The following is a 45,119-nucleotide window of genomic DNA, read 5'->3' as shown; positions in this document are numbered from 1 at the left end:
GCGCGAGCGGGCTGGCCACCTTCGGATCGGTCAGGAGTCCGCTGCCGTCGAGTGCGGGTGTCAGCCGGTTGTCTCCGTCCGGCTTCATGGTGAGGTGCTTGCCGATGGTCGCCGGGCTGATCTCGACCTCCCGGCCGCCCACGGCGAGCGTGACTGGTGCAGACATGGCGGGGGTGGCGAACTCCTTCATCGCGCGGTTCACCTCCTCCGCGCCGACCTTGGGTTCGGACGTACGGACAGGCAGCCGTACCGGGTCACTCCCCTTGCCTGGTGCCGCCGACGCCAACGCCCCTACCGCACCGTCCACGTCCAGGGCCCGCCCGGTGACCGGCCGCACCGGCACCGCCTCGCCCGCGTGGAACGTGACCTCGCCCTCCCGCGCCTTACGGTCGTACGTCTTCGCCTTCTCGGCCAGTGACGCGCGGGCCTTCTCCTCATCCACACGGATGACCGGTTCGACCTCGCGGTCGCCGCTCGTGAAGAGGCGGCCGATCACGGTGAACGGGTCGGACCCCGTCTGCGCGGCGCGGGCGACGGTCTCCTCGCTGTCCAGAGAGATGCCGGACACGTGGATGGTGTCGACGCTGTCGCCGAGGCGCACCTTCATGGGCTCGGACCAGGTCCTGCCCAGGCTGCCGTCCAGCTTCTCGCGCGCCTCCGAACGGCTCAGCCCTCCGATGTCCACACCGCTCACCCGGGTCCCTGCGGGGACCTCCTCACTGGATGCCAGCAGGCCCACCAGATACAGGCCGCCGAAGCCGACACCGACCGCCGTCCCCGCCACGAGCGCGACACGGCCTATTCGGTTGCGACCGGCCGGCCCGGCGTCCGCGGGCGGGGCGGTCTCGGCGGGCGGGCCGAGGCGCGATGAACTCAGCACTGGTTCTCCTTGTGTGTGACTGGCGCGTGGCGCAGGCAGGGCTCGCGTAGCGGGCCGTATGCCGGGCGATGATGAGAAGACTTTTGTGGCGATTACGTAAGCTCTGTCATCGGGGCACTCTCGAAACGACTGAGCGACCAGAGCAGTACGAGATGCGACTCACCGGCTATGACGGCTTCGGCCTCACCGCCGGCACAGCGCGGGGCACCGCACAGAGCCGCGTCCAGGGAGCCTGCGGTCGCTGCCGTGAACGCCGAGGGCCTCGGAGTGCAGACGACAGAGCCACCCAGGACCAGTGGGCCCGGCCGACGACATGCGCTACGGACACAGGAGGCCCTGCCTGCTCTTCGGCGGGAACCCGATACGGCGGTGCCCTCCGGACTCGTGGCCGGGCCGGTTCCTCGGCTGATCGACACAGAACCCATCACGCTCCTAGCAAACTAAGTGGATTAGTTATACATCAGTAAGATTGACTGCGGATTCGTGTCCGTGCAGGAGCAGGCGGCCGGCAGCGTCGCACCCCACCTGGCCACGTCCCGTCACCCTGTCCTCGTCGAAGTAGGAAGGAGACCCGCGATGGATGGACTGCTTTATGCCCTGCCACTGCTGGCCTGCCCGCTGGTCATGGGCGCCATGATGTGGTTCATGATGCGCTCGAAGCACGGGGCACAGACCGCCCCTGCTGCGGATCGCCAGGAGCTGATCCGCCTCCGTAAGGGAATCGAGGCTCTGCGCGGCGAGCTGGCGTCGCGGGACACCACACGGCACGACAGCCCGGCATGACGAGCATCCGGCTCCCACTTGCCGCGACCGTGTTCGCCGCAACCGTGACCTGGTAGCTCCCCCACAACGACCGCCTAATATCACCAGTAATGAAGCCCTGGAGACAGCAGACGACCCGCGCGGCGTGGCAGACCACGCGGACTGCGGGGCTCTGCTCTGCCTTGGCTGTCCTGCTCGCCGCGCTGACGGTGTGCCTGGCGTGCCTGGCACCCGGCAACAGCGACGCCGACACTGCCTCCCTGACCGCCGTGTCCGCCGCAGCGATGCCTGCCGACACCTCGACTGATCAGCATGGGTCGGCAGTCGCCCACACCGCCGACTGCCCTTCCGGTTATGTGTGCTGCCGCCCAGCCGTCGACGGCGTACGCGCGGTGCTCGCCACCCCCGCCCAGCCAGTGGCAATGGCTCTGCCTCGCATGCCGGATCTCCCCCGGCAGCCGGACGCCCTCTCCCTCCCCGAGCTGACAGCGGCGACCGACCGCGCTCCCAATCTCCACGTCCTCCAGGTGCAACGGACGTAGACACACGCCTGCCGCGCACTCACGCGTACGGCGAGCGACGTTCGCCCACCCACCACCCCTGCACCCACCGCCGCACGGCGGGGACGAGGAACACACAGTCATGAGCAAGACCAACAAGAAGGCGGCCTCCCAGGCGCGGAGGGCCAAGATAGAAGAGATGCGCAAGGTCGAACGCGCCCGCGAACGCCGCAACCGCATCATCACCATCACTCTCAGCACTCTCATCGTCGGAGGACTGATCGGCTGGGGCGGTTACGCCATCAACAGCGCAAACGAGAAGGAGGAGCAGCAGGCCGCCGCGGCCAAGAAGCCCGTACGCGGCGAGAAGACCTGGGACGCGAAGAAGCTCGGCCGCAACCACGTCAAGACGGCCGTCGAATACCCAATGAATCCGCCCGTCGGCGGCGACCACAACAAGGCGTGGATGACCTGCGACGGCACCGTCTACAACAAGCCCATAGCCAATGAGAACGCCGTGCACTCACTGGAGCACGGAGCGGTCTGGGTCACGTACAACGACAAGGCCACCGACGCCGACATCAGGACACTCAGCGACAAGGTCTCCAAGACGCCCTACACCCTGATGAGCCCGGACACCAGCCAGTCCGGAACGATCACGCTTTCGGCTTGGGGCACCCAGCTCAGCGTCGACAAGGCATCCGACCCCAGGGTCGAGCAGTTCCTTACCAAGTACGTCCAGGGTGCTCAGACTCCCGAGCTGGGCGCAACCTGCAGCGGGGGCCTGACCGCCTAAGGCGGACCGGTTCCTTTCGGTGCGGCGGCGATGGATGCCACAGAGTGGCGGCCGAGCGACATCAATGCGGCCACACCGTGGCACTGGGAGACCCGAAAAGCGGTGTGGCCGACGGCGTCCAGGCGCCGTCGGCCACACCGTTTCTGTCGCTGCGTCAGCTCTTGCCGAGGATCTTGTTCATCTGCTCGATCTCGGCGGTCTGGGCCGTGATCACGGCGTCCGCGAGCTTCACGGCGGGACCGTACTTGCCCTCGGCCTTCTGCGTGTTGGCCATCTCGACGGCGCCCTCGTGGTGCTTGACCATCATCTCGAGGAACATCTTGTCGAACTCGGCGCCGGAGGCCTTCTCCAGCTTGTCCATGTCCTCGCTGCTCATCATGCCGGGCATGCCGGACGACATGTCGTGGCCCTCCATGCCGGACATGTCCGCGGGGACCTCCTCGCCCCACGAGGTGAGCCAGCCGGACATCGTCTTGATCTCCGGGTCCTGCGCGCCCTTGATCTTCGTGGCGAGGTCCTTGACCTCCTGCGAGGAGGCGCGGTCGGCGGCCAGGTCGGCCATCTCCACGGCCTGACGGTGGTGCTGGATCATCTCCTTGGCGAAGGAGATGTCCTGGTCGTTGTGGTCGCCGGCCTTCGCCGAGGCGGTCGCGGAAGGGCTGGAGTCGGAGTCGCCCCCCATCGAGGACATGTCGTGTCCGCCACCGCCGCAGGCGGACAGGACGAGAGCGGCCGCACCAGCGGTGACGGCGAGTGCGGTACGGCGGACGAGCTTGCGGCGTGCAGTCATGGTTGAGCTCCTGAGTTCGGATCTGCGAAGGACATGCCGAGGCACCTCGCCGCGTCCACAGAAGTGGGTATGCGGCGACGCGCGGGCCGCTCTATATCCGCAGGAGCTGGAGTTCGGAGAGTGAGGGCGGGGCGCGACCGCCGTCGGGACCGCTGCCGTCAGGAGACGTACGTGTCTCCCCCGGTTCGGCACACGCCACCACGTCAGGGAGCAGCGTCGGCACCATCGCCGGAGCCCCGCCGACTGACGCCGAGGCGCACGTGGGATCCGCATGGGCCGTGTGGCCAGTACAGCCACCGTCGCCGTGATCGCATCCGCCCGGCATCGACGCCATGACGTCCGTATGCGCGACCACAGCCGCCCGGTCATGCCCGGACATGGCAGCGGCGGCACCGGAAACCGGCCCGAGCCCGTGCATACCGAGCAGCCCCAAGAGCACAGCCCACACGAGCAGCCCAAAAGACCGCACCATCGAGTGCGGTCGCATGAACTGTCGGAGGCGGGTCACGGGCCTCATCCTAGGCATGGATCAGCGGTCGCTTGCATCCCGGGGACCAACCGGAGTAGACACGGAGACGTCATACCCACCCAGGGTATGACAACCCGGAGGGGAGGCATCGTGCCCGACCTACTGACCACCGAATATCACGTGTCCGGCATGACCGAGAACGCCGTGAAGCAGGAGGTCTCAGCGCTCGAAACCGTCGTCGACGTGCAGGTCGACGTCCCCACGGGCCGCGTCACCGTGACGTCCACCACACCGCTCGACGATTCGCGGATACGCGAGGCGATCGACGAGGCGGGCTACGAACTCACCGGCCGAGTATGAGGTTCCGCCTCCGTCCCGAAAGACTGCCCTTGCGGCCGACTACTATGGCCTTGCGTATTCGGTGGCGAAGGGAAGTCAGGGCCATGCGGCGGCTCGGGGATCTTGAAGCGGAAATCATGGATCGTCTCTGGACGTGGAACCGTCCGGCGACGGTGCGCGAGATAGTCGATGACATCAACAGGAATCGCCCCGTCGCGTACACCACGGTGATGACCGTCACCAACATCCTGTACGGCAAGGGCTGGCTGCTGCGTGGCAAGCAGGGCCGGGCCTGGCTGTACTCGCCGGTGCGCAGCCGCGAGGCGTACGCCGCCGCGCTCATGGAGGACGGTTTGGGAGAGAGCAAGGACCGCCGGGCCGCGCTGGTCGCCTTCGTGGAGAACATGTCCGACGAGGAGCAGGCCGCCCTGCGCAAGGCCCTGCGGAACACGGGACGCCAGGCGGGCCAGGCCGAGGCGGACTCGTGAACGCCGCGCCCGCCCTTGTCGGCTACACGGCGGCGGTGGGCTTCGCTGCCCCGTACCTGCTCCTGCGCGCCGACTGGCCGCATCGGGCGCCGGCCTTGGCGGCGGCGGTGTGGCATGCCCTGGCCGTCTCGTTCTCGTTCGGGGCCGCGCTCTCCGCGGCCAGCCTGGCCATGCCGGCCGAGCACCTGCACGCGGGCATGGTCGGCCTGCTGCACGCCTGCGGGCTGGATGTGGGAGTGGGTCGGCCCGATCCCGAAATCGCGGCCCGTTTGGCCGTCGGCGTTCCGGCCGCCATCGGGATCGCCCTCGTCGCGAGCTTCGCCTTCCATGTCGTACGAGCCCGTCGCGTGCGGAGCGAACACCGGGAAGCCGTCGACCTGGTGGGCCGGCACTCGGCCCGTCTGTGCGCCACCGTCCTGCCGTACGACACTCCCGCCGCCTACTGTCTGCCGGGCCGCGATCCCCGGATCGTGATCAGCGATGCGGCTGTGCGCCATCTGACACCCGAGCAGCTCGGCGCCGTGCTGGAGCACGAGCAGGCCCATATCGCGGGCCGCCACCACCTGGTCCTGGCCACGGTGGAGGCCTTCTACTCCGTCTTCCGGTGGGTGCCGCTGGCCCGCCACGCCCGGGAGCAGACGGCGTTGCTGCTGGAGATGATCGCCGACGACCGCGCGCTGCGCAGCCACTCCCACGAGGCGCTGGCCACCGCGATGTACGAGATGGCGGCGGCCCGGACGCCGAAGGGTGCCCTGGCGGCGGGTGGTCAGAGCGCTCTGATCCGCCTGAAGCGTGTCCTCGGCCCGCGCAAGACCGCGCATCCCGCCCTGTGGGGCTCCGTGGCTGCGGCCGCCCTGACGGTGCCGCTGCTGCCGCTGCTGGTCGCCTGCCCGCCCGGACTCGGCTGACCGCTACTGGTGAGGCTGGTGTGACCCAGTCTCACTTGCGGTGCGTATTACGAAGCTACTAAGTTCTAACCCGCTCGATGAATACGGCGCTGGGCGCGGGCTGGGGCCTGTGCCCAGCGTCGGGTCCGCGGGACAGTGCCGAAGCTGACTGGCGTCGGCCCGACGGCCAAAACCCGTCGCTCGGTCCACAGACGCGCTAAGGAGTCAGCCCACGATGGGAACGCACCGTAGGCCGAAGCCGCCCAGCCGCGCCCGAATAGCCACCATCGGCATGGCGGCCGGCGCGGTCAGCCTCCTGCCGACGCAGAGCCAGGCGGCGCCCAAGCCCACGGTGGACGAGGTGCGCAAGCAAGTCGAGCTGCTCTACGAGGAGGCCGAGGCTCCCACCGAGGAGTACAACGGCATCCGTGAGAAGCAGAAGGAGCTGCAGCGCGAAGCCGAACGCGCGCGGGAGCGCCTGGCCCGCAAGCAGCAGGAGATCAACGAACTGCGCGAGAAGATAGGCCCGTTGGCGGCGGCGCAGTACCGCAGCGGCGGCATCGATCCGAGCGTGGAGCTCTTCCTCTCCGGCGACCCGGACGACTATCTCCACCAGGCCGAGATGCTCGACCGCACGAGCAGCCGACAGGCCGACGCCCTGCGGGCGATGCAGAACATGCAGCGCGAACTCGCGCAGGAACGCGCGACCGTCCAGGAGCAGCTGCAGGACCTGCAGGAGACGCGAGCGAAGGCCAAGGAGAAGAAGGACGAGGTCCAGGGCAAGCTCGCCAAGGCCCGCAAGCTCCTCAACAGCCTGACCGCCGCCCAGCGCGCCAAGATGGAAGCCGACCAGGAGCGCGAGGACGCCGCCGCGGGCGCCAGCGACTCCGCCGCCACCTACAACGGCCCGGCCAGCGGCCGCGCCAAGGTCGCGCTCGACTTCGCGTACGCCCAGCTCGGCAAGCCCTACGAGTGGGGATCCACCGGACCCAACTCCTACGACTGCTCGGGCCTGACCGGCGCCTCATGGCGCGCGGCGGGCGTCTCGCTGCCGCGCACCGTCAAGCAGCAGTACGACGTCGGCCGCAAAGTGGCCAAGTCCGATCTGCAGCCGGGCGACATCATCTACTGGTACAACGACAACCAGCACAACGGCATGTACGTCGGCAACGGCAAGGCCATCCACGCGCCGCGTACCGGAAAGAACGTGGAGATCGTCCCGTTGGACTCCATGCCGTTCTTCGCCGCCAGCAGGCCCTGAGCCCCACCACCCGCACCGCCCAAGGAACTTCTGCTGACCTGTCAGCAGCGGAGGCCAGCGGCAGAGGCGCGATCGCGCCCGCGAGGTCACCCCGCGCGAAGCGGACGATGTCGGAAGGAAAACGTGTGAGCCGGATCCGGGGATTCGCCGTGGTGTCCGCCACCGCGGTCACCACCGTCGGCGCCGTCGCGGGAATTGCCTCGGGCAACACCGCGCAGTCGTCGAACGACTTCGATGCGACCGCGGCCGACGCGACCCTCCTCTCGGACATACCCGCGGGCCAGCAGGCCCAGGTCCAGGTCGGCTCGCTGGTCCAGCAGGCCGACGCCCAGGCCGTCTCGGCGGACGCCGCGACGAAGAAGTCCGCGGAAGAGGCTGCGCGCAGGCAGGCGGCCGAGGATGCTGCGGCCAAGAAGGACGCTGCGGAGAAGAAGGCTGCGGCGGAGAAGCTCGCCAAGGAGCGGGAGGAGGCCCAGCAGGAGGCCGTCAGCCGCTCGGCCCGTGATTCCTCCTCTTTCCCGGTCCAGAGCACATACACCGTCGCAGAGGTGCAGGCGATGGCACGCCAGATGGTGCCCGCCGACCAGTGGCAGTGCTTCAGCGACATCGTGGAGCGCGAGTCCAGCTGGAACTACCAGGCAGACAACCCCACATCCGACGCCTACGGCCTCATGCAAGCGCTGCCAGGCTCCAAGATGTCCTCCGCCGGCGCCGACTGGGCGACCAACCCGGCCACCCAGATCAAGTGGGGCCTGAACTACATGAACAGCCGCTACGACGGCCCCTGCGGCGCCTGGCAGTTCTGGCAGGCCAACAACTGGTACTAGACCAGCCCGGGATCAAAAGGCCGCGCAACAGGTTCCCGCCTGTCCTGACGGACGACTACTTGTTCATCGCCGGCGGAATCGGCATCGCCCCCGTCCTGCCCATGGTGCGTGCCGTGGCCGCGGCCGGGCGAGAGCAGCACGGGCGCGTGTCGGCACCCGGCTGCGAGACGACCCGTCCAGGCCGCTGTACGAGGTCTGCGCGGATCTCGTGCGCATTGTTCCTCCGCTTCGTCCGCCGTGCTCGGCCTCGACCATGAGTCTGTCGGTGCCCTCATACGCCGGTGGCGGGACGACCCCGGCACCACCCACCAGATGTGGTAGTCAGAGTGACGTTCGGTCAGGATGAGCTGCCTGGGGAGTTCGCCGACCTGGAGGGCGGCGAAGTCGGCGTGGGCCTGATCGACGGCTTCGGGGTATGCCTCGCGCTTGGCGTGATCGCCCGGCAGATGCCGGCGATGGAGGGGTTCTGACCCTTGAGCTTGCCGGTGGAGATGATCAGGTCGGGCTGGATCTGCTCCACGGACTCGCCGGTTCGCCCGCCGGCGGAGCACGGTGTGCAGCATGTCGTCGGTGATGACCGGCGGCCGGCCGCCGTGCTCGGCCTTGAACATCGGTACAGCGGTTGTCGGCGAGAACGATCAAGGTCGGCTAGCACAGTCACCGGGCGGTCGCTCCGGGGTTCTCAGGGAGATCGTCGATCACATGTGAGGGGCGGCTACCGCCGCCGCGTGCAGGTGGAATTCATGGCTGATGAGCAGGCCCAGGCGCATTGCATTAATCGGCGCACTGTCCGGGAAGCCTTGGTCTCCGCGTGGCCCGCTCCACGGAAGAAGCCGCCACCCCGGCGGTCGCCAGGCAGCCGACCAGGCCATGTCCTTGATCAAGGGCCCACCCGCCGCGGCGAGCTGGGGAAGATCACCAGCGAGGAGACGTCTGGAGGAACGCCTCGCCGAGCTGCGCGCTCGCAGGAGCACGCCACATCCCCGAGCCCGCCGACGGCAAGCGCAGGCGCCATGAGTGGCCTACGAGCCCAGCGTGGGTCCACGCGTAGGCCCGCGAGAACGGCTACGAGTCAGTGGCTATGGGACGTATGACCATCCTCTGCCGGCTCCGCGGGGGCCTCGGCCGGCCGGTCCTGCTCAACGGGAGTCTGGTCCTGCTCTGCGGAGGGCTGGTCCTGCTCTGCGGGCGTCTGGGTCGTGGAGCCGTGATCGTGGCTGTGGCCATCGGAGCTGATGGTGCCGGCGAGGGCGTTCATGCCCAGCCAGGTGAGGGCCGAGAGGACGACGACGCCTGCCGCGAACGGGCTGACGAGGTGCCGCCAGCGGCCCTTGGAGTCCTTGGCGACGAACGCGACGTACGACATGAGCAGGCCGATGGGGGTCATCCAGGCACTGCGCTCGGGGAACTGCTCGAAGTGCTGGATGCCGCCGCCGACCAGGCCGACACCGAAGGACAGCAGCAGGGAGAACGCGACCAGCGAGACTGCCTGGCTCAGCGCCGGACGCTCATCGGCCAGCACGAACTCGTTGACGATGGTGCCGAGGAGGAACACGAAGGCGCCGACGACGCAGATGATCGTGTACAGCGACGGATCGATCGGGTAGTGGACGACGGCGCCGGCGATCAGGGCGGCGCCCATGAAGTAGAGCATCTGGCCGCTGTAGCGAGCCGGGAGCGACTTCTTGTCGAAGGCAGGGCGGCGATGTCTCGAGGGGGGAGTCTGGTGGCGCTCGGGCTGGAGAACGGTGGTCACGCGGGTAAGGCCTTTCAGATCTTGGTGTGTGAGAGCAGGCAGAAGCGCGCCGACACCAGTGGTGCGGCGTCACGTTGGTGCAGCTCTCAGCAGCGCAGGATCGAAAGTCGGTGTAGGCACGGTGGGTCGCCGGTGCGGCTGATCCAGCGGTGCGCGGGTGCTGCCCATCGGCGGAGCACGCAGAGGACGCGGTTGGAGATCCCGCGCCTGAGGGCGAACGCGAGCAAGGCGGCAACAATGCCCAACAGCGCCAGGCAGCTGTCTCCGGCTCCGCCGTGGTCGCAGGGGGATTCGCCGTCCGGGCCGTCCGGTGTTTTGGTGGCTTCACCGGGAGCGACGGCAGTGTGGGCGTGCTGAGTCTTGTCCCCGGCGTCAGTGAGGGGCATCGCGGCGGCGTGGCAGCTGTGGGAATGGTGATGTGTGGTCAGGGCGTGCATCGCGAATACGGCAAGCACCACCGCGAAGAGCGTTGCCATCAGCAACGCTCCCGTGCGGTGGCCGCGACGGACCTGGCCTGAAATCACGCTTCAGGACCATAGGCGGGCTTGGTAGCGAAATTGCCAGCCGGAGGCGTCCCCACCCCGTGATGGGAGGAAGATCACATCAGGCGTGGATGCGTCTGCGCGGCGTCACCGCGTAGCTGCACCGCGCTGGCTGGCCCCGTGGCTCGGCGCCGGGTGCGATCGTCTTCGAGGGCGGCGGTCGAGACGACCAGCCCAGCGAGCAGGAAGCCGATACTGACTTCGGCTTGCCAGGGTGACGTAGGGGCGTCGAGGGCGAGGCCCGTTCCTACTATGAAGCCGTCGAGGGTGCCGGGCCGGTACTGAAGGCGCTTGAGCCGATTGCGCACCAGAGTTTCGAGCCGGTCGAGGGCCGTGACGGCGAGGTTGGCCAGCTGCGCTTGACGTGGGCCCAGATTTTCTCATCGGCGCTCAGCCACGTGGAGAAGAGCCTGCTCGGCACCGTCGACCGAGCGGACGGCATGAAGCAGCTCACCCTCGGCGGCTGGCCGCTGTACCAAGCGCGGGGGCGCCGGCGCATCGTCAGACGGCCGCCGGATCCTCCTGGACGACCGGCCGCTGCGGCGCCCGTGACTGGTGCTGCCTGCGCCACCCGTAACGGGTCAGCCCCTTCGGTTTGTACACCGACAGCGTCACGGCGACGAGCAGCACGAGGAGGGCCGCGGCGGCGTCGGCCAGCAGCTGGATCCTCATCCCTACCAGGTCATCACTCGAAAGCGTGGCCCGGGCCGCGGCGTCGGCGACATGGCCGACCACCTGCATGTGTACGAGCAGCAGAGCGGTCGCGACCACGTTGATCAGCAGCTTGATGACGACCCAGTAGTAACGGAACAGACCCCAGGTCGTCCCCAGGGCTTGGACGAGCCCGGTGAACAGCGAGGCGAGGCTGAGGGGAACCAGCGCGAACCAGCCGGTCAGTTCCATCGCCAGGTAGGCACCGCGCACCCTCTGGGGGTCCTGGCCGGCAAGACCCACGGCAGCGAGGACGACGAACACGACGACAGCGCCGAGCCAGCCGACCGAGGAGGTGACGTGTGCGGTGAGGTTGAGCTTGCGGAGGCGGGGGTTCATGGCCATGGCGTTCAGTGGCCACCCATCCCGCCACCGAACGCGTGCATGAGCACGAACGCCACCAGCAGCGCGGATCCGGCGGCGATACCGAAGACCTTCACCCAGCGGGGCATGCCGGGATGCGTCGTGGGACCTGGCGTGTGGTCGGCGGCTTCGGTACGGGAGGGCGAGTCAGCCATGTGTGCGTCCTTGGGTGCTCGATTGCCGGACGGTCGACACGCGCACTTTACGAGACACTCTGTCCATGGTGTCAACCAGGGTGTATCAACATCGCCGCCGCGTACACTGACGCCGTGCCCAAGCTGTGGAACGAGACGATCGAGGCGCACCGCCGCGCGGTGCGCGACGCGATTCTGAACACCACGGCGGAGCTGGCCGCCGAGCGCGGCGTGCGGTCGGTGACGATGTCGCAGATCGCCGAACAGGCCGGCATCGGCCGGGCCACGCTGTACAAGTACTTCCCGGACGTCGAGGCGATCCTGCTCGCCTGGCACGACCGCCAGATCACCGAGCACCTGGCCCAGCTGGCGGAGGTCCGGGACCAGGCCGATGGGCCCGGCGAGCAGCTCGAGGTGGTTCTGAGGGCGTTCGCCCACATCTCGCGCCAGTCCCGCGGACACCACGGCACCGAGCTCGCGGCGTTCCTTCACCGGGACGAGCGGGTCGTCCGAGCGCAGGAGCAGCTACACGGCATGATCCGGGATCTGCTGGCCGAGGGCGCGCAGGCCGGCGTCTTCCGTGCCGACGTCGCGCCCGACGAGCTGGCGACGTACTGCCTTCACGCCTTGACCGCCGCTGCGGCCCTGCCCTCCGAAGCGGCGGCGGACCGTCTCGTCACGGTGACCCTGTCCGGGCTGCGCGACGGTCACCCCATGCCGGAAGACCAGAAGCCGACGAGCGGGCACGCACGCCACGGTCACCACTCAGGGCACTCAGCCCACTGAGCTCACCCACTCTTCTCCACGAGCCCGCATGGGTTGGGCAGCAGCGTCCTAGAAGTTATTGCGATCTCTTTGCAGCTAACTACTAAATTCCATAGAGAATGGTCTGCGACGTAAGCACGACTCGGATCAAGGACACCGCCATGACCGCTGCGCCCAACCCTCAGCCCGGCCTCGTCCGGCGTATACGCGGAGCACTCACTCCCCGCGAATGGGCCCGGGCCGGCGGCCTGGCCGCAGCGATCCTCGCCCTGCACGTCATTGGCTGGGGCACGCTGCTGTTCTTCGTCGTTCCGCAGCACTTCGACCTGGGCAGCCAGGGGGCGTTCGGCATCGGTCTCGGCGTCACCGCGTACGTGCTCGGCATGCGGCACGCCTTCGACGCCGACCACATCGCAGCGATCGACAACACCACCCGCAAGCTGATCTCCGACGGCCAGCGCCCGCTGTCCGTCGGCTTCTTCTTCTCCCTCGGCCACTCGACCGTCGTCTTCCTGCTCGCCCTGCTCTTCGCGCTCGGCGTGCGCTCGCTCGCCGGACCCGTGCAGGATGACGGCTCCGCGCTGCAGCAGACGCTCGGCCTTATCGGCACCTCGGTCTCCGGTGTCTTCCTCTATGTCATCGCGGCCTTCAACCTCGTCGCCCTGCTCGGGATCCTGAAGGTCTTCCGCCGGATGCGCACGGGTGACCACAGCGAGGCAGACCTGGAGGCGCAGCTCAGCAACGGCGGCGGGGTCATGACCCGGATCCTGGGCCGGGCGACCCGGGCCGTCGGCAAGCCCTGGCACATGTACCCGCTGGGCTTCCTCTTCGGCCTCGGCTTCGACACCGCCACCGAGGTCTCGCTCCTGTTCCTCGCGGCAGGCGCGGCCGGGGCCGGCATCCCCTGGTACGCGATCCTGTGCCTGCCGGTGCTGTTCGCGGCCGGGATGAGCCTGCTCGACACGATCGACGGCTCGTTCATGAACTTCGCGTACTCGTGGGCCTTCTCCAACCCGGTCCGCAAGGTCTTCTACAACATCACCATCACCGGGCTGTCGGTCGCCGCCGCGCTCCTCATCGGCACAGTCGAGCTGCTGTCGATCGCCGCGGAGAAGCTCTCCCTGCACGGCGCCTTCTGGGACTGGATCGGCGGCATCGACCTCAACAGCGTCGGGTACGCCGTAGTCCTCCTCTTCGTCGTCACCTGGGCCGCCGCGCTGCTCATCTGGCGATACGGCCGCCTTGAGGAGAAATGGGCAGTCGCCCCGCAGTCCACGGGAGACTGACCGGCTGGGCGAGTGGGACACGCCGGGCATCCGGGTGAATCGCACGGCTCCGCATCGGTTACTCGCTGGTTGCACGGAAGGCAGGTTTCGGCACCGTGCCACCGACCGATCGATCGGAGTTTGCATGAACTGCCGAATAACATCCGTGGGCCGTGTGGGTGCAGCCCTGTTGATGGCTGCCGGACTCGCCCTTGCCGCAGCACCCACTGCCGTCGCGGACGGCGACAGCGAGTTCAACGAAAAAGAGTTCCTCGCCATGACCGTCGACCATCACTTCGGCGGCGTCCACATGGCCGAGATGTGTGTGCAGAAGACGACGCGGGCGGATCTCAAGGGCCTCTGCTCGGAGATCAAGCACACGCAGGCCAAGGAGATCGCCACGATGCGTTCGTGGCTGAAGGCCTGGTACAGCACCGATGAGGAACCGAGCGTGCCACACGAGGCCATGCCCATGATGCACGAGCTTGAGGGTCTGTCGGGTCGGGCCTTCGACGTGACGCTCTCCCGCCACTTCGCCCAGCACCACCGCGAGTTCCTGCCCGAGGCGGACAAGTGCCGCAAGCACGCCAAGCACAGCGAGTTGCGCGACTTGTGCGACACGATGCACAAGACCCAGACGGAGGAGATCGGCAAGTTCGAGGCGGTCATCGCCGGTAAGCCGATCACCGTCGACACCGGTAGCGGCGGCCTGGCCACCGCCGGCTCGCGAGGCGCCGGCACCGGCGGAGCAGGGTGGCTGGCCGCCGGTGGCGTGGCCGCGGCAGTGGGTACCGCCGCCCTGGGCCGGCGCCTGCGCCGCCAGTGACCGGCGGGCGCGCCGGGCACACTCTGTGGGCGCTGGCCACACTGTCGCTCTGGGTCGTCGCATTGGCGGCCGCCAGCGCCCCGGCGCGCCCTGCCGTCGCCGCTGGGGCGGCATCGCTCCGGCCGGTGCCGCCCCAGCGGTCCGCTTCCCACACGACCTCGACGGCGAGCCCGGTACGCCTGACTCTGGCCCGAGTGGGTCTGGATGCGGCGGTGATGCCCATCGTGGTGAGGGCCGATGGGCGCCTGGCCGTGCCCGGTGACGGCAAGGCGGCCGGCTGGTGGGAGGACACCGCCCCGCCGGGCAGCCGACAGGGCAGCACCATCATCGCCGGGCACCTCGACACCCCACGCGGGGCCGCCGTCTTCGCACCCCTGACCCGGGCCAAGCCGGGTGACCGGGTCACGGTCACCACCGCGGCCGCCAGAGTGGGCTACAGGGTTCGGGCGGTCACCGTGCGCCGCGGCGCCGCACTGCCGGGCGAGTTCATCACCACTATCGGGCCTCCCCGGCTGGTGCTGGTCACCTGCACCGGGCCCTACCGCGAAGGCAGCGGCTACCGCGACCGGCTCTACGTCGACGCCACCCCGGCCCCGCCGATCGGCAGGCTGAATCCTTCTGAGGGTCAAGTCCCCTTCCTGAAGACAAGCACCTCCGTGGAGGCGACGCCCATGGGCGCCAGGAAACTGGCCTCCAGGCTGCAGCCGAGGGCCGCGAAGAGGTCCACGCATGTCCGGCGGGGCATGGCGGCTGGGTAGGAGTCGTGCCCGGCGCCGCCCTGCGTCGCCCAGGCGCCCACCGCGGCCGGCTCCAGGCAGGTCTCTGTCATCACGTCGAAGACGATCCGACCACCGGGTCGCGTGACACGCGCCATCTCGAAGAAGTAGCGGGAGGCGCAGAGGAAGGTCACAGTGTTGAAGACCTTATGGGCCTGCACAAGGTCGATGCTGCCGTCGGGTGTCGGGGCGAGACTGCTTCCTGCGGTCGGTTGGGCGACCACGCCGAATGTATCCGTCAGGTAGTTGGCCCAGGGCTCTGCCGTCTCGTAGATCTCGTAGCGGTCTGGTGCACACTCCTTCAGCGTCTTCTCCAGGTACCGTCCGGACCCGGGACCGATCTCCAGCACCGTGTTCGGGTTGGCAGCGAAGACGCCGAGGGCGCTTAGTTCATCGATGGTGGACTGGGTGGCGCCAGGCGTCCCGTTCATGACCTCGTCGATGTAGTCACCGACCGACAGACCGGCCGCCCGTGCAGCCCGCACCGTTGCCTCGAACGGGATGAAGTCGTCGACGCCACCCAGGTGGTTGGTACTGCGCACGATGTCGAATCCAGCACGCCCCAAGAGCCGCTTGACCCCCGACTTCAATACTGACGTTCTCCTGCCCGCCGCCCTCATCAGGCACCCCCGGTCGTCTCCACCCTCGGTGTCAGCAGGCGCCCGACCGCCGGGCGCACCTCTTTCGCACCCACGGGCTCCCCACCACCCATCGAGGCAACGCCACCCTACTAAATTACTTAGCACTCTGCGGCTAATGTTGCCCCATGACCGATCCGCGCGCCCCGGAGCTGCCCTCAGCGCCGTGCCAGATACTTCTGCATGGCACGGTGCAGCGTCTTGTTGACGGCACCCTCAAGCGGCAGCTCCCATTCACCGAGCGTCTCGACGACCTGGCCTCCCGTGCCGAGCTTCCAGCGCATCAGGCCGTACGACCGCTCCTGCGGATCGAGTACGTCGGGCACGCCCCGCATGTCGTACACCTGGGCGCGCAGCGTGTGCGCGTCGCGGAGCATTCGCCACTGCAGTGCGTTGCTCGGCCGCACCTCGCGGCGGTGGTCCGCGGACGCTCCCGTCTGGTACCAGGCCCGGCGCCCCGCCAGTATCAGCGTGTGGGCGGCGAGCACCTCCCCGTCGTGCCACGCCAGGTACAGCCGCATGCGGCCGGACTCTTCGGCGTTGAGTTCGCGGTACTGGCGCTGGAAGTACTCCAGCGAGCGGCCGAGCCGGAAGCCGTCGCGCTGCTCGGTGAGCTGCAGCAGCCGGTAGAACTCCGGCAGATAGTCGGCCGTACCGACGCAGGGCTCGACGTCGGCCTTCGCCGCCTTCTTTATGTTGCGCCGCCACTCCTGGTTCAGGCCCGCCCACAGGTCGTCGAGGGTGCGGCCGGCCAGCGGCACCTCGAAGAGGTAACGGGGCTGTGCGTCGCCGGCGTTCCCCTCCTCGCCGCAGCGCCGCCATCCGCCCGCCCGCAGCCGGTCCGCGACGGCGGCGCCGACCGGGTCGACGAGGTCCGGCAGCACATCGCCGACGCGGCGCCCCGGACCGACCGCCGCCTTGAGGGTCGCGGCGTTCCAGCGGCGGTACGGCAGCGGTGGCCCCATCCGTACCGCGAAGGCGCCGGCCGACCGCAGATGGTCCAGCAGAGGCTGAAGCAGGTGCGGCAGCCGCGGGTCCGCCCAGTCCAGCACCGGCCCTTCCGGCAGGTAGGCGAAGTACCGGCGTGTTCCGGGCAGTGGCCGGTACAGCACCTGGGCGGCGCCGCACTGGCGTCCGGAGCTGTCGAACCAGCCGAGCCGTTCCGCCTTCCAGCCTGCCTTCACCGCGGCCCAGGACGGGTACTGCAGGAAGCTCGCCTGTCCGGGGAGAGAGTCCAGATATCCCAGGTGCCGCTCGGTGGTGGTGCTGCGCACCACGTAGCTGCGGGTGTGTGTGGTTTCGGACATCTGCGCCTCTGTCACGGCCATGTGGGAGGTCTCCTCGATCTGTTCCGTACTCCTCCGCCGGGAGGGCGGCGGGACAGACCCGCCTGTCTCTTGCACGCGTGGCGGCCCCGGGTTGTGGCGGGGAATTTCGCTGAGTTGCTCGAGTGGCGGGGAGGACACACGGCGTGACGGCTCAGGAACAGGTGGAGGCCGCCAGCGGCGCGGCTCCGAAGGCCGGCTTGGCGCGCCGGCTGCGCGGCGGGGCCGTGATGATGCTGGGCTCGCTGACGTCGCGGGCCACCGGGTTCGTCCGCGGTGCGGTCGTGGTGGCGGCCCTGGGTACGGCGTTGCTCGGCGATGCCTACAACGTCGCCAACACGGTGCCGAACATCGTCTACATCCTGCTGATCGGCGGGGCGCTGAACTCGGTGTTCGTGCCGGAGCTGGTGCGGGCGGCGAAGGAGCACGCGGACGGCGGGGCCGCGTACACCGACCGGCTGCTCACGCTGTGCCTGACCGCCCTGACCGCGATCACGACGCTCGCTGTCCTCGCCGCGCCCTGGGTCGTCTCCGCGTACACCGACTACACGGGCGCCCAGCGCGACCTGACCGTCGCGCTCGCCCGCTACTGCCTGCCGCAGATCTTCTTCTACGGCGTGTTCACCGTGCTCGGCCAGGTCCTCAACGCCCGCGACCGGTTCGGGGCGATGATGTGGACCCCGGTCCTCAACAACGTCACCGTGATCGCGGTGTTCGGGCTGTACCTGGTGATCGCCCGCACCGCGAGCACGGCGGGCGAGGTCACGGACGGCCAGCTGCTCCTGCTCGGCCTGGGCAGTACAGCGGGCATCGCCGTCCAGGCGCTGGCACTGCTGCCGTCGCTGCGCGCGGCCGGGTTCCGGTGGCGGCTGCGGTTCGACTGGCGCGGATCGGGGCTCGGGCGTCCGGTACGGGCCGCCGTGTGGACCCTTCTGCTGGTCCTGGTCAACCAGGTCGCGTACTGGGTGGTGACCCGACTGTCCACCTCCGCCGGGGTACGCGCAGTCGCCGAGGGCGTCACAGAAGGCGTCGGCTACACCGCGTACAGCAGCGCCTATCAGCTGTGGGTGGTGCCGCAGGGCATCATCACCGTCTCCCTGGTCACCGCGCTGCTGCCGCGGATGAGCCGCGCCGCCACCGACGGCGACCTGGCGCAGGTCGCCGCCGGCCTGTCCCGGACCCTGCGCACGACAGCGGTGGCGATCGTGCCCGCCGTGTTCCTCTTCCTGGTGCTCGCGCCCCAACTCACCGGCCTCGCTTACCAGTACGGGCAGGTGAGCGACGCCGACGCCAAGGCGATCGGCTGGGTGCTGGCGGCGTTCGCGCCCGGGCTGGCGGCCTTCTCCGCGCAGTACGTGCTCTCCCGCGGCTTCTACGCACTCGGCGACACCCGCACGCCGTTCCTGCTGACCCTGGTCATCGCCGGCGTCAACGCGGGGCTGTCCGTGACCTCGTACGCCCTGCTGCCCGCACGCTGGGCGGTCACCGGCATCGCGGCCGCGTACGCGATCGCCTGCACGGCGGGCCTGTGCTGCACCGCGCTCGTGCTGCGCCGCAGGCTGGGCCATTCCCTGGAGCGGACGCTCGGCACGCACCTTCGCCTCGGCGTCGCGTGCCTGCCGGGCGCTGCCTTGGCCTACGCGACGAGCGGCTGGTTCACGGAGCAGCTGGGCGGCGGCCTCGCCGGAGACGCCTCCGGCCTGGTGGTCGGCGCCGTCGTCATCGGCCTGTCGGTCGTGGTGTTGGCGAGCCCGCTGCGCATCCCCGAGGTCGGTGAGCTCGTTGCGCCACTGACTCGCCGTTTCGGATCGAGCGGCCGTCACAGGAGGGGGCGATGACGGACAGCCAGGATCAGGCATCGGCCGCCCGCCGGGACTTCGAGCGCTTCTACGCCGAGAGCGTCAAGCGGCTCGTCGCCGTCGTGTACGCCGTGACGGGCGACCTCGGCGAGGCGGAGGACGCGGTCCAGGAGGCGTACGCGAGGGCCTGGCCGCGGTGGGAGCAGCTGGTCGCGGAAGGGGATCCGACGCCATGGGTGCGTACGGTCGCCCTGCGTCTGGCGGTCAGCTCCTGGCGCAGGGCCCGCAATCGGCTCCGCGCCCACTTCCGGCACGGTCCACCGCCCGACCTGCCCGGCCTCGCACCCGACCACGTCGCCCTGGTCGCCGCACTGCGGCACCTCAACCCCGAACAGCGGCGCGCGGTGGTGCTGCACCACCTCCTCGACCTCCCGGTGGAGGAGGTCGCCCGCCAGACCGGGTCGACGAGCACGGCGGTACGCTCACGGCTCATGCGGGCCCGCCGCATCCTCAGCACCCATCTCACCGACTCGCCGGACACACCGACGGCCCGAGCAAGCCGCACCGCGGCCACCGCACAGCCCCGGCAGGAGGTCCTCCCCCATGAGTGACGAAACCCGCCGTCCCCCGCAGGACGACCTCGGCACGCTGCTCCACGGCTACGCCGACGAGGCCGAGCCGCTGATCACCGTCAGCGGGGGCGTCGCCGACGTGCACAAGCGCGTACGCCGCCACCGGACCCGCCGCCGGCTGGCGGTCACCACGGCGGGCTGCGCCGCCCTGCTCTCCCTCGGCCTCTGGGGCCTCCCGCCTCTGCTCGACGGCACATCCGCCGACCGTCCCCAGGAGACCAGCCCCGGCCTGGTCTCGGCCGCCTCGATCCTGCCCGCACCGGACAGCGGTGGCGGCCTCCCCCGTACAGATCTGCTGTCCCCCTCCGCCCTGCCCTGGAACGCCGCCTATCACTGGCGGACCACAACCACCAGTAACAGCGCCACCACTCCCCTGCCCACCGGGGGGACGGAGGACTGCGCTCTGCGGTGGTTCGACGGGACCGGCGCCGAGGAGCAGATCGCCCGTTCCTACAGAGGTGACAGCGATGCGACCGCACAGCACCGCATCGTGGCGTACGCGGACAACTCCGCCGCCCAGCACGCCGTCGAGCAGCTCGCCGAAGCCCTGCACAAGTGCGGCTGGCACCAGACCCGAAGTCCCCATGCACAAGACCACGACTCGAAAGCGCCTGCGCTCTACGAATACGTCCTCACCCACGGTGCGGAAGCCCCGCTGCGCGTCACGCTGGTCCAGTCCGACCACCGGGTCGCCGTGCTCGTACTCGCCACCCCGCAGGTCGCCGACCACGCCCACACCGATCCGCGGACAGAGAACTGCCTGGAGGAGACCATGAACTCCGCTCAGCCGCACGGCCCTTCGCCATCTGCGACCGGGCATTGCTGAGCCACGCCTCCGGGCATGCCGTGCGGCACGTCACGCCTTCGGTCCGTGTCCGCCGAGCCTCAGAGCCGACACCAACGCATCGGCGAACCGGCCGGGGTGGGTCACGTGGCCGAGGTGGCCGCCCGGCATCTCGATCACGTCCAGGCCGATCCTGAGTCCCAGGGCGACGGTTGCGTCATGAGCGGGATAGCCGTGTGACTCCCGCCCCGCCGCGAGAACGACCCGATCGGCGTGCGAAGTGAGGACATCGACGTCGAGTTCAACCGCTGGGTACTGGCGCAGCTCGTGCTCGAACCAATAGGTGGCGTTGGCAAGAAGGTACTTGCCCTTCTTGGGATCCTTCGCCCGTAGCGCGGCCATGGCCTGCCGATCCGGCTCCGCGAAGGCTTCTTCACGGAACCTCTCAAGTGCCGGCTGGATGCCGGATCGGCGGTAGAGGTCGTACAGCTCAGTGAAGAAGTCGACCCAGTTCTGGCCGTCGGGCAGGAGTTTCACAGCCGGTGGCTCGTACGGCACAAGCGTGTGGACCGTGGAGGGGTGCCGGGCGAGGAGTTCCAGGGCGACGAGTCCTCCGGAGCTGCTGCCGAAGACGGTCGCGGGCTCATCGCTCAGGTGCTCGCTCAAGCGCCGGGCATCGTCGGCGTCGGTCTCGAGGCGGCGGTCGTAGTCCTGCGGACCATCGAGTCGGCTCCGGGAAAAGCCGCGCCGGTCGTAGGTGACGACGGTGTGGTGCGCCGCCAGGTGGTCCGCCACCGCTCCGAAGGCGTCGGCGTCGCCGTTGGCGCCCGGGATCATGAGCATGAGCGGGCCACTGCCACGGGTCTCGTAGTAGAGCTGTGCACCGGGAACGTCGAGGGTGCTCATAGGTGCCTCGCTTCCGTTTCTCGTTTCCGCGAGCAGGCGATGGCCCGCGTCCACGTCACCGGCTACGCCTGCGGCGATGGTGCGCGACGAAGCCGCCCATCCCGATGACCTTCGCAACGACGACCGCCACGACGACGGCACCGGCGCCCCAGCCCAGCCATTGCGAAGCCGCCAGCACGGAGCCGCCCAACACCAGGTGCGCGACGACCAGCAGCGCCACGGCTCCAACAACCGCCCTGACGGTCCAGCGGCGGGTCATGCCGCCTGCGTGACTGAGCTCCTTCTGATGCGGGGCGTCCGCCTGGTCGCCCACGCCGGGGAGAGTGCTGGGCGCTTCGATCTGTTGCCAGGCCACCGTCAGGTGGTTACGCCTGCCGATCTTCTCGACGCGTGCGGCGATGAGATCCCGCATCCGCTGCAGGTCCTCCTCGGTGGCGGCCTCGATGTGCAGCACGAGGGCGTCCGGGGTGGCCCGCAAGGTCCACTGGCCCAGGCTGAGGAGGACGGTCCCGTTAGTGTCGGACCATTCGACGTGATGCACCTCAGGGGGCTTGTGCGTGCCACCGCCGCCGCGCGCGCCCTGCCGATAGTGGGGGTGGCGTTCCATCTGCTGGGCATGTCGGCAGAGTTGGTCGAGGTAGCGGCTTGCGCGTTCGGTCTCGACGCTGGCTTCCGCGGTCAGCATGGCGTTCCTCTCCGGACCGCTCACAGGTTCAGATCCTGGTGAGGGCGACGAGCCAGGCCCGAATACCGTCCGGGTCCGTGGTGATGTCGATCGTGCCGGGTTCGATGGAGTCGATCAGCCATCCTTCGGCGAAGGCGGCCTCGATCTCGGCCCGCGTGAGCTTGTGCACTCGTCCCCACTCGCCGGCCTGCCGGTCGCTGAAGCACAGCATGAAGTACCGGCCGCCCGGGCGGATCACGGCGCGCAGGCTGTCGACGTAGGCGGCGCGGTCGTCGCCGTCGAAGATGTGGAAGAGCCCGCAGTCGAGCACAGTGTCGAAGGTTTCGCGCAGGTCGGCCAGCTTCAAGGCGTCCCCGTAGAGGAACCGCGCCGTGCGGCCCCGCTCATGCGCCTTCTCCTCGGCGGCGCGCAGAGCCCGGGAGGCGAGGTCGACGCCTGTGGCGTCCAGGCCGAGCCCGGCACACATGAGCGCGTGCTCGCCGGTCCCGCAGCCGACGTCCAGCACCCGGCCCCGGATGGCACCCGCCTCGGCGAGAGCCAGGAACGCCGGCTGCGGCCGGCCGATGTCCCAGGGCGGTGGGCTGGCGTACAGGTCGTCGGGCTCCGGCCGCTCCTCGGAGCCGGAGCCGAGGTGGTGGGGGTAGCGGGGTGAGCCGCCCATGCCGGTGTCCTTCCGTTGCGTCGGGCGGTCCGGATCGCCGTCCGGGCCTCATGTACACCAACCAGCTTTATCGAGACACTCTGTCTCTGTCAATCCAGAGTGTCTCTCTAGTGGCGCGATGTATGACTCCAGGACCGCCGATGCGGGAATTCCGAAAGTGGGAGCCAGGGCGAGTGGCTGGCACTGAAGTCGGTGACACAGCACCGTTCGGACTCGCTATGATCACGCCGTGCTCACGGACCAGACGGCCACAGCCCTGCCGCGAGCCCGCACGCGGGCTCCGCAGCTGACCCGTCTCGCGTGGCTCGCGATGCTGCTGTTCAGCCTGCTGCTCGCACACGGACTGCAGGGCGAGAGTGCCGCCGGACACCTTGAGGCAGGCGTTTCCGCATCGCTTCTCGTCCATGACACGGAGTCCTCCGCCGATCACGATCAGCGCCAGCACAAGGACGGCGAGTCCGAGGAGTCCGCGCACAACAACTGCGCACCCGGCCAACCGGACGACGCGCTCCCCGTACCATCCCCCGGTACTTCACCAGCGGTCGACCACTGCCACGTGTCGCCGCACTCCGGCATCCGTGCCGACATCGCCGCCCCGGACACCAGGCCTCCGGGCGCGACAACCGTATTGCGTATTTAGACGGACCTAGGCGGGCAGGAGCCCTCCCCCCTGCCGGGTGGGGTGCTGCCCACCTGCGCCCAGGCATACGCCTGCGCCAGCTCCGCGACGGGCTTCGCACGCCCTGCCCAGCCGGGCAGTGAGCATCACACCTTCGCCTTCAGCCGAGCACCGGGTTCCTCACCCGCGCCCTGCCCCACCAGCCGTCTTGCCCGTTCCCCTATCCTCCGAGCCGCCGAAAGGCCCCTGTCTTGTCCCTTGTCACCGAACGCCCCGCACACCCCGCACCCTCCGCGCCTCAGCCGCCCCCTGGTGGCGGCAGAGCCGCCGCCCGTCGGGGGCGCCGCCGCCGCGCCCGCAAGCCTGCACCGCTCGCGGGCCGCTACATCGGATACGTGTTGTACTTCGTCGGGGCGGGCCTCATCAGCGGCGCCGTGGTCCACCACCCGCTGGATCCGGCCCGGTACACGAAGATCGCCGTCATCGGCGTCCTGGTGTTCCTGGTGGCGACGCTGGTCAACGAGTTCCTGCTCGCCGCCAACCGGCCGGCGCTGCCGCGCGCGATCCTCATCATCGCGGCCTCGCTGCTGCTCTCGTTCGGCATAGGCATGCTCAGCGGCGGGCTGCAGCACTTCGAGGACTTCCCCGCCCGCGGTGCCGTGCTCGTCCCTCTGGGGATCACGGTCTCGTTCATCGCCTTCGTACTGAAGGACCCCGAGTCGTCCTGGCGCCGCATCTTCGGCCCTCTGGGGCTCGCCGTCCTCCTCACCGCCACCGTCAGCTTCTTCGGCCTGCGCACCATCGCCGAAGGGCTCGGCGAAGCCTCCGGCGAGAGCGGGCACAGCCACGGCGAAGGTACGGAAGAGGAACCGGACGAGCACGAAGCCGGGCAGGAGTCCTCCGCGCCCTCCTCCGAACCCGCGGCACCGGAGACGGCCGCCTCTACCGAGGCGGAATCCGGTCACGCGGAGGACGGCCACAGCCACTGAGGCCGAGGGCGGCACAATCAACCACCTACTAAGCCACTTAGCTTCAGTCGGGTAACGTGGGCGCCGCGCCCCCACACGGGTGCGAACCGGAGGGGGATATGACCGGACACAGCGGCGCCTACGCCCCGCACAGCATCATCAGCGCCATCCAAGTCGCATCAGACACGAAGGAGGACCAGAGCGGTCTCGTCTCATGGGCCTCCGCCGCCGGCATCATCGCAATGGTGCTGGTCGTCGCCCTGGCGGTGTTCCTGACGGTAGAGCTGGCGTGGAGGGAGCGGCGACAGCGCAGACGAGAAGAGCGGACGGAGCCGACCTCTGAACGCGACCCCCACAAGGGTGAAACCTCACGGTAACCATACGGCGCACCGCGTACGGTTAATGTACTAATGAACTTAGCGGAGCACTTGTCTTCGCGGCGCAGCCCCTCGCTGCACAGAACGACGTACGACCAGGAGCTGAACGCCGTGTCACGAGGCAAGCGGGTCTGGGCCGTGTTCGCAGCCCTCGCCGCCGCGTTGCTGGCGCTTCAGCTCTTCACGCACACGGCGCCCATGGCGGTCGCCCACGCGCAGGAGACGACGACGTCTCAAGGCGAAGCCGCGGTCTGCGGCGACGCGCACGGCTCCGAGGAGATGTCCGAGCACCGCCTGACCCGCGACCGTCAGCGTGCCGGCGAGTACGCCCCGGACGGCCCTTCGTACAGCAGCAGCCAGGTCATGGACGCCGACGCGGTTGTGGCATCGCCGACAATCTCGGCGGCCAGAGACACGCTCCGCCCGTCAAGACCGGTCACGGACCTCTCACAGGCGGCACTCCAGGTCTTCCGCTGCTGATCCGACCCACGGGCGGCAAGCGCCATTCCGGGCGGCCGGGGCCAGATTCCCGCCGCCCCACACCTCGCGCGCTCACCCAGCGCTCGGGCGCTATCTCCTGCCCGCCGCAGTGACATTCCACCCCTGACAACCGACGCACCCTTGTGGTGCGCCCAGACGCGCCTTGGCGCGCCCAGGAGGCATCTCACATGCAACCCCTCATCGACTACGCCCGCACATTCCGGCACCAGACCGCGGCCCGTCCCGAGGAGTTCGCCCGCCTTGCCGAAGGCCAGGCCCCCCAGGCCCTGTTCATCACCTGCTCCGACTCCCGGGTCATACCGTCCCTGATCACCGGGGCCCGCCCGGGCGAGCTTTTCGAGCTGCGCACCGCCGGCAACATCGTCCCTCCGTACGGGTCGGGCCAGCCGTCCGGTGAGGCCGCCACCATCGAGTACGCCGTGGAAGTGCTCGGAGTCACCGATGTGGTCGTCTGCGGCCACTCCCACTGCGGTGCCGTCGGCGCCCTCGTGCGCGGCGACGACCTGAACGCCGTCCCCGCCGTCCGCGACTGGCTCGCGCACACCGCGCCCCGGCAGGACGGCACGAAGAGCCAGGACGACCCCGCGGTCGCCGATGCAGTGCAGTCGCACGTTCTTGCGCAGATCCTCAGGCTGCGCTCGTATCCGTGCGTCGCGCGGCGGCTCGACGCGGGTGAACTGCGCCTGCACGCCTGGTTCTACGAGATCCACACCGGCACCGTGCTGGCTCACGAGCCGCACGCCGACACCTTCGTCGCGCTGTGAGCGCGCACAGGAGGGCCGCCGGTCAGGCGTCGCCCCACAAGCAGAGCGGGCAGCGGCGTCGCACGAAGGCCGCAGGCTCCGGATCCACTCTGCGGCAGGACTTCGCCGCCTCACTCGTCGTCTTCCTCGTCGCCCTGCCGCTGTGCGTGGGCGTCGCCGTCGCGTCCGGCGTGCCGGCAGAGCTCGGGCTCGTCACCGGCATCGTGGGCGGCCTTGTCGCCGGCCTGCTGCCCGGCAGCAGCCTCCAGGTCAGCGGTCCCGCCGCGGGGCTGACCGTGCTGGTCTTCGAAGCCGTCAGGGAATTCGGTCTCCCGGCCCTCGGTGCCATCGTGCTCGCCACGGGCCTGCTTCAACTCCTCATGGGGGCCCTGAAGTTCGGGCGTTACTTCCGGGCGATCTCGGTGGCGGTCGTCGAGGGCATGCTGGCCGGAATCGGCCTGGTGCTGATCGCGGGCCAGCTGTACTCCATGGCGGGGATCAAGGCTCCCGCCGAGGGGCTGGCCAAGATCGCCGGGCTGCCGGGGATGCTCGCCGATGCCGCGCAGTCGCCCGGCGCGCGAGCCGCTCTCGGCCTGGGTGTGGGCACCATCGCCGTACTCGTGCTGTGGAAGAAGCTGCCGAAGGTGGTTCAGGTCGTCCCGGGACCCCTCGCCGCCGTCGGACTCGCGACGGCCGCCCTCGGTGTTCCTCTCCCTGCCGGTGGCCAAGGTGGAGGTGCGGGGTCTGCTGGGCGCCATCCAGCCTCCGACGCCCGACGCCTTCGGACGTCTGATGGACGTCGGTCTCCTCGGTACAGTCCTCGCCTTCACGCTGATCGCCTCAGCCGAGAGCCTGTTCAGCGCCGCCGCGGTGGACCGGCTGCACGACGGGCCGCGTACCCAGTACGACAAGGAGCTGATGGCGCAGGGCGCGGGCAACACCGTGTGCGGGCTGCTTGGCGCGCTGCCGATGACCGCCGTCATCGTGCGCAGTGCGGCGAACGTTCAGGCGGGCGCCCGCACCAAGGCGTCCCGGGTCCTGCACGGCGTGTGGCTGCTGCTGTTCGCGGCGCTCTTCCCGGCCGCGCTGGGAGTCATCCCGATCCCCGCCCTCGCGGGCGTCCTCGTCTACTCGGGCTTCAAGCTGATCCCCGTCAAGGAGATGAAGGAGCTGTGGCGGGAACACCGCGGCGAGGTCGTGATCCTCGTCGTCACCGCGGTGTCGATCGTCGCAGTGAGCATGTTCGAGGGCGTGCTCATCGGCCTCGCGCTCGCCGTGGTCAAGACGGCGTGGGATGCCTCCCACGTCCGGCTGGAGATCGTCGACAAGGGCGCCGGCCCCATCCAGGCGCACCTGATCGGGAACGCCACCTTCCTGCGACTGCCGAAGATCCTCGACAGCCTGGAGGCGCTGCCGCAGAACCGCCCCGTCGAGGTCGACCTGTCCGGAGTACACCACCTCGACCACGCCTGCCGTATGGCCATGGAGAACTGGGCGACACGGCACAGCGCGGCCGGCACCGAGCCCGTGAAGGTCACGTCTGGCGTGTGACGGACTGAGTCCGCTGCGGTCCCGGGAACCGCTTCCGCTACCGCAGCGGGCTGCCGGGCCCCTGCTCAAACCCCAGGCGTACTACGCTCGCATAGTAGGAACGGTCCTGGAAGGGTGGCGCGGTGGTCCTTGGAGCACTTGAGGGCGAGGTCATGCGGGTCTGCTGGAATGCGGAACACCCGGTCACCGTTCGGGAAGTGCTCGACGGGCTGAACAAGGGCCGCGCCCAGCCACTCGCGTACACGACCGTCATGACGGTGATGAGCCGGCTCGCGGAGAAGGACGTACTCAACCGCACTACTCAGGGGCGCAGTTATGCGTACTCCCCCGCGGTGCCGGACGAGGCCGCACTCGCCGTACGCGAGGTATTGCGCAACCATGGAGACGCCGCGATCACGCACTTCGCCGCCGAGGCGGTCCTCGATCCGGGGCTCCGCGACCGGCTGCGGCGCCTGTTGGAGGAATCGCCGTGATCGGCGCCGCGGTGCTCGACCGCGGGAACCGCGCCTTCTGGACACTGGTCGCCGTACCGCGGCTATCCGTGCCGCGGTGGTCTATGTCGCGTGCTGTCTGACCCTGGCGCTCGCGTGGCAGGTGGGGCATCGTGGCACGAGCGTCCTGCTGGCCGGTACCGCCTGGGCAGGAACCGTGCTGTTGGCTCTTTCGGTCGCGGGTGGCGCGCGGTCGGCCGTCGGTCTCTGGAAAGGGCTGCGGGCGACGCGCGCCGTGAGCCAGGAGGTGCTCGCTCGCGGCGACAGCACCACAGTGAGCGCGGCCAGGGTGAGTGACGCGGCCGCACGCGCGAGCTTGGCAGGCCGTGTCACTGTGGTCGACTCCAAGGCGCCCTTCGCGTTCACATACGGCCTGCTCCGCCCCCGGGTGGCGGTCAGCAGCGGTCTGACGACGACCGTCACCGAGCGCGAACTACACGCGGTGCTCGCCCATGAGGCCGCTCACGTCCGCGGTCGCGACCCGCTCCGGGCGTTGATCGCCGGCCTCCTGACGGCGCACCACTTCGCCCTTCCCCTGCTGGGTCACCTGCGGGCAGCCTTCGCCGCCGACCGAGAACTCACGGCCGATCGCCGGGCGGTCGCCCACTGCGGTACGCCTGCGGTCGCCGGTGCTCTGCTCAAGGTGTCCGCCGTGCCCGGCTGGGCGCTCGCCGTACCGGCCAGCGCCATGGCAGCTCCCGACCTGCTCGACGCCCGCATCGCCCAGCTGGAAGACGGACACCCGCCGCGCCTGGCACCGCCCGCCCGATGGCGGGTGGCCTCCTCCGTCGCCGGGGCCGCCGTCTACGCCTGGGCACTGGCAGGTTCCGCGGCGCTGGTTGCGGCAACTCCGTTGAGCTGCATGCCCGTCGGGGCCTGACCCATCTACTACACACCCATAGTATCTACTACGTGCGCGTAGTAGCTTGACGGGTGTCGCTGACTGATGAGGAGTTGCCGTCATGCCCACAGCCGCAGCCAAGCGTCCGAAGGTCAAGCACCCTTTCTTCGCTCGGATCTACCCGAGGATCAACGCCTTCGCCGAAACCCACGGCGGACTTGACCACCGCAAGGAACTCCTCGCGGACACCGAGGGCCGTGTCATCGAGGTGGGTGCGGGCAACGGCGCCAACTTTCGCCACTACCCCGCCACAGTGGAGAAGGTCATCGCAGTGGAGCCGGAACCACGCCTGCGCGAGCTCGCGACGCGGGCGGCGGCCGAGTCGTCCGCGCCCGTCGAGGTACGCGAGGGCCGGGCGGAGGAACTGCCGGTGCCGGACAGCTCGGTCGACGGAGTCGTCGCCTCACTTGTCCTGTGCAGCATCGCCGACGTCCCCGCGGCGCTGGCGGAGGCGGCTCGGGTCCTGCGACCGGGAGGGCGCCTCTACTTCTACGAACACGTACGCTCGGCCGATCCGCGGTTCGCCAAGAAGCAGCGCAGGATCAACATGGTGTGGCCGCTGCTGACCGGCGGCTGCAACCTCGACCGGGACAGCGAACAGGCCATCAGGGACGCCGGTTTCACCGTCGAGCAGGCGCGGCACTTCGACTTCCTCATCAACGGCCGTACCACGCCCAGCTCCCCGTGCGTCATCGGGGTCGCACGCAAGCCGGAGAACTGATGCGCCCACGGCACGCCGCCTCCGGACGCGCCCATCAGCCAACCGATGAGCCCGCCCGGACGGCGCGAGGCGAACCTCAGGCCTTGTAGGCCACGTTCGCCATCATCCCGGCCTCGCCGTGGTAGGCGTTGTGGCAGTGCAGCATCCACTGCCCCGGGTTGTCCGCGTCGAAGAACACGGACAGCTTCTTCTTGGGCAGCACGATGGCGGTGTCCTTACGTGGCCCGGAGTCACCGATCTGGTAGGTGTGGCCGTGCAGGTGCATCGGGTGCCACATGTCGGTGTCGTTGAAGAAGTCGAGCCGTACGCGCTGGCCCTCCTCGATGAGGATCGGGTTCGCCTCGGGGTCCTTCATGTCGAACGGCCTGCCGTTGATGGCCCAGTTGTACTTGTCCATGCCGCCGGTCAGCTTGATCTGGTGCGTCACGTCGGTCTTGGCCGACTTGAACCGCACGTCGTCGGCGGCACGCAGCTGGGACGCCGACATGATCATGCCGCCCAGTTCCTTCGGACGGACGGTCGGCTTCGGCGCGCTCCCGGAGCCCGTACGCACCAGAGCGAAGCCGTTGGCGTTCTTGCCCTCGGCCAGGGCGACGAGCGGGAAGACACCGTCGCCGAGGGTGACGAGGGCGTCGTAGCGCTCGCCCATGCCGATCAGCAGGGCGTCGACTTCCTGGTGCTGGACCGGGAAGCCGTCGGTGTGGGTGATGGTCATTTTGTGGCCGCCGAGGGCGACGCGGTAGGCGGTGTCTCCGCCCGCGTTGATGATCCGCAGGCGCACCTTCTTGCCGGGCTTGCCGGTGTAGATGTCCGGGTCGGTGGCCACTCGGCCGTTGATCAGGTGGTGCGGGTACTTGACGTCGCCGGCGTCGCCGCCGAGCAGTTCGCTCTCGGCGCCCATGAGCATGAACCTCATCGACATGCCGCCGGACGAGGCGGACGGGGACGGGGAGTCCCCCATGTCCATCCCGCCCATGTCTCCCATGTCGTGGCCTTCCATGCCGCCCATGCCCTGCCGGAGTTCGGCGAAGACCTCGTCGGGCGTGCCGGTGACGCCGTCGACCCAGTCGTCGAGGAGGACGACCCACTCGTCGTCGTACGCGAGGGTCTCCTTGGGGTCCTCGATGATCAGCGGGGCGTACAGACCGCGGTCGAGCTGGACGCCGACGTGTGGGTGGAAGAAGTACGTGCCCGGGGCGTCGGTGATGAACTGGTAGGTGAAGGTGGAGCCGGCCCGGACGGCGGTCTGGGTGGCCGGGGGCACGCCGTCCATGTCGTTGCGCAGGGCGATGCCGTGCCAGTGGATGGACGTGGTGGTCTTGTTCGGGAGCTGGTTGGACAGCTCGGCCACAAGGGTGTCGCCGACGGAGAGCCGGATCTCCTTGCCCGGGGTGCGTCCGTCGAATGCCCAGGTCTTGGGCATGACGCCGCCGCCCAGGTCGATCATGGCGGGTGCCGCGGTCAGGGTGAGCTTCTGCTGGCGTCCGGTGCTCTTGCGCTTCTTCTCCCCCGCGGCGACCGCCGAGCCGGAGGGGTTGACCAGGGCATTGCCGCCATCGGAGCCGCTCCCGCTGCTGCAGGCGGCAAGAGCGCCGGCACCGGCGACTCCCAGTCCGGCGAGCAGGACGGAGCGGCGATTGATGCTGTTCATGGGTTGTGTCCTCTGTTCTCGTAACTGCCGACGTGGTCGCGGAGGGACGGCACATCGCGCGCCGTCCGGGGCGGCCTATATACGCAGCAGGGAGAGAACGGACAGGTCGGGCGGGGCGCGGCCGACCGTACCGACGGGCACGGATGCCGCCACGGCCTCGGGAAGGTCCGTGAGCGGTGAGAACTCGTTTTCGGCGGGGGCGACGAGTTGCACGGAGCCGATGCTCGCCGTGGTGCAGTGCTGCATGTCGGGCGCAGCGCAACCACCGGCGTCCATGCTGTGCGAGGAGGACGGCTCCCAGGCGGTCGGCGTCGCCTCGCCCGGCATGGTGTGGCCGGCATGGGCAGCACCCTGCATGGGGGCGCCATCCATCACGGCCATGGACGAAGCGCTCATCATGCGCGAGGCGCCCGTCGCAGCAGTCTCGTGGTGGACGAGCACGGCCAGCGCGACGAACAGGGCGAGGAACGCCCCATACGTCCAGCGGACGGCACTGCCGCCCCTGTGAGCTGCCTGTATCGCCACGGTCTCCACCCTGGTCGCGCTTGCGGACGCCGACGTCGGAATCTTACCCCCTGGGGGTACCTTACAGGGGTCGACGGACTGATGAGATCTTCAGTTGGTCGGCAGTCCTCCGTAGGAGTGCAGACCGGTGATGAGGATGTTGACGCCGTAGTAATTGAAGACGAAGGTGGCGAACGCCACCAGTCCGAGCACCGCCGCGCGCCGTCCCTTCCACCCGGCGGTGGCCCGGGCGTGCAGGTACGCGGCGTAGGCGACCCACGTGATGAAGGCCCAGGTCTCCTTGGGGTCCCAGCCCCAGTAGCGGCCCCACGCGGCTTCCGCCCATACCGCGCCCGCGATGACCGCGAAGGTCCACAGAGGGAAGACGAGGCCAGTCAGGCGGTAGGCCAGCTTGTCGAGCGTCTGGCTGGACGGCAGCCGCCGCCACAGCACAGCGCCTCGTCCCTCAGCCCCGCCCCCGGCGACCGCCCGTTCCCAGCGGTCGCGCACCAGGTACAGGATGCTGACGACGGCCGCCGTGTGGAACACGCCGCCCGAGATGATCGCGGCGGAGACGTGGATCCACAGCCAGTACGAGTGCAGGGCGGGCACGAGCTGTGCGGAGTCGACGTACAGCACCGACACCGCGAGGCCGAGGGTGAGCAGGACCGAGAAGAGGACCGGAACCCCCAGCCACCGCACAGGTCTGCGGGCCGCGAGCAGGCCGACGTACGCGGCCGATGCCATCAGGGCGAAGGCGGTGGAGAACTCGTACATGTTGCCCCACGGCGGCCGGCTCACCGCGAGGCCGCGGGCCAGCACCGAGCCGAAGTGGAGCAGGAGCGCCAGCACGGTGAGTGAGACGGCGATCCGCCCAACGAGGTCGGCCCGGGGACTGCCACCGGCCGCTCCGGGGCCGTCACCCGTGCCCGTGACGAGGGCTTCCGGACGCGCGGTCGCGGGCGGTGCCAGCACCTGCGTGCTGCTTCCTGTTGCACCGCCCACGGCCGCGCTCCTTGTCCGGCCGCGTGAGGGCGCGACCGGAGTCTGTTGTGCCGCCCGTACCGCCGGAGAGGCGGCGGAGGCCCGCATCCCCGGACCCCGGCTTCCGAACGCCCACTCCGCGCAGGCGGCGACGAAGGCGAGCAGATAGACGGCGATCGCCGAGTACATCAGCCAGTTGGCGAGCTGGGCCAGGTTCTGGTCGGCGAGAGGGGCGTTGCTCATTTCTGCTCCTGGGGCAGGGGCTCAAGGTTTTTCACGTCCGACTCGGCGGCCTTCAAAGCGGGGAACCGCTCCCGCAACTCCTCGGCGAGTTCGGCCACTTCCTCGGCCGTCCGGTCGGTCCCACCGGGGTCCAGTCCGGCGACCACGATCCGCACCCGGCCGGACAGCATGGCTTCCGCACGCACCCACACCCGCCGCCGGCGGACGAAGAGCGAGGCGCACAGGCCGAGGCCCATGGCCACCGCACTCCACAGAGCCGTGCTGTTGCTGGGGTTGCGGGCGATCTGGAAGCTCGCCCACTGTTTGATGCCGTCGAAGGTGAGCGAGCCCGCACCACCGGGGAGTTGCATCCGGTCGCCGGGGCGCAGGGCCTGCGCGAACGGGGAGCCGTCGGCCTTGCGGAACTGCGTCATGCGGCTGGAGTCGAGCTGGTAGACGTTCTGCGGTCGGCCGCTGTCCATGCCGAGATCACCGTGGTAGGCGGTCAGGACCAGTACCGGGTCGTCCGTGGCGGGGAAGGACGACGCCCAGCCGGTCTGGGTCAGCTGCACGGTGGGCAGGAAGAGCCCGGTGAAGCCGAGGCCGTCGCGCTTGCCGTCGCGGTCGCGGGCGTCCGGCGCCTTGATCACGCCCACGGAGGTCAGGTTGGCGTCCTGCGGAAGGAAGGCGGCGGGCCCCTGCCAGGCGATGTCGCCTTTGCCGTCGCGGACGGTGACGACCGGGGCGTAGCCGTGGCCGAGGAGGAAGACCTTGGCGCCGTCCACCTCCAGCGGCTTGTTGACTTCGACCAGGGTGTCCCGCGCCGGCCCGCCGTCGCTCTTGCTGTAGTTCAGGCGCGCGACGAAGGAGCTGGCGGTGCCGCGCTGCGGGCCGCTGCGCTGGTACGTCGCGGAGAACCCCTTGAGCTGGAAGCTGAACGGCTGAAGGCTGTCGGCCGAGGCCAGCGTGCCCGGGGTGAAGTCGTCGTACTGCGTGAGGGTGTTGGTGAAGCTGTCCCCCTCCAGGACGAGCTTCTGACCGGTCGTGCCGAAGAGACTGCCGACGGCGAGCGCGACGAGCAGCCCGAACAGAGACGCGTGGAACACCAGGTTTCCGGCCTCACGCAGGTACCCCTTCTCCCCCGCGACCGAGCCGCCCACATCGAGGTCGGCCCGGAAGCGGCGCCGCCGCAGCAGGTCCGCGGCGGTGAGCAGCACTTCGCCGCGGTCGGCCGACGCCGTCCAGACGGCGTGCTGCGGCAGCCGGTCCAGTCGGCGCGGGGCGGCAGGCGGTCGGGCCCGGAGCGTGCGGACGTACTGCACGGTCCGCGGCACGATGCAGCCGGCGAGTGAGACGAAGAGCAGCAGGTAGACGGCGGCGAACCAGGGCGACGAGTAGACGTCGAAGAAGCCGAGCGTGTCCAGGAGCGGCGCGAGATCCGGGTTCCGCCTGCGGAAGTCCGCGGCCTGGGCGGGCTGCCGCCCCTCCTGGGGCACCAGGGAGCCGGGTACAGCTGCGAGCGCGAGCAGGAGCAGCAGGACGAGCGCCGTGCGCATCGTGGTCAGCGAACGCCAAGCCCAGCGCAGCCAGCCGACCGGCCCCAGACCCCTGGGGTGGGCCGCCGGCGCGGATTCGCTCGTATCGCTGTCGCCTTGCGCGGGAGGATCGGCGAGACTACGAAAGTTATTAGTAGCCACGGAGGGAGTCTGACACACGACAGAATCCGTTCTGCGACCACCCCCGTCATTCCCCAATCGCGACCAGGAACCGGGAAGCTACGTCACACGTCTACGAACTCACTTAGCCCTTTAGAGAACCTGAGAGGGGTCCTATGCGACAGCGCCTGCCAGCACGGCTGAACCGCCGGACCGTACAGCCGCTCGCGCTCGCCTCGGCCGCCGCCGTCGTCCTCGCCGCGTGCAGCGCCGGCCCCAAGGCGGACAGCAGCTCCGACTTGGCGGCCGACGGGGGGAAGAACGGCGGGCCGGCCGCGATAGTCGTGGAGCCGGGCGCGGACAGCGAGAAGGTGCCGGTCAGCCGGAAGGTGACCGTGCGCGCCCAGGGCGGGTCCCTGTCGTCCGTCGAGGTCAGCTCCCCCGGCCCGGGCAAGCTCTCAGGCACCTGGTCCAAGGACAAGTCCGTATGGACCTCCAGCACACCGCTCGCCCCGGGCGCCACCTACACGGTGAACGCCAAGGGCAAGGCGTCCGACGGCTCGCCCCTCACCGAGAACGCCTCCTTCACCACCGAGGCGGCCAAGAACACCTTCGTCGGCACCTACAACCCCGACAAGGGAGCGAAGGTCGGGGTCGCCATGCCGGTGTCGATCACGTTCAACAAGCCGATCCACGACAAGGCGGCGGTCGAGAAGAAGCTCAAGGTCACCGCTTCGCCCGCGGTCGAGGGCGCCTGGAGCTGGATGAAGGACCGCGACGGCAAGGACCGTATCGACTACCGCCCCAAGGAGTTCTGGAAGTCCGGCACCAAGGTCACCCTGCGCATGGACCTCGCGGGCGTCGACGCGGGCAACGGGATCTACGGCACCCAGCAGCGCGTCGTGAACTTCACCATCGGCGACGCGGTGACCAGCACCGTCGACGTCGTGAAGAAGACCATGACGGTGGCGAAGAACGGCAAGACGCTCCGCACGCTGAAGGTCTCCACCGGCAAGAAGGACTTCGAGACCTGGAACGGGACGATGGTCGTGCTGGGCAAGGTCCCCAGCATCCGCATGAACTCCGCCACGGTCGGCATCTTCGGCGCCGAGGCGTACGACATGAGGTCGGTGAAGTGGGACGTCCAGCTCACCCCCTCCGGCACATACGCCCACGCGGCACCCTGGAACGAAGGCAAGTTCGGCCGCATCAACGCGAGCCACGGCTGCATCGGCATGAGCACGACGGATGCCAAGTGGTTCTACGACCAGGTCCATCTCGGTGACCCGGTCACCGTCGTCAATTCCACGGACACCGTGGCGGTCAATAACGGCTACGGCGACTGGAACGTCGACTGGGAGACCTGGAAGAAGGGCAGCGCGCTGAACTGACGTCACCGGTTTCCATATACCCCTAGGGGGTATATTCTCGCCGCATTGGCCATCACCAACCCTGAAGGCAGGCGGGGACCATGAACCGGCTCATCACCGCGGCGGCCGGCGGACTACTGGCGCTGTTCAGCATGTACTGGGACGACTCGCTGCACACCGACGTGGGTCGGGACACCTTCTGGAGCGCCCCCCATGTGCTGCTCTACGGCTCCCTGACGGTGACGCTCGGCGCCACCGCCTGGTGGGCCGTCGGAAGGATCCGCGGCCGGGGCCTTCGTGCGGCCGCGGCGGACCCGCTGCTGCGATGGGCGGCCATCTCCGCCGGAGCCATCGGCATCTCGGCTCCGGCGGACGAGGCCTGGCACATCGCGTTCGGCCGGGACGCGGTGCTGTGGAGCCCGCCCCACCTACTGGCCATCGTCGCCACCTTCGCCCTGGCCGTCACCCTCCTGCGGGCGATCGCCGCCGAGGGCGGCGGCGGGTCGCTGATGCTCGGCGGCGGGCTCGTCCTGGCGGCCTCGCTGGCACCGGTCATGGAGTACGAGTCCGACGTACCGCAGTACTCGGCCGTCTGGTTCCTGCCGGCCGCCACCACCGGGATCACACTGGCGATCGTGCTGATCCGGCGGTTCGACCCGAATCCGTGGGCCGTCACGCGGGCGGCGCTGGTCGTCACGGCCGTGCGGCTGGCGGTGATTCCGGTCCTCGCCGGTCTCGGGTACTCCACGCCGATCGTGCCGCCCGTGCTCCTCGTGGCCCTGGCGGTCGACCTGGCCCGTGGGAGGAACGGGAGTTGGTCACCGTGGTGGCTCGCCCTGATCGTTCCTCTCGCTGTGCACGCGACATACATGCCGCTGCTTCCCGTCCTGCCGCACGGCACGATCGTCGACGCCCACCAGTTCGTCCCGTCCCTGCTCGTTTCGATAGGCGGCTCGGCACTGGTCATCCTCACCGCCGAGGGACTGCCACGCCCAGGGCTCCCTGTGATCCGAGCAGCCGGGCTGACGGTCGCCGCGCTGACGCTGGCCCTGCCACTGCCCCTGCTGTCCGCCGGGCGAGCGGCGGCCCATGACCCCGGTCAGGGAACCGAGGCAGGTAAGGCTCACTGGCGGACGTCGGTTCAGGGTTCCCGGATCGACGTCAGGGTGACTCCCGAACCGGGCGCATCCGGCCGCGCCAGCCTGGTCGCACGCCGCGCCGGGCAGGAGTTGACCGCACCCCTCGAGACATTCGAGAACGGCGTGTACCGCGGGGACATCACGGTGCCGGAGCCCGGCCGCTGGTTCGTCTACGCCGCCTTCCGCGGCACCGGAACGTCCACGACGGAGACTTGGATCCCGGTCGAGGCCGACTCCTCACAGATCCTGCAAGAGGCCCGGCCGCTGTACATACCTCCCGCCCCGCGGAAGGACGGCGCGGGCAGGACGGCGGCCACCGTCGCGCTGTACGGACTGTCGGCGGCGATTCTGCTCGCCGTCGCCCGCTCCGGGCGCCGTACACCGCTCCCGCAGGGATGAGCATGTCGCCGGGTTCCGGCTGGATGAGCATGACCTGGACCCGGCGGCGTGCTCTGCGGGCAGAGCGTGTCACACGCCCTGTCCTGTCCTCACCCGAGGACAGGAGGGGGGCGGCGCAGCTACTCGGAGAAGCACACGCCGCGGCTCAACGACTCGTCGGCCGACGCCTGATCACCGGGCGTCGGCCAGCGCCCGCGCCACGCCCGGTTCCTTCGGCCCGAGGAACTGGGGGTCCGGCTCGAACGCCGCGTCCAGGGCCGCCTTGCTCGCGGCGAACAGTTCGCGGGTGGCGCCGTAGTAGTAGATCGCGTCGTGGTGGTCGGCCGCACTGACGCCGTACGAGTCGACGCCGGCCCCCTGGCACAGAGCGACCGCCCGGCGGATGTGGAAGCCCTGGCTGACGAGGATCGCGCGGTCGACACCGAAGATCTTCTTGGCGCGCACGCAGGAGTCCCAGGTGTCGAAGCCGGCGTAGTCGCTGACGATGTGAGCGTGGGGCACGCCGCGATCGATGAGGTAGTGGCGCATGGTGTGCGGCTCGTTGTAGTGGTGGCTGCTGTTGTCGCCGGTGACCAGAACCACCTTGACGCGGCCCTCGCGATACAACTCGGCCGCGGCGTCGAGGCGGTTGGCGAGGAAGATCGACGGCTCGCCGTTCCATAACAGGCCCGCACCGAAAACCACGGCAACATCGGTGCGGGGGGCCTCGGTCGTCGTCCGCAGCCGGTCGTCCGCAGCCGTGAACACCCACGTCGCGGGTATCAGCGCCAGCACGCACAGCAGCATCAACGCCTGCACGGTCCGCCGCTGCCCCGCACGCGTACGCGGCAGACGCGGCCTGAGGACGGCACTCAGGTGCGGGCGCGGCAAGCGCATGAAGTGATCCCCTGTTCGTCGGCCACCGTACCGATCGACGGTGGCTCGTGCGTTTCGACTGCTTCTGCCGTCTCGACGGCCAGCAGTGCTCTGACAAACGAAGGACGCCGCACTTGGTCCCGCTCACCGCCACGGCGTGACCAACGTCACTCAGCGCACTCAACTCCGCAGGTCATCTCCCGGCCGCTTCGCGTGCCTCGCGCCCCACTTCCGAGTCCGGCCATCCATCAAAACTACGTAGTGGTTTAGTATCCCCGCCTGGCATGAGGTCCGATCCGGCGTTCAGCGGTCTCTCCGCGAGTGCAGTCGCCGCTCGTCCTCCGGCTGTCGAGGTGAAAGAGAAGGTGCTGGTGGACGATCGGTATGCGTCGGGGGGCTGGGCCTCGACGGTCCCCCACTCCGACACGACACACGTCGCATGGCCGGAAAACCCTCGGTGGGCGGTCCCGCACGAGCCCTACGGACACCCCGCCCACGACCTCGGCCTGACCGATGCCGCATACACCGAGGCGGACCCGCTGTTCGGTCCGCTACCGGGCACGTACGGCGCCGGTGCGCCTGGTACCGGGCCCTTCGCCCACCACACATGGCACGAGCACAGCGGCGGCCACGACGCGGCCCCGTCGTGGGAGATATCCGGCTACCACACCAACCCGAGCGGTCACGGGTACCCGGGCCAGTGGGCGGATCACAACGGTCCCACCTTCTCCCCGACGATCCCGGACAGCTCCGACGCCCTCGGTTCACTCAACGCTGCCGCCCCCGTCGACTTCCACGACGGTCCCGATGAGGAGCCTGTAAACAGAGCGCCGGAGTACGACGCGCCAGGCACGCTCCAGGACACGTCCGAAGCCTCGTCGACTCCCGCCACTCCCCCAGCCCGGCCGACGACGCGCCGCGCCGGCCGCCGCGATCGCCGGGCGCCTCGCCGAAGCTCCGCTTTCCTGACGGTCGTCGCACCCTCCGTCGCCTTCGTGGGCATGGCCGGGATGGCCGCGGCCTCCATCGGCCTCGGCGGCGGCGTCAAGACCGTGGAGGCCGCCGACGACCCGGCCGTCGAACCCTCCGCGGCCAACAGCGAGCTCGACACCCAGCTCACCGCACTCAGCCGGGGCGCCGACGACTTCGCCGGGCGTGCGAGCCGGGCGCAGGAGCGCGTCGACCTCGAACAGCGGCGGCGTGAGGAGCAGAGGCTCAGGCAAGAGGAGGCGGCACGCAAGAAGGCGGAGGCCGCGCGCAGAGAGGCACTGCGCCCGAAGTTCGCACTCCCCGTCGCACAGAAAGGAGTCGGCGAGCTGTTCGGGGCGGCCGGGTCCATGTGGGCGAACCGGCACACCGGCCTCGACTTCCCCGTGCCCATGAACACGCCGGTGATGGCGGTAACAGACGGCACAGTCGAGGCCATGTGGCATCCGTCCTACGGCAACCTCGTCAAGGTGACCGCCCCGGACGGCACGCAGACCTGGTACGCCCACCTCGCCGGCTTCAGGCTCCGCTCCGGTTACGTCAAGGCAGGGACCGTCATCGCCTATGCGGGCAGCACCGGCAACTCGTCGGGGCCTCATCTCCACCTGGAAGTGCATCCGGGCGCCGGCGATGCCGTGGATCCGCTGCCGTGGCTGCGCAGCCATGGCCTCGACCCGACGTAGGCGTGTATCGACGTCCTGTCGTTGATCAAAGCCGAGCCGCTGGAGATGCCCGTGTGGGAAACCCTCGTCGTCATTGTCGGCTTCGCGGTCGTGGTTGAGCCGCTCCGCTCCTTCGCCGCATACGCGGGCTACGGCGCGAGCGCCACATTTCCCAAACGATCGCCGCGCTGAACCGTGGGGGAACCATCCGCATCCGCTGTGACGCACGATTCCGCAACTCCGGCGGAGAGCGACAGCGCGCTCGCCTCGTGGTGCAAGCCGAAGGCGTCTTCCTCTCCACCACTGATGGCACCGTCTCGAACCTGCAGCTCGGGACTCCTGGCGCCACCGTCGAGGTCGTCAATGAGCTCTCAATGGTCCTGTGCAACGTGGCCGGACGACAGCTTGAGGTTCTCTTGCCAGCCACAGAAGACCGCCTGTTCAAGGCCGTGGCGGACACCCTCGTACGCTGAGAGGGTGTGTTCTGCCAGGCTCGGCGTCGACGCTGATCTGGTCCTGGGCAGCAACGTGGTGCGGTAGACAACCGGCAGCGGCAGCAAGCTGGTTGCAGAAGAATGTGACGAATCCCGCTGCGATGAAACCACTTGTCTCCCTCCACCCCCATGTGGCCGTGCGGCTTTGTCCAGGCGGGAACCTATGAGCGGCGAGCGGTGTACACAGAACATGGAGAGGCCGAAGAAGCCGGCGCCGCCCCGTGCCGTGTGCCTGTCCAACCGGGGAGGAGGCTGCGCGCATGAGCGAGATTCTCAGCGGCGGGCCGGAGCGGCCACCTTGGAGACCCCCTCGCTGGTTGGTCATGGCGGCCGTGGCTGTGGTGACGATCGCAGCCCTGGTGGTCAGCCTCATCGTCGCGAATGGCGAAGACGCCCCTCAGTCGGCAAAGCCCCGGAGTTCGCCGTCGCTGTCGTCGCCGACCGGCGTTCCCACCCCGGACGGTCCGAACGCGTCCGTCAGGCAGGATGAGACGCCCGGCCTGTTGATCAACGGAGTCGCCTTGGGCCAGGGCTCCCTGAACCGGCACGACCGGCGGGCTGATGCCGGTCCTTGGACGGTGACGGTGCGGCGGTCGGATGGATCGTTGGCACGGAATGGTGCGGTGGTGACGTTCCCTGTGTCGAAGCCTCGGGTTGGCCGCCCGATCCGGATCGGCGACGCGTCGGGGTGGAACCGTAGCGGCGAGATCATCTGGCCTGTCTCAGGGGCGTACGCGCGCGTGCGCGGCGATCTGCCTCGGCCGCAACTGGTGGGAATCGCCGCCGCGACAACGGTCTCATCCGGGCGTCCGAAGGTCAGGGCACCGTCCGGGTTCTCGGTGGTGTCGACGGGTGCCGCACGCCCGCACCTCCTGCGCGAGGCACGCTACGGCTCCGACGAGGTGGGAGAGGCCGGGGAGCTCTCCGGCGGTCTGACCTTCACCGGCGTGGCCCGTTGTGGGGGCATCGAGGACCGGTTGTACGCCGTGGGCACGCAGCCTGCCGGCAGAGTGCGCGGCAAGCCCGCGGTCGTGACGTCCGGACTCGTCGGCAACGCTGTGCTGGCCTGGGAGCCAGAGCCTGGTGTGGTCGCTTATGTCGGATACAGCGGTGCGCCCCTCGACCGGGGCGCGATCGGCGCCCTTCGACGGCTCGCCGAGCGAACCCGTTTGCTCAGCTCGCGGCAGTGGCAGGAGACCCGCCCTGCGACGGTCGACCAGGTCAACGACTTCGGCTGACACGGGGCCCGTCAGCAGGCTTCCCGTGTTCCTACGAACCGTCCGGCGCCCTGCCAGTAAGGCCCGCAGGGCGAAATCCCACCGACCACCTGAACACCCTCCGCCCGAGCAACGTACTAAGGGCACTAGCAGCTAATGCCCATGCAGCGCCCCGTGGCGCTCGTACGACGGGGCGGGCGTCGGCCGTGCGGACCCGCCGTGCTCGGACGATCGGGAAGGTGAAGATGGGAACTCTGACGCTCAGTTGGGCCATCGCGCTGGTCGCCGCCCTGGTGGCCGCCGTCAGTGCGGTCCGGGTGGCGACCACCAGCGGTGAGATCCGGTTCGCGGCGGGCGGCGACCTGCTGATGGGCGTGTGCATGGCCGCCATGGCACTCCCGGCGACGGTCGGCTGGTACGCGGGCTACGGCATGTGGTGGTCGGTTGCGTTCGGCGTCCTCGGGCTCGTGGCAGTGGCGATGGCGGTCAAACACACGCGCGACGGCGGGTGGAAGCACGGCCGTCACTGGGTCCACCTCATCGTCGGCAGTTTCGGCATGGTGATCATGACGCTCGCCATGACGAGTACATCGTCCGGACCGGTGCTCGCCCTCGGCAGCGGGCACTCCATGGCGCACATGCCGGGCATGGAGAACACGGCGAGCACGACGGGTACGCACCAGATGGCCGGCATGGATTCCATGGAGGGGATGGAATCCATGGACGGCATGGGCTCCATGGATTCCATGGAGGGGATGGAATCCATGGACGGCATGGGCTCCATGCACGACGGAATGGACATGTCGGGGATGGCGAACGCCGCAGCCGACGCGGGTTCCGCAGGGGGATCCGGTGCTGTGTGGCGGTGGGTGATCGCGGTGCTCGCCGTGTACTTCCTGATGTCGATCGGCGCCTCCGTGTGGGCGAGGGCCCGCGGCACCGGCAAGCGCGGCGGCCGGGGCAGCGGCTCACGGGGCGTGAGCCGCTGGCTGCTCGCCATGCCGGACACGGTGTTCGTCTTCCTGGCGTCGCTGACGCTCTCGGTGTGGGACAAAACCAGGTTGGCGCAGCAGCCGGACCGGCCGGGCCACGGCCGCCGCCGCAAGCTCGGAGCCGCGCCGGACGCGGCGCTGGCGGCCCATATCGGCATGGGCGGGATCATGTCGGCGATGCTCCTGATGATGGCCGCGTGAGGGTCGCCATCGCTGACAACGCGGGGACGGCATCGCTCACTGCGGCGAGAGAGCGTCGAGCAGGGTGGGGGTGTCGGCATCAGCACGGAGTGGACTCGACACGGCCCGAATCTGCGAAGCATCTTCGTATTTGACGCCCGGGACGGAGAGAATGGACGGAAGCACTCCACGCGCCCGGGCAGGCTCGGACTTCATGATCCCCCGTGCAAGCCGCCCGCCGGCGCCCGTCCGAAGGGTCCGGTCCGATGTCGCCTTCACCCCGCCGCAGGCGTGCCGTCCCGCTGGCGCTCGGAGCAGCCGCCGTACTGCTGCTCGCGACCGCCTGTGCCGACGGGAACGACGAACCCGCCGCGACTTCTCCCAGCCCCGCCACCTCCGCCTCGAGCCCCGCGTCCCCCACCGCAGAGACGAAGACCATCACGATGGAGGACTTCGCGTTCAGCCCGGCAAATCCGGAAGTGCGGGCGGGCGAGAAGATCACCGTGGTCAACAAGGACTCCGCCGCCCACACCGTCACGGCCACGGAAGGCGACGCCTTCGACACGGGGAGCATCGCCGGCGGGAAGTCCGGGACGTTCACCGCGCCGTCCGAGCCCGGCGAGTATGACTTCGTCTGCACCTTCCACCCGAACATGACAGGCACTCTGATCGTCCGCTGAGACGTCCCATCCGGATGGGGATGCAAGAGCACGGCGGCGATGTCGAGGGCGGATGGCCTGGCATCGGTCGTCGTCGATCTGCTGCCTCCCTGACCAGTACAGGCGCTGGCTTCGTCGCGCCTGTATCCCGCACGCGGGCCTCACACGAGGGCTGAAGGACCCCGGGTATGGGCCGCTCGTCCCTACCCCCGCTGGGTATCGTGGAGCAAGGATGGTTTCCAGGCCGAGCGTGCCGCCGGCGGCTTCGGCCGACCTTCCGCCGGAAGGTCAGGTACTGCCCAGGCCAAGGTTGCGGCCCAGGTCACCGGGCCGGAGCCTGAAGGTGTCCATCCACATGGCGTGGCCTGGCTGATTCCTCACCAGTCGAGAGGAGGCGGCCCTGTGACCAGCATTCCCAAGCGCATAGCCGCCCTGTTCCGAATCAAGGCGAACAAGGCCCTGGACCGGGCCGAGGACCCGCGCGAGGTACTGGACTACTCCTACGCCCAGCAACAGGAACTGCTGCAGAAGGTACGGCGCGGCGTGGCGGACGTGGCCACCAGCCGCAAACGTATCGACCTGCAGATCAACCAGTTGCGGCTGTCCGGCGGCAAGCTGGAGGGGCAGGCCCAGCAGGCGCTCGCCGCCGGACGCGAGGATCTCGCCCGCGAGGCCCTGACCCGGCGCACGGGCGTGGCCTCGCAGCTCACGGACCTGGAGGCTCAGCGGTCCTCCCTTCAGGCGGAGGAGGAGAAGCTCACCCTCGCCTCCCAGCGCCTGCAGGCGAAGGTAGACGCCTTCCGCACCCGCAAGGAGACCATCAAGGCCACCTATACCGCGGCCGAGGCCCAGACCCGTATCACCGAGGCCGTCACCGGTATCGGTGAGGAGATGGGCGATGTGGGCCTGGCCATGCAGCGCGCCCAGGACAAGACCGAGGAACTGCAGGCGCGCGCCGGCGCACTGGACGAGCTGCTCGCCTCCGGTGCTCTGGAGGACGCCACCCTCCCGGCCGGCCGCGACGACATCCAGGCCGAACTCGAGCGCGTCACCGCGGGCAGCGACGTGGACAAGGAACTGGCCCGGATGAAGGCCGAGCTCCCCGCATCCGCCACCCCACCGGCCCTGGAAGGCAAGGGCACCGAGCAGGGCTCGCCGGACCAGGAGGGGACATCATGATCATGCGGATTCTCGGTGAGGGCCAGTACGAGATCGCCGATGAGCATCTGGACCGGCTCAACGAGCTGGACTCCGCCCTGCAGCCGGCCGCCGACGCGGGCGACGAGACGGCGTTCACCACCGCCCTGTCTGCCCTGCTGGACGCGGTGCGCAGCCTCGGCACGCCCGTGCCGGACGAGACGATCACGCCGTCCGACCTGGTGCTGCCCGACGCGGACACCAGCCTCACGCAGGTGCGCGACCTGCTCTCCGACGAGGGCCTGATCCCAGGGTGATGACGATGCGCAGCCGTTTTGAGCCCGACCGGCAGCTGACCGCCCGGATGCTGGTCACCATGTTCCTGCTCGGGCTGCTGTACGTGGTGTTCGTCGCCGCGCTGATCGTGCTGCTCAAGTCGGTGGTCCTGGTCGTGGTCATCGCCGCCGGGCTGCTGGGTGCGCAGTACTGGTACTCCGACCGGATCGCCCTGTATGCCATGCGCGGCCGCCTGGTCACCCGGGAGGAGGCGCCTCAGCTGCACGGCGTCATCGA

The 45,119-nt window shown here is 69.3% G+C and carries 49 protein-coding genes and 4 pseudogenes; 35 read left to right on the top strand and 18 right to left on the bottom strand.

All coding sequences use genetic code 11. The features are described from left to right. The coding region (locus CCN44_RS05895; RefSeq protein WP_244203886.1) for a peptidoglycan binding domain-containing protein at positions 1-880 on the bottom strand (880 nt) is incomplete at its 3' end. A 576-nt stretch (positions 881-1,456) separates the two neighbouring features. On the opposite strand from CCN44_RS05895, the gene CCN44_RS05890 reads away from it, so the two are divergent. After that, positions 1,457-1,663, top strand: coding sequence for a preprotein translocase subunit YajC (locus CCN44_RS05890; protein WP_086697039.1), 207 nt, complete (start codon positions 1,457-1,459; stop codon positions 1,661-1,663). Positions 1,664-2,284: 621 nt separating this feature from the next. Next, positions 2,285-2,938 carry a DUF3105 domain-containing protein gene (locus tag CCN44_RS05880; protein WP_086697037.1) on the top strand — a complete coding sequence of 218 codons (654 nt, stop codon included), beginning with the start codon at positions 2,285-2,287 and terminating at the stop codon, positions 2,936-2,938. Between the two features lie 154 nt (positions 2,939-3,092). Here CCN44_RS05880 and CCN44_RS05875 read toward each other — a convergent pair whose 3' ends face one another. Both CCN44_RS05875 and CCN44_RS45895 read right to left on the bottom strand, forming a co-directional pair. Continuing rightward, entirely contained in the window at positions 3,093-3,728 is a 636-nt protein-coding gene (locus CCN44_RS05875; protein ID WP_086697036.1) for a DUF305 domain-containing protein, read from the bottom strand. A 91-nt stretch (positions 3,729-3,819) separates the two neighbouring features. After that, the gene (locus CCN44_RS45895; RefSeq protein WP_404829635.1) at positions 3,820-4,200 is read right to left on the bottom strand and encodes a DUF6153 family protein; all 381 of its coding nucleotides are present in this window, start codon (positions 4,198-4,200) and stop codon (positions 3,820-3,822) included. 147 nt (positions 4,201-4,347) lie between these two features. On the opposite strand from CCN44_RS45895, the gene CCN44_RS05865 reads away from it, so the two are divergent. From CCN44_RS05865 to CCN44_RS44930, 6 genes are all read left to right on the top strand, one after another. Further along, a complete protein-coding gene (locus CCN44_RS05865; RefSeq protein WP_237480921.1) occupies positions 4,348-4,557 on the top strand; it encodes a heavy-metal-associated domain-containing protein in 210 nt (69 codons plus the stop codon). Positions 4,558-4,640: 83 nt separating this feature from the next. Further along, the gene (locus CCN44_RS05860) at positions 4,641-5,024 is read left to right on the top strand and encodes a BlaI/MecI/CopY family transcriptional regulator (RefSeq protein ID WP_086697034.1); all 384 of its coding nucleotides are present in this window, start codon (positions 4,641-4,643) and stop codon (positions 5,022-5,024) included. Then, complete coding sequence (locus tag CCN44_RS05855) at positions 5,021-5,932, top strand: M56 family metallopeptidase (protein WP_086697033.1); 912 nt, start codon at positions 5,021-5,023, stop codon at positions 5,930-5,932. The genes CCN44_RS05860 and CCN44_RS05855 overlap by 4 nt, the downstream gene beginning before the upstream one ends. A gap of 214 nt (positions 5,933-6,146) precedes the next feature. Beyond that, positions 6,147-7,172 carry a C40 family peptidase gene (locus tag CCN44_RS05850; protein ID WP_086697032.1) on the top strand — a complete coding sequence of 342 codons (1,026 nt, stop codon included), beginning with the start codon at positions 6,147-6,149 and terminating at the stop codon, positions 7,170-7,172. A 125-nt stretch (positions 7,173-7,297) separates the two neighbouring features. Beyond that, positions 7,298-7,999, top strand: a complete 702-nt coding sequence (locus tag CCN44_RS05845; protein ID WP_086697031.1) for an aggregation-promoting factor C-terminal-like domain-containing protein — start codon at positions 7,298-7,300, stop codon at positions 7,997-7,999. A gap of 326 nt (positions 8,000-8,325) precedes the next feature. Further along, positions 8,326-8,469: a hypothetical protein gene (locus CCN44_RS44930; RefSeq protein WP_167403944.1), complete on the top strand. Its 144-nt coding sequence runs from the start codon at positions 8,326-8,328 to the stop codon at positions 8,467-8,469. A gap of 602 nt (positions 8,470-9,071) precedes the next feature. Here the strand turns inward: CCN44_RS44930 and CCN44_RS05835 are convergent. The 5 genes and pseudogenes from CCN44_RS05835 to CCN44_RS44315 form a co-directional block, all read right to left on the bottom strand. After that, positions 9,072-9,755, bottom strand: coding sequence for a hypothetical protein (locus tag CCN44_RS05835; RefSeq protein ID WP_143649628.1), 684 nt, complete (start codon positions 9,753-9,755; stop codon positions 9,072-9,074). A gap of 86 nt (positions 9,756-9,841) precedes the next feature. Continuing rightward, positions 9,842-10,231, bottom strand: a complete 390-nt coding sequence (locus tag CCN44_RS05830; protein ID WP_086697029.1) for a DUF6153 family protein — start codon at positions 10,229-10,231, stop codon at positions 9,842-9,844. 278 nt (positions 10,232-10,509) lie between these two features. Continuing rightward, positions 10,510-10,679: pseudogene (locus CCN44_RS47750) on the bottom strand (IS630 family transposase); the annotation flags it as partial. A gap of 119 nt (positions 10,680-10,798) precedes the next feature. Then, a complete protein-coding gene (locus CCN44_RS05820; protein ID WP_193459456.1) occupies positions 10,799-11,353 on the bottom strand; it encodes a hypothetical protein in 555 nt (184 codons plus the stop codon). A gap of 5 nt (positions 11,354-11,358) precedes the next feature. Next, entirely contained in the window at positions 11,359-11,526 is a 168-nt protein-coding gene (locus CCN44_RS44315) for a hypothetical protein (RefSeq protein WP_158103074.1), read from the bottom strand. A gap of 114 nt (positions 11,527-11,640) precedes the next feature. Here CCN44_RS44315 and CCN44_RS05815 point away from each other — a divergent pair, with 114 nt between their 5' ends. The 4 genes and pseudogenes from CCN44_RS05815 to CCN44_RS47745 form a co-directional block, all read left to right on the top strand. Continuing rightward, positions 11,641-12,291 (top strand): TetR/AcrR family transcriptional regulator, encoded by a 651-nt coding sequence (locus CCN44_RS05815; RefSeq protein ID WP_033313792.1) that lies wholly within the window; start codon positions 11,641-11,643, stop codon positions 12,289-12,291. Between the two features lie 140 nt (positions 12,292-12,431). After that, a complete protein-coding gene (nicT, locus tag CCN44_RS05810; RefSeq protein WP_086697028.1) occupies positions 12,432-13,556 on the top strand; it encodes a Nickel transporter NicT in 1,125 nt (374 codons plus the stop codon). A gap of 172 nt (positions 13,557-13,728) precedes the next feature. Next, on the top strand, positions 13,729-14,361 hold the full coding sequence (locus tag CCN44_RS05805) for a DUF305 domain-containing protein (protein ID WP_158103073.1): 633 nt from the start codon (positions 13,729-13,731) through the stop codon (positions 14,359-14,361). A 215-nt stretch (positions 14,362-14,576) separates the two neighbouring features. Next, a pseudogene (locus CCN44_RS47745) lies at positions 14,577-14,939 on the top strand (class F sortase); the annotation flags it as partial. 47 nt (positions 14,940-14,986) lie between these two features. Here the strand turns inward: CCN44_RS47745 and CCN44_RS05795 are convergent. Together CCN44_RS05795 and CCN44_RS05790 are read right to left on the bottom strand one after the other, a co-directional pair. Further along, the gene (locus tag CCN44_RS05795; protein WP_086697025.1) at positions 14,987-15,757 is read right to left on the bottom strand and encodes a methyltransferase domain-containing protein; all 771 of its coding nucleotides are present in this window, start codon (positions 15,755-15,757) and stop codon (positions 14,987-14,989) included. 176 nt (positions 15,758-15,933) lie between these two features. Beyond that, positions 15,934-17,103 carry a lipid II:glycine glycyltransferase FemX gene (locus CCN44_RS05790; protein ID WP_051814947.1) on the bottom strand — a complete coding sequence of 390 codons (1,170 nt, stop codon included), beginning with the start codon at positions 17,101-17,103 and terminating at the stop codon, positions 15,934-15,936. A gap of 143 nt (positions 17,104-17,246) precedes the next feature. Between CCN44_RS05790 and murJ the strand changes: the two genes are divergently transcribed. Genes murJ through CCN44_RS05775 form a run of 3 tightly spaced genes read left to right on the top strand, consistent with a single transcriptional unit; the run spans position 17,247 to position 20,357 of the window. Continuing rightward, positions 17,247-18,938 carry a murein biosynthesis integral membrane protein MurJ gene (murJ, locus tag CCN44_RS05785; RefSeq protein ID WP_414820487.1) on the top strand — a complete coding sequence of 564 codons (1,692 nt, stop codon included), beginning with the start codon at positions 17,247-17,249 and terminating at the stop codon, positions 18,936-18,938. Then, positions 18,935-19,510, top strand: a complete 576-nt coding sequence (locus CCN44_RS05780) for a SigE family RNA polymerase sigma factor (RefSeq protein WP_086697023.1) — start codon at positions 18,935-18,937, stop codon at positions 19,508-19,510. The genes murJ and CCN44_RS05780 overlap by 4 nt, the downstream gene beginning before the upstream one ends. After that, positions 19,503-20,357, top strand: a complete 855-nt coding sequence (locus CCN44_RS05775) for a hypothetical protein (RefSeq protein ID WP_086697022.1) — start codon at positions 19,503-19,505, stop codon at positions 20,355-20,357. Before CCN44_RS05780 ends, CCN44_RS05775 begins: the two co-directional genes overlap by 8 nt. Before the next feature lie 30 nt (positions 20,358-20,387). On the opposite strand, the gene CCN44_RS05770 is transcribed toward CCN44_RS05775, so the two are convergent. Genes CCN44_RS05770 through CCN44_RS05760 form a run of 3 tightly spaced genes read right to left on the bottom strand, consistent with a single transcriptional unit; the run spans position 20,388 to position 22,567 of the window. After that, the gene (locus CCN44_RS05770; protein ID WP_086697021.1) at positions 20,388-21,221 is read right to left on the bottom strand and encodes an alpha/beta fold hydrolase; all 834 of its coding nucleotides are present in this window, start codon (positions 21,219-21,221) and stop codon (positions 20,388-20,390) included. 55 nt (positions 21,222-21,276) lie between these two features. Next, a complete protein-coding gene (locus CCN44_RS05765) occupies positions 21,277-21,906 on the bottom strand; it encodes a DUF2218 domain-containing protein (protein WP_086697020.1) in 630 nt (209 codons plus the stop codon). A gap of 28 nt (positions 21,907-21,934) precedes the next feature. Then, positions 21,935-22,567 (bottom strand): class I SAM-dependent methyltransferase, encoded by a 633-nt coding sequence (locus CCN44_RS05760; RefSeq protein WP_086697019.1) that lies wholly within the window; start codon positions 22,565-22,567, stop codon positions 21,935-21,937. 229 nt (positions 22,568-22,796) lie between these two features. On the opposite strand from CCN44_RS05760, the gene CCN44_RS05755 reads away from it, so the two are divergent. The 9 genes and pseudogenes from CCN44_RS05755 (at position 22,797) to CCN44_RS05715 (ending at position 29,439) form a co-directional block, all read left to right on the top strand. Beyond that, positions 22,797-23,207 carry a hypothetical protein gene (locus tag CCN44_RS05755; RefSeq protein ID WP_086697018.1) on the top strand — a complete coding sequence of 137 codons (411 nt, stop codon included), beginning with the start codon at positions 22,797-22,799 and terminating at the stop codon, positions 23,205-23,207. A 374-nt stretch (positions 23,208-23,581) separates the two neighbouring features. Next, entirely contained in the window at positions 23,582-24,175 is a 594-nt protein-coding gene (locus CCN44_RS05750; RefSeq protein WP_143649624.1) for a hypothetical protein, read from the top strand. 98 nt (positions 24,176-24,273) lie between these two features. Continuing rightward, a complete protein-coding gene (locus CCN44_RS05745; protein WP_086697016.1) occupies positions 24,274-24,531 on the top strand; it encodes a hypothetical protein in 258 nt (85 codons plus the stop codon). 33 nt (positions 24,532-24,564) lie between these two features. After that, positions 24,565-25,011: a hypothetical protein gene (locus CCN44_RS05740; protein ID WP_086697015.1), complete on the top strand. Its 447-nt coding sequence runs from the start codon at positions 24,565-24,567 to the stop codon at positions 25,009-25,011. A 188-nt stretch (positions 25,012-25,199) separates the two neighbouring features. Then, positions 25,200-25,796 carry a carbonic anhydrase gene (locus tag CCN44_RS05735; protein ID WP_086697014.1) on the top strand — a complete coding sequence of 199 codons (597 nt, stop codon included), beginning with the start codon at positions 25,200-25,202 and terminating at the stop codon, positions 25,794-25,796. A gap of 89 nt (positions 25,797-25,885) precedes the next feature. Next, a pseudogene (locus tag CCN44_RS05730) lies at positions 25,886-27,326 on the top strand (SulP family inorganic anion transporter). Positions 27,327-27,448: 122 nt separating this feature from the next. Further along, complete coding sequence (locus CCN44_RS05725) at positions 27,449-27,799, top strand: BlaI/MecI/CopY family transcriptional regulator (protein ID WP_276329119.1); 351 nt, start codon at positions 27,449-27,451, stop codon at positions 27,797-27,799. A gap of 76 nt (positions 27,800-27,875) precedes the next feature. Then, positions 27,876-28,697, top strand: coding sequence for a M56 family metallopeptidase (locus CCN44_RS05720; protein WP_158103072.1), 822 nt, complete (start codon positions 27,876-27,878; stop codon positions 28,695-28,697). An 82-nt stretch (positions 28,698-28,779) separates the two neighbouring features. Continuing rightward, complete coding sequence (locus CCN44_RS05715; protein WP_086697012.1) at positions 28,780-29,439, top strand: class I SAM-dependent methyltransferase; 660 nt, start codon at positions 28,780-28,782, stop codon at positions 29,437-29,439. Between the two features lie 76 nt (positions 29,440-29,515). On the opposite strand, the gene CCN44_RS05710 is transcribed toward CCN44_RS05715, so the two are convergent. The 4 genes from CCN44_RS05710 to resB form a co-directional block, all read right to left on the bottom strand. Then, complete coding sequence (locus CCN44_RS05710) at positions 29,516-31,090, bottom strand: multicopper oxidase family protein (RefSeq protein WP_086697011.1); 1,575 nt, start codon at positions 31,088-31,090, stop codon at positions 29,516-29,518. 75 nt (positions 31,091-31,165) lie between these two features. Continuing rightward, positions 31,166-31,615, bottom strand: a complete 450-nt coding sequence (locus CCN44_RS05705; protein ID WP_033313807.1) for a DUF6153 family protein — start codon at positions 31,613-31,615, stop codon at positions 31,166-31,168. 90 nt (positions 31,616-31,705) lie between these two features. After that, positions 31,706-32,821, bottom strand: a complete 1,116-nt coding sequence (ccsB, locus tag CCN44_RS05700; RefSeq protein ID WP_033313808.1) for a c-type cytochrome biogenesis protein CcsB — start codon at positions 32,819-32,821, stop codon at positions 31,706-31,708. Then, on the bottom strand, positions 32,818-34,356 hold the full coding sequence (gene resB / locus CCN44_RS05695; RefSeq protein ID WP_033313809.1) for a cytochrome c biogenesis protein ResB: 1,539 nt from the start codon (positions 34,354-34,356) through the stop codon (positions 32,818-32,820). The genes ccsB and resB overlap by 4 nt, the downstream gene beginning before the upstream one ends. A 275-nt stretch (positions 34,357-34,631) precedes the next feature. Between resB and CCN44_RS05690 the strand changes: the two genes are divergently transcribed. Then, on the top strand, positions 34,632-35,846 hold the full coding sequence (locus tag CCN44_RS05690; protein ID WP_051814952.1) for a L,D-transpeptidase: 1,215 nt from the start codon (positions 34,632-34,634) through the stop codon (positions 35,844-35,846). Positions 35,847-35,926: 80 nt separating this feature from the next. Further along, positions 35,927-37,363: a hypothetical protein gene (locus CCN44_RS05685; protein ID WP_033313810.1), complete on the top strand. Its 1,437-nt coding sequence runs from the start codon at positions 35,927-35,929 to the stop codon at positions 37,361-37,363. Positions 37,364-37,534: 171 nt separating this feature from the next. Here the strand turns inward: CCN44_RS05685 and CCN44_RS05680 are convergent, their stop codons facing one another. Then, positions 37,535-38,239, bottom strand: a complete 705-nt coding sequence (locus CCN44_RS05680; RefSeq protein WP_051814953.1) for a SanA/YdcF family protein — start codon at positions 38,237-38,239, stop codon at positions 37,535-37,537. Positions 38,240-39,219: 980 nt separating this feature from the next. On the opposite strand from CCN44_RS05680, the gene CCN44_RS45885 reads away from it, so the two are divergent. From CCN44_RS45885 to CCN44_RS05640, 9 genes and pseudogenes are all read left to right on the top strand, one after another. Further along, complete coding sequence (locus CCN44_RS45885; RefSeq protein ID WP_237480924.1) at positions 39,220-39,888, top strand: M23 family metallopeptidase; 669 nt, start codon at positions 39,220-39,222, stop codon at positions 39,886-39,888. Positions 39,889-39,909: 21 nt separating this feature from the next. Next, entirely contained in the window at positions 39,910-40,059 is a 150-nt protein-coding gene (locus CCN44_RS44310) for a hypothetical protein (protein WP_157852814.1), read from the top strand. Positions 40,060-40,136: 77 nt separating this feature from the next. Continuing rightward, entirely contained in the window at positions 40,137-40,340 is a 204-nt protein-coding gene (locus tag CCN44_RS05670; protein WP_033313812.1) for a hypothetical protein, read from the top strand. Positions 40,341-40,621: 281 nt separating this feature from the next. Further along, positions 40,622-41,599, top strand: coding sequence for a hypothetical protein (locus CCN44_RS05665; protein WP_143649622.1), 978 nt, complete (start codon positions 40,622-40,624; stop codon positions 41,597-41,599). 224 nt (positions 41,600-41,823) lie between these two features. Beyond that, positions 41,824-42,771 carry a DUF5134 domain-containing protein gene (locus CCN44_RS05660; protein WP_237480961.1) on the top strand — a complete coding sequence of 316 codons (948 nt, stop codon included), beginning with the start codon at positions 41,824-41,826 and terminating at the stop codon, positions 42,769-42,771. A gap of 245 nt (positions 42,772-43,016) precedes the next feature. Then, positions 43,017-43,430 carry a cupredoxin domain-containing protein gene (locus CCN44_RS05655; protein WP_237480926.1) on the top strand — a complete coding sequence of 138 codons (414 nt, stop codon included), beginning with the start codon at positions 43,017-43,019 and terminating at the stop codon, positions 43,428-43,430. 381 nt (positions 43,431-43,811) lie between these two features. Further along, positions 43,812-44,588, top strand: coding sequence for a PspA/IM30 family protein (locus CCN44_RS05650; protein ID WP_033313815.1), 777 nt, complete (start codon positions 43,812-43,814; stop codon positions 44,586-44,588). Next, entirely contained in the window at positions 44,585-44,863 is a 279-nt protein-coding gene (gene pspAA / locus CCN44_RS05645) for a PspA-associated protein PspAA (protein WP_033313816.1), read from the top strand. The genes CCN44_RS05650 and pspAA overlap by 4 nt, the downstream gene beginning before the upstream one ends. A 5-nt stretch (positions 44,864-44,868) precedes the next feature. Continuing rightward, a pseudogene (locus CCN44_RS05640) lies at positions 44,869-45,119 on the top strand (zinc metalloprotease HtpX); the annotation flags it as partial.

It is taken from the genome of Streptomyces tricolor (genome assembly GCF_002155905.1).
GTDB lineage: Bacteria > Actinomycetota > Actinomycetes > Streptomycetales > Streptomycetaceae > Streptomyces > Streptomyces tricolor.
Note: the sequence above shows the minus strand (reverse complement) of the source record. Positions and strands in the feature narration are given on the sequence as shown.

Bases quoted from the DNA above. Each gene is read 5' to 3' on its own strand.
- CCN44_RS05890 (WP_086697039.1), top strand. From the start codon at position 1,457: ATGGATGGACTGCTTTATGCCCTGCCACTGCTGGCCTGCCCGCTGGTC.
- CCN44_RS05880 (WP_086697037.1), top strand. From the start codon at position 2,285: ATGAGCAAGACCAACAAGAAGGCGGCCTCCCAGGCGCGGAGGGCCAAG.
- CCN44_RS05875 (WP_086697036.1), bottom strand. From the start codon at position 3,728: ATGACTGCACGCCGCAAGCTCGTCCGCCGTACCGCACTCGCCGTCACC.
- CCN44_RS45895 (WP_404829635.1), bottom strand. From the start codon at position 4,200: ATGGTGCGGTCTTTTGGGCTGCTCGTGTGGGCTGTGCTCTTGGGGCTG.
- CCN44_RS05860 (WP_086697034.1), top strand. From the start codon at position 4,641: ATGCGGCGGCTCGGGGATCTTGAAGCGGAAATCATGGATCGTCTCTGG.
- CCN44_RS05850 (WP_086697032.1), top strand. From the start codon at position 6,147: ATGGGAACGCACCGTAGGCCGAAGCCGCCCAGCCGCGCCCGAATAGCC.
- CCN44_RS05830 (WP_086697029.1), bottom strand. From the start codon at position 10,231: ATGGCAACGCTCTTCGCGGTGGTGCTTGCCGTATTCGCGATGCACGCC.
- CCN44_RS05820 (WP_193459456.1), bottom strand. From the start codon at position 11,353: ATGGCCATGAACCCCCGCCTCCGCAAGCTCAACCTCACCGCACACGTC.
- CCN44_RS44315 (WP_158103074.1), bottom strand. From the start codon at position 11,526: ATGGCTGACTCGCCCTCCCGTACCGAAGCCGCCGACCACACGCCAGGT.
- nicT (WP_086697028.1), top strand. From the start codon at position 12,432: ATGACCGCTGCGCCCAACCCTCAGCCCGGCCTCGTCCGGCGTATACGC.
- CCN44_RS05805 (WP_158103073.1), top strand. From the start codon at position 13,729: ATGGCTGCCGGACTCGCCCTTGCCGCAGCACCCACTGCCGTCGCGGAC.
- CCN44_RS05795 (WP_086697025.1), bottom strand. From the start codon at position 15,757: ATGAGGGCGGCGGGCAGGAGAACGTCAGTATTGAAGTCGGGGGTCAAG.
- CCN44_RS05790 (WP_051814947.1), bottom strand. From the start codon at position 17,103: ATGGCCGTGACAGAGGCGCAGATGTCCGAAACCACACACACCCGCAGC.
- CCN44_RS05780 (WP_086697023.1), top strand. From the start codon at position 18,935: ATGACGGACAGCCAGGATCAGGCATCGGCCGCCCGCCGGGACTTCGAG.
- CCN44_RS05775 (WP_086697022.1), top strand. From the start codon at position 19,503: ATGAGTGACGAAACCCGCCGTCCCCCGCAGGACGACCTCGGCACGCTG.
- CCN44_RS05770 (WP_086697021.1), bottom strand. From the start codon at position 21,221: ATGAGCACCCTCGACGTTCCCGGTGCACAGCTCTACTACGAGACCCGT.
- CCN44_RS05765 (WP_086697020.1), bottom strand. From the start codon at position 21,906: ATGCTGACCGCGGAAGCCAGCGTCGAGACCGAACGCGCAAGCCGCTAC.
- CCN44_RS05760 (WP_086697019.1), bottom strand. From the start codon at position 22,567: ATGGGCGGCTCACCCCGCTACCCCCACCACCTCGGCTCCGGCTCCGAG.
- CCN44_RS05745 (WP_086697016.1), top strand. From the start codon at position 24,274: ATGACCGGACACAGCGGCGCCTACGCCCCGCACAGCATCATCAGCGCC.
- CCN44_RS05740 (WP_086697015.1), top strand. From the start codon at position 24,565: ATGAACTTAGCGGAGCACTTGTCTTCGCGGCGCAGCCCCTCGCTGCAC.
- CCN44_RS05735 (WP_086697014.1), top strand. From the start codon at position 25,200: ATGCAACCCCTCATCGACTACGCCCGCACATTCCGGCACCAGACCGCG.
- CCN44_RS05715 (WP_086697012.1), top strand. From the start codon at position 28,780: ATGCCCACAGCCGCAGCCAAGCGTCCGAAGGTCAAGCACCCTTTCTTC.
- CCN44_RS05710 (WP_086697011.1), bottom strand. From the start codon at position 31,090: ATGAACAGCATCAATCGCCGCTCCGTCCTGCTCGCCGGACTGGGAGTC.
- ccsB (WP_033313808.1), bottom strand. From the start codon at position 32,821: ATGAGCAACGCCCCTCTCGCCGACCAGAACCTGGCCCAGCTCGCCAAC.
- resB (WP_033313809.1), bottom strand. From the start codon at position 34,356: ATGCGCACGGCGCTCGTCCTGCTGCTCCTGCTCGCGCTCGCAGCTGTA.
- CCN44_RS05690 (WP_051814952.1), top strand. From the start codon at position 34,632: ATGCGACAGCGCCTGCCAGCACGGCTGAACCGCCGGACCGTACAGCCG.
- CCN44_RS05685 (WP_033313810.1), top strand. From the start codon at position 35,927: ATGAACCGGCTCATCACCGCGGCGGCCGGCGGACTACTGGCGCTGTTC.
- CCN44_RS05680 (WP_051814953.1), bottom strand. From the start codon at position 38,239: ATGCGCTTGCCGCGCCCGCACCTGAGTGCCGTCCTCAGGCCGCGTCTG.
- CCN44_RS45885 (WP_237480924.1), top strand. From the start codon at position 39,220: ATGGCCGGGATGGCCGCGGCCTCCATCGGCCTCGGCGGCGGCGTCAAG.
- CCN44_RS05665 (WP_143649622.1), top strand. From the start codon at position 40,622: ATGAGCGAGATTCTCAGCGGCGGGCCGGAGCGGCCACCTTGGAGACCC.
- CCN44_RS05660 (WP_237480961.1), top strand. From the start codon at position 41,824: ATGGGAACTCTGACGCTCAGTTGGGCCATCGCGCTGGTCGCCGCCCTG.
- CCN44_RS05655 (WP_237480926.1), top strand. From the start codon at position 43,017: ATGTCGCCTTCACCCCGCCGCAGGCGTGCCGTCCCGCTGGCGCTCGGA.
- pspAA (WP_033313816.1), top strand. From the start codon at position 44,585: ATGATCATGCGGATTCTCGGTGAGGGCCAGTACGAGATCGCCGATGAG.